A 49,112-nucleotide genomic window follows, 5' to 3' on the forward strand; every position below is an offset into this window, starting at 1 on the left:
GAAGAAACAAAAAACGAAGTGATGAAAGAGCAAAAGCATGAAGCAAAACCGAATCCAGCAAATAAATTGATGATGGCAGTTACTTCTATATCTGTGATTGCTTTAATTGTAGTAGTAGTATTAACGCAAAGTGACTCCACTAACGCAATTGATGGAGCATCAGAAGTTGTTGCGTCAGGAGACGGCATTGAAATTACAAATCAAGAAATGTACGATTACTTCATATCTTTCCCCGGACAAGCAGAACAGCTTCTTGAAACGATGATTAGTGAGAGATTAGTTGAAATGAAAGCGGAAGAAATGAACTTAACTGTGACGGATGAAGATATTGATGCTGAAGTGCAAACGTTAATTGATGGTCAGTTTGGCGGAGAAAAAAGTAGCTATGAAGAGGCATTAGCAAATAATGGACTTACTGAGGAAAGTCATAAAAAGTCTTTAAAATATGGCATGTTGAATGAGAAGATTATAGAACAGTTAAAATCAGAAGTTAGCGACGATACATTAAAAACGACATTCAAGGAACAAATTAGAGCATCTCATATTTTAGTTGAAGATGAAGCAACGGCAAATGAAGTGTTAGAAAAAGCAAAAGCTGGATCTGACTTTGCTGAGTTAGCCGTAGAATACTCTACAGGCCCAACGGGTCCAAATGGTGGAGACCTAGGTTATTTTGATGATAGTCAGATGGTTCCAGCATTCTCTGAAGCTGCATTTGCGATGGAAGCTGGTGAAATATCTGAGGTTGTACAGACAGAATTTGGGTACCATATCATTAAAGTAACAGAAGTTGTTGCATCATTAACTGAAGATGAATTTGAAGCAAAGTTCGCTGAGAAGAAGGATGAGTTAGTTGAGAGAGCAACAGCTAATCTTCCATATACGTGGATAGAGGAATACAGAGAAACATTATCTATAGAAATTAATCTAAAATAGGTTGCACATAAGTTACTTTCCTTAAGATAGGATGATACACATGGAAATTAAACTTAACATTGCCATTGGTGATGAACCAGCAAAAGATCACTTTATTACCATTGCCGACGAGAAGCTGATCGATTTAACGGAAGATGAGCTTCATCAAGCCATTGAAATCGTGATTCGAGATTGGATGGATAAGCATATGCAAGTAATGTGGGAAGTGACCAAAGATATAGATAAAGACGAATATATAGATGAATAAAGACAATAAAGAAGCAGACAACGCTCTGCTTCTTTATTGTATAAATTGAAAGTGTAAAGGGGCTATCGTGATGTACTACATCAATGACAAAGAAATAGAAAAACGATTGCAATTTATACCTACGTTAATTACTGCGATGGAAGAACTTCAATCCGAACCTGAAGCAGGGCTTGTTCATTATTTTGCACAAGACAGAACATTACATCTTGCGATTGAAGTCATTACGGATGTTGGAAGTTACATTATAGATGGTTACTTGATGAGAGAGGCAAGTAGTTACGAAGATATTATTACAGTGATAGCAGGAGAAAATGTATTATCACAACAAATCGTAGATCCCATTATCAAGTTGGTGCAAGAACGAAGAAACTTGGTGCAAGATTATTATGAGCTTCCTCAACATACTCTCTCAATCGATAACGATCAGCTAAAAGCCTTATGTTTAATTTTACAAACATTCAAACAAGATGTTGAATTGTATTTGGAGCAAAATACTTAAACTTAATAAACATAATTGTTTACTAATTTACTTATCTTATTATTTACGCTAAAATAATAAGATAAGGTGGTGATCTATGGTGAAGAAAATGCAAGATGCATCAACTCGCAATATCATTTTGGAATTATTGAAAACCAATAGTTCATTAACAGTTGGAGAATTATCGCAAAAACTAGATATTACAGAGATGGCTGTTCGCAGGCATTTGAATAATATGGAACGTGACGGGTTAATTGAGGCTAAACTCATAAGGAAAGCAATGGGAAGACCCAGTCAAACCTATTATTTGACTCCGCAAGCAGATGAAATGTTCCCTAGAAATTATGAAAAATTTGCACTTGAAATGCTAGATCAACTGAATGAAACAGACCCAACAAAGGTCGATCAAATATTTAGCAATCGTAAAAATAAACTCATTGAACAATATGCAGGTGAAATGGATGGAGAAACATTACAAGGCAAAATAGATAAATTAGTTTCTCTCCAGAACGACAATGGCTATATGGTAAATTACGAAAAAGATGATGACGGTAATTATGTCATACAAGAATCCAATTGTCCTATCTCCCAGATTGCCTCTCGCTATAACCAAGCTTGTCAGTGTGAATTAGAACTATTTCAATCTGTATTGAATACAGATGTAGAACAAAAAGAGTGTCAAGCAAAAGGTGGAAACAAATGCACCTATTGGATTAAATCTTCTTCATGATAATATTAATGAAGAAGTTTTTTTTGTATATCAATATATGATAAACTAAATGACGTAGTCCCAAGCATCATTTTGATTACATCCCTATTTATAGACACCAGCATGTTTTTGGTACATATATGATATGAGTTACATATGCTGTTCATGATAAATACTATACAAAGAAGGAAGCGGTTTATGTGCACCAACCTATTGCGGTAATGGATTCAGGAGTTGGGGGTTTAACAGTTGTTAAAGAAATAATGAGACAATTGCCATTAGAAAATATTATTTACTTTGGCGACTCTGAGCGTTCTCCTTATGGTTCCAAATCATTAGATATAGTAAAGAAGTATGTGTTTCAGATTGTTGACTTTTTATTACAATATAACCCTAAAATGATTGTAATTGCATGCAACACTGCTACCGCGGCTGCACTAAATGAGATTAGTTCCTACGTTGATGTTCCAGTTATAGGAGTCATTGAACCTGGTGCGAGAGCAGCGATTAAAGCAACTCGAAATCATAAAATTGGTATTATAGGAACAGAAGGTACCATTCAAAGTGGAGCATACGAATCAGCATTGCGACAAATATCTCCGCAAGTAGAAGCGATAGCTCAAGCATGCCCAAGGTTTGCCCCACTTGTGGAAAGTGGATTATTTGAACAACAAACGACATATGACGTCGTTAGCGATTCATTGTATTGTCTGAAAGAAGACAAAATTGATAGTTTAATTTTAGGTTGCACACACTATCCTTATTTACAAGATACAATTCAAAAAGTCATGGGACATTCCGTGGAATTAATTAATTCCGCAGAAGAGACTGCAAGGGAAATCAGTACCATTTTAAGTCATCGTGGTCAGTTAAACCAAATTAAGTTTCAACAGAAACATGTTTTTTTATGTAGTGGTGATGCAGCGATATTCAGCAATATAGCTAGTCGATGGTTGTGTGAACAAATAAAAGTTCATGCTGTAAGTTGGAGAGGAATTGAAACGGTGATGAATCAGTAAATTCATCTCCATCACATAAATTTGTTTTATATCAATAAGTATTCCCTAGTACATTTCAGCATAAATATATACAACAATAAGCTGAAAGGGGACTTATTTTGACTTCTACCTATATCGTCCAAAGAGGGGATACGTTATACCGTATTGCTAAGCGATATGGCATTCATTTGCAAGCGTTAATTGCTGCAAATCCACAATTGACCAATACTCAGTATGTTGTTCCAGGACAAATAATATATATTCCTATTCCTAATTATCCTTTATATGTTATTCAATCAGGCGATACATTATACACCATTGCTAAACAATTTAACGTATCGCTTCCTGCTTTAGTTGCTGCAAATATGTTACCTAATCCAAATAACTTACAAGTCGGTCAAACCATTATCATTCCAACACAAAATCCGTCTTCTATTGTGGATACAAGTGCAGATTACGGTTATGTTGAAATGATGAATGATCTGCAGCAACTAAAAAGCAAATATCCATTCATTGATATGACCACCATTGGGAAAAGTGTCATGCAAAAAGACATTCCTATGGTTCAAATTGGGAACGGAACACGGAATATTCATTTTAACGGATCATTTCATGCAAATGAATGGATTACCACCTTATTGCTCATGAAATTTATCGAGGATTATGCACAAGCTTATCAAAGTAAAAGCAAGTTGTACGGTTACGATGTGGAAAAGCTATTTGAAGATACGATGCTATTCATCGTACCTATGGTCAACCCTGACGGAGTTGAATTAGTACAAGAAGGCGTTACGCCCCAGCATCCATACTATGATCAATTGTTGGAATGGAACGATGGTAGCTTAGATTTTAGTCAATGGAAAGCTAATATTAGAGGCGTTGATCTCAACGATCAATATCCTGCAAACTGGGAAGAAGAAAAAGAAAGAAGAGGGACTCTAGGTCCTGGTCCAAGAGATTATCCAGGTACAGCTCCTTTAACAGAACCAGAGGCTATTATCATTGCTAGATTAACTGAAAATAGCAACTTTCAACTCATTGTTGCGTTGCACACGCAAGGAGAAGAAATATATTGGAATTATCGTGATTTAGAACCTCCAATTTCAGAAGAGATTGCGCAAAAACTAAGTGATGTCAGTGGATATAAAGCAGTAAAACTCACAGGAAGTGATGCAGGTTATAAAGATTGGTTTATCCAACAATACAGAAGACCAGGGTTCACTGTGGAAGCGGGCTTAGGCAGAAATCCACTTCCTATTGAGGATTTTTCCTTGATTTACAAAGATGTCGCACCACTCATGTTGGAAGCATTGAAGGTGGTTTCATATTGATTTTGTCACCTACTTCATCTACAATATAGTATGGTCATGTGTTCAACTGTTATCGCGAAATTTCATCCTATATCGTAGTAAATAAAGAGGAGAAGAACCATGGAAAATGACATTAGAATATGTGATAAATGTAAGCATATGTCGATGAAGACGACAATACCTAAGGTGGAAAAAGCGATTCCAAATGCTAACATCAAGATTGGATGCAAATCTTATTGTGGTCCTTGCACACGCTCAGCATTTATATATATTAATGGTAGATATGTAACAGCACCAACCGAAGATGAGGTAGTGAAGAAAGTGATGAAGTACGTAAAAAAGAAATAATATTTACGTATGTGCAAATGTACAGGTAACATCGTATATTGTGTGTACTACGTTTATGATGAAACTCGGTTTAACCGAGTTTTCTTTATGATATTTAGGAAAAATTTTCTATTTATATAAGTTGATTTAACTTGTTAAACCAACTTATTACCACGATGCATAGGATGGAGAAATCTCTATACCACAACCTTTGCGCCTGGCTACTGAGGCGCAAACTTGGTTTTTATTATTTCTTCATCTTATATATATTGACAATGTAATCATTAACAAACAAAAATGACGTAAGGGTGGAGATCATGGTGAAAATACTTGCACATCGCGGTGCAACTACATATTGTCCAGAAAATACAATGAGTGCGTTTGAAAAAGCGGTTGAACTTGGAGCGGATGGTTTGGAAATTGATGTGCAAATGACATCAGATGGTAAGCTTGTTGTCATTCATGATGAGACGTTAGAAAGAACGACAAACGGAAGTGGGATGGTTATGGAACACTCGTTGTCGAAATTAAGAACTTTAGATGCTGGAAATTGGTTTCATCATAAATTTAATGGAGAAAAAATACCTACTTTTGAAGAAGTACTACAATTTTCTATAAAAAATCAGTTATACTTAAATATAGAGTTGAAAAATAGTATTGTTCATTATAAAGATATCGAGCAAGAAGTGATAAAGTTAGTTCAACAATATCATTATGAGTCTCAAGTTATTTTGTCTAGCTTTAATCATTTGTCACTTAAATTATGCAAACAAGTAGACAGCAACATTGCGATAGGAGTTTTATATAGTAAACCTATGATGGAACCTTGGCAATATGCAGCGAACTTACAGGCGACGGCGGTACATCCCTACAAGAAGTTTGTTTCAGAGAAGTTAATAAAGGAATGTAAGCGTTTAAATATTGATGTGCATCCATGGACGATTAGTACGAAAGAAGAGTTAGATCAACATAAAGTGATGAATGTTACAAAAGTTATTTCAGATTATTTGGGATAAAATATGAGCTATTTTTTTAACAAAAGAAGGACATATACGGACATGTCCAAGAAAGCACTACAAAATTTGTAAAAAAATATTGTCAAAACTTAAAAATTATCTGTAAAATGTTGAATTTGTTCTGTAAAATGAAAGTAGACAAGCTACATCTTTTAATGTTGTTAATGTTACAAGGGGTAAAATGATTATGTATATAATGAATCTCGTGTCAACGGGCATTAAAGATCTTCTTTTGCAAATGCTCCTCGTTATTTTTCCTGTATTTGTTCTACAGATTACATGGAGAAACTATATATCGAATAGTGAAAAAAATATCCGACACAAAACCATTGGTCTTTTTACTGTTTGTGGGGTCATTTTATGTTTGCTTTTTCCTGTCTTCATCCCCACGCAGTATATTCTTGACTTAAGTTTTATTATTTTGATTATTGCTGTGGTATATAGCGGATATGTGACGGGATTATTCGCTTTTGCTACTATTCTATTAATGAAAATATTTGTACTGCAAGTTTTTACTCTTTTCGATTTTTTCAACCTTGCGTTTGTCATTGTTTTTTGTATTTTATTTGTGAGGAACTATGAAAATTCTAATAGAGTTTTAAAAGTATCTTTTTTTACGACACTAGCATGCTTAGCAGCAGTATTTCAAGTATTGGCCATCATATTTTTGATGACCAAAGATAGTAATGCTGTGATCACTGGTGAGATTACACTCATCTTTTTCATGTATCCTGTGGTTAGTATGACATCCATTTGGATGGTTGTACATCTGAATGAAAATATTAGAGAAAAGCAGAAAATGGAGATGGAAATTCAGCGCACAGAGAGAATGAACATTATCGGTCATTTGGCTGCATCTGTTGCACATGAAATACGAAATCCCATGACGGTCGTGCGTGGATTTATGCAAATTTTTAATAAAGAAACTTTTATACCGGATAATAAAAAAATATACTTGCAGTTGATGATCGAGGAATTAGATAGAGCAGAAGGTATTATTAATGATTATTTATCATTAGCAAGACCTAAAATAGAAAAGCAAGATCGTATTAATGTAAAGCAACAAATTCAATCCGTTTATGAAATTATTTTATCGTATGCGGTCCTCAATAATGTTTCGTTGACATTAAATGTAGAGGATGATTTGCATGTGATGGGAATACCGGAAAAAGTGAATCAAGTGCTCATTAATTTGATTAAAAACAGTGTTGAAGCTAGTCCCGATGGAGAATTGATTGAAATAGCAGCATACCAAGAAGAAGATAAAGTTATTATATCGGTAAAGGATCAAGGAGTTGGACTCACACAAGAAGAAATTAAGCTACTAGGTACTCCTTTTTACACGACAAAGGAGAACGGAACTGGGCTTGGGTTAATGGTATGTTATCAGATTATCAAAGCGATGAATGGTAAATTCGACGTGGTTAGTGAGAAAAATAAAGGAACAGAATTTATTATTAAACTTCCAGCAGTTTAGTCTTTTCATAACATCCATGCACAAGTATAATGAGTACAAACAAATACATAAGAGGTGTTATTTTTCATTGCAAAAGATAATGAAATTTTTTCGTATTACAAATAAAACATTAAAATTTACGTATGCTTTGTTACAGACCCTTCCACCGCTAGTAAAAGCAAAAAGACTGGATAAACAAGGAAAAGTGACGGAACGAGATGAATTAATGTATGCTGTTGCAAAGCGCTGGTCTACTTCGCTCGTTAAGTTGCTAGACAGTGATTTGCATATTACAGGGCATGATCACATACCTCAAGATAGACCGGTTGTGTTTATTTCCAATCACCAAAGCAACTACGATATTCCTATCGTTATGTATAGTATTAATCGATTATTTGGATTTATATCAAAAAAAGAAATCGAAAAGTGGCCAATTATCGGAACTTGGATGGAGTATTTGCATTGCATTTTTATGGACAGATCCGATGTTAGACAGTCTTTAAAAGCAATAAATGAAGGTGCGAAAAACATCGATAAAGGCTACTCGATGCTTATATTTCCAGAAGGCACTCGTAGTAACAGTCGCAAGATGAATGAATTTAAAGCAGGCAGTTTCAAATTAGCATTGAAGTCGGGTGCACCAATCGTTCCGATCGCGATAGATGGTTCTTATCTCATTACCGGAAACGCATCAAAAGGAATGAAGAGTAAGGTCAAAGTATCTATTTTGGAACCTGTTTATCTTGAAAATTTAAGTAAAGAAGAGTTGAAAGAAGTACATGAGCAAGTTTACCAAGCCATACAGGAAAAGTTGAGCTAATCAGCCTGGCTCATAGATTAAGTTAATATAACTCACTAAACGAATATAGCTTTATAACACACAGTCATATACCATACATTCTATGCTCTGCACTCCTGCATACGTGGTATATGACATTTTTTTATACCTGTTTTCATTTTATAGACAAGTTCAACCAACTTATTACCTCTAATCATAAGATGGAGAAATCACCAAATCTAACCTTTACGCCTGGCAACCGAGGCGTAAACTTGAATTCATTCATTTCTTTATCTTATATACATTAAAATGACCAACAGTACAAACAGAATTAGAATAATACTAGGTGTTATCCATTGAATAAAAGGTGGATAATGCGATGTTTCTTGTTGCAGTGGGAAAACATATGAAGTCATAACAGGAAATACAGGACTTTGAATTGGTTCAATGTAAGTCATGGTTTTCTCCCTCGCTATCCGTTTTACTTTCTTATCTATGTATATGCCACACTGCTTTATAAGGATTGGGTTGAGTGTACCCCTTCGTATTTATTTTTAAATCTTTTATTTTGATATCTTGTTGTTTTTTACATTTGTAGTGTTTATTTGTCTATGGTTATTTTTTGTTTACCCGTACTTATGAGTGCGACTTTACTGTTTTGGAATGAAGGAAATTTCTATATAAGAAAATACAATTGAAACTTAAAATTATAGCGGACATTAAAAATACGCCTCGAATACCAATAAATATAGATAAAGTTCCACCTGCAATAGGTCCAATCACATTGCCTAATGACATGAAACTGGCATTTAAGCTAAATGCTCGACTTTCCATCCCGTTAGGTGTATGTTGTCTAATCAAAGCGTTTACGGATGGCATCAACCCACCGAGAAAGATTCCAAAAATAAACCTGATGATGAGTAGTTGCTGTATGTTGTTGACAAAGGCATGGGGTATCATCAGCAATGCTGCTCCGATCATACTAACAAATAAAATACGTCTTTTTCCTACCTTGTCTCCCAGTCTACCGAGAATAGGTGAGAATATCATATTTGAAAATCCAGTCACAGATCCTACGAGACCTGCCAGTAAAACTAGTCGCTCTATGTTGCCATGCATTTCTTGTACAAATAAAGGCATGAGCAATACCGTACTAATCATGGAAAGCTGAATGAAAAAAGTAAGAGCATATAATGATCTTAATTGAGGAATTTTTATTAGTTTCTTCAACCCTTTTACTAAAGAAATGTCGGACATTTTTTTAGCTTCTTTAGGATTGAAATTATCTCGAACAAAAATAACACTGAAAAAGGAAACGAATAAAAGTAGGGATCCCGTAATATAAAATACATTTTTAAAACCGATCCATTCTTGCAATACTCCCCCAATAAGTGGGCCAAGAATTGTACCTGCAACAGCTCCTGACTGCAATATTCCCATAGCAAAACCAATTCGTTCTTTTGGCGTAGTTGCAGATACAATAGAAGTGGATGCTGGCATATATCCTGAAATCATACCGTTTAACAATCTCAAAAATAATAAATGCCAAGCAGAAGTTGCAAATCCCATCAAGGTAATGACAATAGCCATGCCAAAGCTGGAACGCCATATCATTAATTTTCGACCGTATTTATCTGCAATTTTCCCCCATAAAGGTTGGAATAGAAATGCAGTGACAAAATTAGAAGCAAAGATGACTCCTTGCCATACCGCAACGGTATCTTTATCTGTAATGCCTAGCTCCTGCAAATAATACGGGATAAAAGGTAGAATCATGGTCATGCCAGCAAGGACTACAAATTGACCAAAGGTTAATACAATCAAATTTATTTTCCAATTCAATATTACTCTCCTTCTTTCTCTGATAGGAAGAAGCAACCGAATTCGGTTGCTTCCTTCAATGAAGTATTCTTATTTCATATGTATTGAGGTGATACTGGAACTCACATTATTTAAGAAGATTGTGGAATTCACATGATATTAAAGAGGTTAAATCCATCGTTGGATAGTTGATAAAATGAATCATTATAATCTATTATACCATAAACGACCTAGGTGTTATGTTTTGTCGATTTCTGTATTGAAATCTTGTATTGAAATCTTTTGTTGTGTTGTGCATGTTCCGTTGTTCATTGTGTAAAGGGTTGAATGAAATTCTTTTTTTCCACCTATATTGATGTTATGCTGTAGATAGAGTGTTTGTATCATAACACATTTCGTTACCTCCATACATTTTTTAAAAAATAATTCATTAAGGTTGATACTATGCTTTTAAAATTTATAATTGGTGCTTCATGTAGTATGGTTGTTTCCCTACTAGCTATCCAATTATCTATGCTCTCAATGAGTGGAGCATGGGCTGCTGTTATCGTAGGCACAGGAATGTTCACATTCGGAAATTTGCCCTGGTATGGAACATTACTTTCCTTTTTTATTTCTTCTAGCCTACTTTCAAAATGGAGGAAGAAACAGAAACGCAAAGCAGAGCGTATGTATGAAAAAACAGGAAAGAGAGATGCACTTCAAGTTTTAGCGAATGGTGGATTAGGACTTGTTTTTTGTGTACTTTATTATTTCTTTTCTTATGAATGGTTAATAGCAGCTTTTCTAGGAACGATGGCTACGGTCAATGCAGATACTTGGGCTACTGAAATTGGCGGCATAAGTAAAAATCCAAGGAGTGTTAAAACGTGGAAACACGTTCCTGCTGGCACTTCTGGAGCAGTCAGTACACTAGGTTTATTTGCATCAGTGCTGGGAAGTTTATGGATTGCTATGACATATTTTCTTCTCTCTGTTGTGATTAACATAGAGGATTCTTTATCGCTTTTTGTAATAACAATGTGCAGTATGGGTGGTTTTGTTGGTGCATTAAGTGATTCCATAATCGGAAGTCGCTGGCAAGCACAATACAGGTGTACCGTTTGTTTAGAAAAGATGGAAAAGAAAAGTCATTGTGGACAACCTAATGATTGTATTAGCGGTATGAAATGGCTAAACAATGACATGGTAAACGTCATTAGCTCTCTCATTGGAGCTTTTGTCTCTGTTACCGTTTACATGTTATTATCAATGTAAAGAAAATATTTGAAGCTATATTTTAATGATAAAAGGTTAGAAAGGAACATAAATATGGATAAGCAACTATTTAAAACGTTAACAGAATTACCAGCGGTTTCTGGATTTGAAAGAGGTTTACGTCGGTTTGTAAAACAACAAATGACTCCTTATGCGGATGAAATCATTCAGGATGCTTTAGGTGGTATTTTCGCCGTAAAAAAAGGTGCAGGTCCAAAAATTATGGTAGCAGGTCACTTAGATGAAGTAGGATTTATGGTAAGCATGATTACTTCCAATGGCATGTTGAAATTTAAACCTATTGGTGGTCTATGGAATCAGACTTTGCTTGCACAAAGAGTTAGAATTGTAACAGATGAGGGACAAATACCTGGTGTTATTGCGTCCGTTCCACCACATCTTTTAAGTGAAGCTCAGCGTAAAGCTCCACTGGACATAGACAATATGTTAATAGATATTGGAGCAGATAATAAAGAGCATGTAGAACAAATGGGCGTTAGGCCTGGACAACAAATTTGTTTTGAATGTCCATTTACACCTCTAGCAGATCCTAAAAAAATATTAGCAAAAGCTTGGGACAATCGTTACGGTGTTGGATTGGCACTTGAATTATTAAAAGAAGTGCACCGAGAGCCACTGCCTAACTCATTGTACATAGGAGCTACAGTACAGGAAGAAGTAGGGTTAAGAGGCGCAGAAGTTGCAGCTAACATGATTAATCCTGATCTATTTTTTGCATTAGATTGCAGTCCTGCAAACGATACATCGAGCAAGGGTGATGTTTTTGGGAAACTAGGTGAAGGTACGCTCTTGCGCATATTAGATAGAACGATGATTACACATCGCGGGCTTGTAGAGTATATTTTAGATACAGCAGAGACTCATCGTGTACCATATCAGTACTATATTTCTGCTGGTGGCACAGATGCAGGTAAAGTGCATCTTCATGGCAATGGAGTACCTTCTGCAGTTATTGGCGTATGTGCAAGATACATTCATACGTCCAGCGCTATACTGCATACAGACGATTACGATGCAGCCAAGGAATTATTACACCATCTTGTTCGTTCATTAGATCAAACGACATTCGAAACTATTGTGGAGAATGCTTAACCGTGTTAAGTCGGTTAAACCCTGTGTGGCTTTGCTATACAAAGCCTTTGGAGCCCGGATCCAGCTAAGCAAGCTTAGCTTTTTATCCTCATGCTTTCGAAGTGGCTTTGTTACACAAAGCCTTTGGAGCCCGGATCCAGCTAAGCAAGCTTAGCTTTTTATCCTCATGCTTTCGAAGTGGCTTTGACACAAAGCCTTTAAAAAATTACTAAGGCGTGCTAGCGCCATCAATGAAAGGAAGGTGAAAGCCGTTTCGCGAGCATAGCTGCTTGCTGAAAAATAGAAGAACATCGTTCGTATTAGCATCCACTTTTTTGGTAAGTGTCAAGGAGCGGCTGGTGATGTATCAATTAAAAGAGAAGGAAATGATCTTTGTATTTACAGGTCCAGATGGTTCAGGTAGAAAAACTGTTGCTGACATGATAGGTTCTACGTTAGGATTACCTAAAGTTTTATCTTATACGACACGTAAACCAAGGCCTGCTGAGGAAGATGGTCAGGACTACCACTTTATATCTGCTGAAACTTTTGCTGTAGGTGAGAGCAATAATGAATTTATTGAAGTGGTTGAAATTGAAGGTGTAAAATACGGTATAAAAAATGAAGATATCGAGCAAATGTTTAAAGAAAATGATTTTATTTATTGTATTTTAAATGCGGAAGGTGCTCGTATATTAAAACATATTTACGGTGAAAAAGTATCTCGTGTGTTCATATATGTGGATATCGATGTCATCGTAGAACGACAAAAAGAGCTCAATGTAAGTCAAGAAATTATTGATAATCATTTCAATCATTACGAGGAAGATATGGCTTACAAAGATGAGTGTAAACATGCAGTAGAAAACACAGATCTTGCACATACGGTTTTTGCTGTTACGAACATATTGGAGCAGTATATGAATAGAGATCTAGTGGAAAAAGATTAATAAATAAGTTGGTTGAACTTGTTCAACCAACTTATTACCGCTAAACATAAGATGGAGAAATCTCAACATGACAACCTTTACGCCTGGCAACTGAGGCGTAAACTTGTTTTTCATCATTTCTCCATCTTGCATATAAGTTGGATGAACTTGTTCAACCAACTTATTACCGCTAAACATAAGATGGAAAAGTATAAAATAGTACCTTATTTGAGAGACGCTACAATGTAGTGCTCTCTTTTTTGTAATAAAATATGATATAATATGGAAATGTTTATTGAACTGTCGAAATGAAATAGGAGGAATTGTTTTGTTGAGAAGGGTAACATGGGATAAAGTTTTATTTTCCATTTTTGTTATGTTATTAATAATGACATCCATCTATGCTGCTAACCATATCAGGGTATCCCCAGAAGAAGCATTAAAAAATAAAATGAAGATACTAGCATCCGGTGATAAAAGTACAGTATTGGCAATCGAAAATGATTTTTATCAGCCTATTGGAATGTCACAAAGTAAAGAGGGCATAACGATCACGTTAGATGGCATGGTAGTAGATAAGGTTTCTGTTCAAGTTTTTTATACCATTACAGCAGATGAAAACGTACTACCCGAAGGTGATGATATGCATGTATATCGTATAAATCCAATGTTACATATGATTGTAGATGGACAAAAACATGAGCCTCCGGGATTTATGGGCAGTTGGAGCAGACCAGATAATCAACACGGTAACGTCTATGAAGATGTGCTGGAATATACATTTTTGAATGAGATCATGATGGATGGAATACAAGTGGACTTACAGCCACAAATTGAACTTGAAACAGCACAATCCGAAGGAGAGCCATTTTTTCAAGAACAGTTTTTATTCGATATTCCCATAGATCCTTCTACCTATGATTATGAAATTTTAACATATGAAATCAATGAAGAATTAACGATTGAGCAACAAAAAATAGTATTCCATGACATGATTGTACATCCAACTAGATCTACGCTTTATATTGCTGTAGATGAAGATAACAGCAAGGAAATATTTGATATGGGAGATATGGAGTTAGTGGTGAGCGATGACAATAAAGGTATTACTTCACAACAAAAGTCTGTTCAGTTTGGAAGAGATCAGATCACTTTTGAAAGTATGTATTTTATGGATGTAGAGCATGTAGCTATAGAAGGATCGTGGTTTGGGGCACTGGATAAAGATAAACGAGAGTTAGTCATCAATATGGAACAAGGGAAAATAGTGAAGAAACCTGACGATCGACTGACATTAGGAAGTATAGAACAACAAAAAGATGGAGAATTAGAAATTCAATTTATTATGGATGGCGGTGAAGGAGACCGGTTTTTCTTTCACCTTGATACAGCATTTACAGATGCTGATGGGGATGAGTATGAGAATTTTGTGAAATATCATCGTTCAACTTCGAATAAGGATGGTGGAATTTTAAATGTAATGCACACTACAATACCAGATGAAGATTACGTTTCTCCTTTAACCTTCAATATTTCGCATTATCCTACACATATAGAAGAGCCGTACAGCATCGATGTGAAGTGATTTGTAAGTTGGTAAAGCCGAAGAGTGATGTGTAAGTAAAATAGCGATGAAACCACAATACTAAAATAAAAAAATCGGTTACGAAGATCATTAAATCTGTAACCGATTTTTTGTGTACTGTATCCTTTACCTTGTACCCTTTGTTTTTTTAGTATATTAGTTTTACATGCAAAGGGTATGGATGATTGACCTGGGTCAAATGCAACAAAGCATTACTTAAAACTATTTTTGGAAGGTATTCGTCTAATACATAAAGGATGTAAGATAAGAAGGAGTGAGCAAACTGAACATGGCAGGAAAGAAGGTGGGAAAATGGAAAATTACACACTGCTAAAACACGCACAAGATGGCGATAGTGAATCTTTCTATATTCTAATGGATCAACATAAAATTCAGCTGTATAAAATAGCCTACTTTTATCTTAAAAATGAGCAAGATGCGCTAGAAGCGATACAAGAAATAACATATCGGTGCTTCATAAAAATTAAAAAAGTAAAAGAACCGAAATATTTCAGTACTTGGTTAATACGCATGATGATAAATTACTGCAAAGACCAACTTCGTAAGCAAAGGCGAATGAACAATAAAAATATAGAACAAAACAGTGTAGTGGCAGAGGACAATCAATTACAAATAACAGATAGGATGGTGCTTGAAGCAGCGTTGATGGAATTAGATGATAAATATGAAAAAGTAATTCGAATGAAGTATATCGGTGACATGACCATCCCACAAATTGCTTATGCCATAGGAAAGCCGGAAGGAACCATAAAAACATGGATATATAAAGGGTTATCCAAACTTCGTTCTCAATTAGAAAAGGGGAGGGGATGAGATGATTGAAGAAGATCAAAAGTTAACACAATTGAAAGAACATTTTGCTCAGCTACCAGTGCCTAATGATATTGACCGCTTCATTCATAAAGGAATACATAGAGCCGTACAGAAGAAAAAGAAAATATCCATGTTGAAATGGGTGAATAGCGCTGTTGTTATGTTGTTGGTTATCGTTGTTTCGTTTAACGTCGTCCCATTCATTTCTAACTTCAATTCTGCCGAGAAAAGCCAGCAAACGACGATCGAGCTAACTGGAGTAAATCCTTATATGCAAGAGGATTTGCAACTATCACAGTCACAATTCAACGTCACCATTACGATGGATAAGATACGGCTGGACTATGCTACCGCAGATATCTTCTTTACCGTTGAGCAGGAAAAAGATGTTGACTATGATGTTAGTAGCTCATTCATAAAAAATGAACAAGGGGAAATTATTGCATACGGCATAGAGGATTACAGTAGACAAGTAAAAATGAACATGGTAGAAAACGCTGTAATATCGGATAAGCTAGCAATAGAATTGACAATAACGCTGAGGGATAAGAACAACTTGCAATTGCAGTATGCATTCCCTATAGAGATCAATACAGAGCAAGTGCCGAAACCAGCTATATATCCGCTTGAAAAAGAGATGGAGATCATAGATCAAATCATGTATGCTCACTCCATCACGGTACATCCGACGGAAATTCATCTTCAGCTGTCGTTTGATGAAAATAATAGTAAACACATATTTGGGTTTGAAGATTATAGATTGGAAACAGCAGATGGACATCGTTTTTATCAGGTTGAATCGGATCATCATGCACCTATAGTGGATAACGATAGTATGTTGACCGTTCGTTTTGCTGCAAATGGATTGCATGATCTAGATCCAATAAACAGTGAGGTATCGGATCTCTTTTTTACAGGAAGCAAGCTAAGAGCCATGGACAAAACAAAAATGAACATACAAATAGATGTGGACAATGAACAATGGTTAAATAGCTATGACTTTGAGCAAAGATTTTCTTTCATAGGGATAAAACAAGCAGATGAAAATAAAAGCTTAACATTTATGTTGAAGAAAAGTGAATATGATTCTCAAACTTACTATTCCATTTTCAGTCCGCATTTTACAGATAGCAAAGGAACATCATACAAAGCTGTTGCGTCCAAAATGAGTAGTTGGGAAAAAGTAAATGATAGTTATGTTGCGAGGTATCAATTTACTATTCCTGATGCATCATACAGCAGTCCCATTTCGTTAGACATTGTTTCTTATCCTTTTACTATCAACAAGTATATCAACATTAACCTATTAAAATGAGGGATAATGAAATACATTTTCTTCTAAACAAAAATAAGAGGTCCTATGGATGAGGGAACCTCTTATTTTTTTATTGTTGTAAAATGGTTGTGAAAAATGGTATACGTCTTAACTAGATTTCGCTCTGTAAAAGTTGAGATCTTAATATAAAATCAATCTAACACATATGCAGCTAATAAAGCTGCGGTATGCACTATAGCTTGTTTATGCGTACGTTCCATACTATGAGATGCATGTACACCTGGCCCGATTAAAGCAGCCTTAATGTTGTGTCCTCCTGCTAATGCTGCAGATGCATCAGAACCGTAAAAAGGATATATGTCCACAACATAACTCAATTGATCCCGCTTAGCTAATTCTACTAAGCGTGTGGTCATATTATAATCGTATGGACCTGTAGAGTCTTTAGCGCAGATGGAAACATCATGCTCACTGCAAGATAGATCGTCTCCGATCGCTCCCATATCGACTGCAATCATTTCATCTATATCTGTTGGTATGTAGGATGATCCGTGACCGACTTCCTCATAATTAGAAATGAAAATTTTCACTTGTTTCGTTAACGTGATGTTTTCCCGTTTTATCCATTCTATTAAGGCAAGTAGTGCAGCTACACTAGCTTTGTCATCCAAATGTCTAGACTTAATATAGCCACTGTCTAACACTTGCGTACGTGCGTCAAAAGAAATATAGTCTCCAACTGTTATACCTAATTTTTCTACATCCTCTGCATTTTTAACGACTTCATCAATACGTACTTCCATATTGCTCTCTACACGCTTTTGATCTCTTGCCTCTCTATAGACGTGAACAGAAGGTTCTGTAGACAGAATAGTACCGGTGTAGGCTTTCCCATCTCTTGTATGCACTTTGCAGTATTCTCCTTCAATGGAATGCATCATAAACCCGCCGATGGAAGTTAATTTCAGCGTCCCATTAGACGTAATGGAACGCACCATCGCACCTAATGTATCCACATGTGCGGTTAAACATAACGTGTAATCTAATGTAGAGTTGGACGGTAATGTAATGATTGCTCCACCTTTACGAGTGAAGGTAATAGGAAACCCGAGTGCACGGACTTCTTTTTCTAGCCAACTCATCACGTCGTGACAGTAACCACTTGGACTAGGGATATCAAGTAAAGCTTGTAGTTTCTCTAGTAAATAATGTTCGTCTATGTTATGCATGATCTGTTTTCCTCTTTTCCACATTGATTTCTAGATCTTTCACGTTTTCCCCACGTTCAATTCGTCTCGGGTAGGAAATATCTACTTGATGTGCCTTTAATTTCTCCATTAATTGCTTACGTATTTCTTTTCCAGCTGTCCAATAATGAATGTCATTGACGAGTGCAATGACAGTATACTTTGCACCTAGTGCGTTATTTTCCAAATCTGTTATCCCGTATAGTTGCGGTGGCTCTACGACCCTTCCTTGGTTATCGGTAATAAATAAGTGAGGTTGTGTCTCCACCATATGAGCAGCCATTTCATTAACGGACTGTTCTATTGCTGCAGGATCAGTTTCGTAAGGGACAGAAACATTTATAATCGTTCTCATTTGCTCCCGATTAAAATTCTGACTTACCGTAATCTCGGAGTTTTGAATAACGACGACATGCTGTGCCCATGTTCTAATTTTGGTTGCTCTCAGACCAACTTCAACGACTGTACCATTAATTTGTCCGTTATTGATGGAAACATAATCACCAATGGAAAATTGATCCTCAAAAATGATAAAAAATCCAGAAATAAAGTCTTTCACCATCGTTTGTGCACCGAAACCGATAGCCAACCCGAGTACACCGGCCCCAGCGATAATTGGAGCAATATCTACTCCTACATTATCTAAAATCATAAGGATAGAGAAAATAAAAATCATATATTTCGTTAAGGACATAAGTAAAGACTGCAGTGTTGTTTCTTGTTTTTCTCCAAGTCGAGTAATTTTAAATACTCTAGAAATGATGGCGCTTCTGACTCTTAGCGCAAGCCATGTAAATAATAAAATAAGTAAGATTGTGACACTGTTTTCTACAATAATGTCCACACGGTCTTTCCAAAAATTCCAAGTAAACCAGTCAATCCAATCCGTACTGTCTGTCACAGATGTGAGTAAAAATTGAGGTATAATCATAAAAGAGTAAATCAGCTCCTTATTGTTTTTCCTTCATTTGTTGTCGTAAATATACGAATAAAGTATTAAGGATGTTAGATGCTTTTACAATACTTTCACAGTAAAAAGCTAACGTATCAACACGTAATACATTTAATATCATATCATAATCAACAAAAAAAAGAAGGTTCTTCACTGTTGACAGGACGAAAAAAAAGATGATTATAATAAAATTAAATTAGGTTTAAGGGTGATTGTCATGACAAAAGGCATAGTTTTAGTTGCTGATGAAGATGAGAAGAAAGGACAGCTATTAGGACTATTGCTAACTCGCAAAGGCTATGATGTACTGTATACAAACGATGGAAGAGAAGTAATGCAAATCGTCAAATCAGTAGATATTTCCATCATTCTGTTAGAAGTAAAGCTTTGTGGGATAAATGGTTTTGAAGTATGTAAACGGTTGCGCTTATTTACTTCTGTGCCGATTATTTTTCTTACATATAACATAAACGAAGAAGACAAAGTAAGAGGGTTAGATTTAGGAGCTGATGATTATGTAACCAAACCTTTTGGAATCAATGAATTGGCTGCTAGAATAAGAGCAAATACGAGAAAAAGAAATGTTTCATTGGTACAACAAGAAATTATGGAGTACGGGGATCTATATATTAACTTTCAAGATCACGTTGTGAGAAAAAGGGGAATAGATATTGTATTAACTGCGATAGAATTTAGAATACTTTCTATGTTAGCTCATTCTCCGAACCGAATATTTCATCCCGACTTATTATATCAACTGATTTGGGATAAACATAATCAAAAAGGAAGTCATATTGTTAAAGTCCATATCAGAAGCATTCGAAAAAAAATTGAAACAGATGCGACAATTCCACAATATATAAAAACGGTGAGAGGTGTGGGATATAAATTTCATCAAGTATAAATCTTTTTTATGAATGGTTTATCATTCATGTTTATTTACTATAATCAAAAATAAACAAAGCTCTTACATTTTTTAAACATGTAAGAGCTTGTTGAATGTTCTGTTCCTATATTGTTAATCTACGGTAAAGAAGCAAGGTTGCATGTTTGATTAATTTTCTAGCAACTTTTCCATTTGATTAATAATGTCCTCAAATACGCTCATGGCTTCAGAAATAGGCTTTGGTGTCGTCATATCTACTCCTGCTTTTTGTAAAATGTTGATGGAGTAATCACTTCCACCACTTTTCAAAAATTGCAAGTAGCGCTCCACGGCAGGTTTTCCTTCATCTTTGATTTGTTTAGCAAAACTATTCGCAGCAGAAAAACCAGTCGCGTATTGATAAACATAAAAGCTATTGTAGAAATGAGGAACGCGAGCCCATTCCATCTCTATTTTTTGATCCACCACTATATCTTCACCGAAGTAAACTTTATTCAAGTCATAATAAATTTTACTAATCGATTCTGACGTTAAAGCTTCACCTTGCTCTACTTTTTCATGTATGATTTTCTCGAATTCTGCAAACATCGTTTGGCGGAATACTGTTGTTCTAAACTGATCAGCAAAGTAAGCAAGAAGAATAAGCTTTTTATTTTTATCTGTCGTATTGTCGAGTAAATGCTGCATGAGTAATGCTTCATTTAATGTGGAAGCGACTTCTGCATTAAATATCGTATACTGTGCTTCACGATAAGGTAGGTTGCTGTCTGACAAATAAGAATGCATCGCATGACCCATTTCATGTGTAAGGGTAAACATGCTGTTTAAATTATCCTTATGGTTAAGGAGAATGTAAGGATGGGTTCCGTATGGCCCCCAACTGTATGCACCACTTCGTTTTCCTTCAGACTCATACACATCAATCCAACCGCTGTTGTAGCTATCTTTGACTACTTCCACATAACGCTCTCCGAGTGGTTCTAAACTTTCCAATACGATGTCTTTCGCTTGCTCATATGTAATGACTTCATTAGATTCATCCACAATGGGTGCAAATAAATCATACATATGCAACTCGTCGACATTCAACATCTTTCTTCTTAGCTCTAAGTAACGATACATGAGAGGAAGATGTTCATGAATCGTATCAATTAGATTGGTATACACTTCTTTCGAAATGTTATCTCCGAATAAAGACATCTCCAGTGTAGATGGATAATTTCTCGTTTTACTATAAAAAATATTTTTCGTTACGGTAGAACTTAGTGTAGAAGCAAATGTATTTTTGTATTTTGCATACGTGTCGTACATAGCATCAAATGCATTTTTTCTTACTTCACGATCTTTACTTTCTAAAAATTCAATGTATCTACCGTGAGTAAGCTCGATTTCTTCCCCTTTTTCATTTTCCACAACAGGGAATTTCAGATCCGCGTTATTCAACATGCGATATGTATTACCAGATGCTCCAGCTATGTTGCCTACCTTTGCAAGTAAAGCTTCTTCTTTTTCAGAAAGCACATGATCTTTTTGACGTAGCATTTCTTCTAACGTTTTTTTGTAGCTTTTGTCCAAACTAGGATCGTCAATAAAAGATTTTAACGTTTCTGTAGGTAAGCTTAAAATTTCTGGTGTAATAAATGAAGTTTTCTCACTCACTTGGACAGCTAATTTTTCTGCTTTGTCCGTCAATGCTTGAAACTCTGTGTTCTTCATATCTTCATCTAATTTCATTTTCGCATAAACGTATAGTCTTTCAATCAATTGTGATGTTTCATCTTCTAATGTAAAGCAATCTGAAATTTGCTTTGCACTGTTTAGTGTCCCAGCCATCTTGCTCATTTTATCTGCTAATGCATTGATTTGTTTATATTCATCTTCCCATTGTTGTTGTGTTTGATAAATATCTTCAATTTTCCATTGATGTTCCTTAGCAATTTCACTGCGTTTTGGAAGCTGACTCATATTATTCATCCCCTTATCATTTGCTGCAATTTGTTTCGTTTGTATCGTAGCTGTAAAGACGATACAAATGAGTATGCCAAATATCCATGTTTTTTTTACCATTCAAAGAAACCCCTCTGATCACAATCTTATGCATATTATGACCGAGACATCCCATTAATATGTCTATATTATCTTGTTTACCAACATATAAGCTTCATTATAAAGGCTATATACTATATTTACAATTTATTGCGTGATCTATGAAGCCGTAAAAAAGCTAGCCAGAAGGAACACAAAACCAGATACCACGAAAAATAATGCTAAGATAGCAATAGGTCTTTTATATTTTTCAGGCAGCTCTTCTCTTCGATAAATGACAAGTGCTCCCAAAACGAAAGAAATGAGCACATAAATCAATACTCCATTATTCATACTATCCCCCCCTTCCTCTAGATCGGTATATGTATCTATGCCACGAATAGTAACTCAAGCTTCTTCAATGAGATGAGTAATGAAGAAACCAGCAGCAGCAACAACACCTAATACACCAGCGGCTATATATAACGTAGTAGAACCATAAGTATCATATATAAAACCACCCATAATGCCACCTAAAATGCCAGCTAAACCGCTCCATACGATGGCATGAAGGGCTTGTCCAGATGATCGATAGGCATCTGGGATAATCGTCGTCAAATACTGAATAGAAGTAATAAAAAATATACCGAAGGTAATGCTGTGTAGTAATTGAACAACAATAACGATATAAGGATCTTGGAACAATACCATTAACACATATTTAATGAAGTATGCAATCCCAGCAAAGGCAAGTAGAGGTAACTCTTTTACCTTATTACTGTATTTACTTAACAGCATAAAAATAGGGATTTCACTTAATGCTGCAAACAAAAAAGCGACGCTAATCATAATTTTGTTTGCACCTAATTCAGATAAGTACAGTGATAAAAAATTGTCATTTACTTTATGCGAAGCAGCTAGTATAAATACAAGCACCATAAAAAATATTAGCTTTTTGGAGCGAACGACGTTCACTAAACCAGAGAAATTCATTTTTGACTGTGACCCTTGCTGATCTTTCACAAAAAAAACAAAGAAAAAACTAACAATCAATGTAAGGAGCAGCAAAGAGATGGTGTTTTTTATCTGTATAATGGAAAAGTATTCAAGTATCCCGAATGCTAGGGCAGCAAGAGCAAAACCAGTAGAGCCCCACAAACGAAATGAAGTGTAGCTTTTGTTCGTATTTCGTATGGTGAGTAAAGTTAAGCTATCTGAAAGTGGAATCATCGGTTGTTGAAAAAAATAAAATAAAAACATAACGATAACCAAGGAAGAGAAAGATTCTAACTTTAAAATAAAAAAGGCAGTTATCATTTGTCCAATGAGTAAAAAAATCAATATTTTTTTTATCGTACGAAAACGGTCACTAACAATACCCCATATCATGTTAGAGAAAATACCTGATACAGGACCCAGTGCTAGTATCGTACCAATTTGTGTTTTAGTGAACCCTTTACTTTCTAAGTATAAACTGAAAAATGCAAGGAGGATGCTGATGGTAGTGAAAAATGAGAATATAAAAATACGCAGCGCAAAGTGAGATCTGTTCAAGAGGTGTCACCTTCTACCTTCCAGTTAAAGTGAGGACATTATAGCATGCTTTACATAGCGTGTAAATGAATGCAGCTTTGTCATACTATTTTAATGAAGTTTACAATTTTATGACGATTTGTAGCAAGAATGCAGTACATATAAAAATATTTACTTGTTTCTTCTTTTTACTATTGATTATGTTTAAGGTTTTCATGTATAAATTATTGTATAATAAATACGGTAAACCAAATCTTAATCCAAAATAGTGATAAATAGATGCATGAATGATTGAGTTGTGGAGGGATAATAAAACAATGAAAGAAGAGCGTTTTCGTTACAATGATCGTCTTGGTATTCCCATTCCTTCATTGAAATTAATGTGGGAAGAATACAAATCTGAAGAACAAGAAGAAATTTTATCACAATGGGAAATGATAAGAGGCGGTATACCTGATCGTATTAAAGAATTAGAGGCAGTAATTAATCGCAAACAAGCCCTTTTACAAGATGAACATGATTTTCAAATCAGTTGCTTATTAAATCAAGATATTGCGGACGTAGCCAGCATTATTAATGATCTCCATCTGTGGTATAGAACACATCAAAGTATCGAGGTTACTAAAGCTCATGCGTAACTTTCAATACCCTAAGGGGCCACTTATATTAGTATATCGAGTATATCGCTATATCCTTCCAGAGGTCAGAAATGAACTTGGGAATTGGACAACGAAAGCAAAACAAATACCGGATCAAGAACTGCGGACTCAGGCTCTTGCAAGCATAAAAGACAAGCAGTTTCATTGTGAAGGGGGAGCAGTGTATGCTGCTGCAAATTTATCTTATCGCCATATTCTTATACCTCTAATCGTAGCTTTTCAATCCATAAGTGATTATTTGGATAATCTGTGTGATCGTAGTACATCATTAGATGAAGCAGACTTTCGCTTGCTCCATCAGGCGATGTTAGATGCAATTGATCCAAGAGCTACGTTGAAAAATTATTATTTACATAGAGAGGAATTTGAGGATGGGGGCTATTTGCATCAGCTCGTTACCACATGTCAAGATCAATTGCGACAGCTTCCATCTTATCCTATTGTCAAACCTTTTGTAGAGCAGCTCGTTCAGCATTACTGTGATTTACAAGTGCACAAACATGTTCATCCAGATATAAGAGAAGATCAACTGATGCAATGGAGTAAGCAGCATGTAAAAAAATTCGATGATATATATTGGAATGAATTTGCAGCCGCTACAGGGTCTACATTAGGGATGTTTATGTTGTTTTTAGCTGCAACAGAAGATAACCTAAAAATGGAGGATGCCATACAAATTAGAAATGGGTATTTTCCTTATATATGTGGCGTTCATATTATACTTGACTATTTAATTGATCAGGAAGAAGATCGTATTGGAGGAGATCTTAACTTTTGCTCCTATTACAAAGATCAAGATGAATTAATATCAAGACTGGATTATATGATTGAAAAAGCACTACTTGCTGCGAAGCAAATGAAGCACCGTCATTTTCACAAAATGATTGTAGAAGGATTGCTGGCTGTTTATTTATCCGATCCAAAAGTAAACAAGCAAGCAGCTGTGAAGCACATTAAGGAAAAAGTGATGAAAAGCAGCCCATTAATGCGTTTATTTTTCAAATTTAATACGATTTGGATTAGGAGACATACAGAAAAATAAAATAGAAACAACGGAGGGACCATCATGTCAATTAAATCAATTGCAGTATTAACAAGCGGTGGAGATTCACAAGGAATGAATGCGGCTGTTCGAGCAGTCGTACGCAGTGCACTGTACAGAGGATTGGAAGTATATGCTGTGCAGAGAGGATATTATGGACTGATACATGATGACATTCGTAAAATGGATTTACGCAGTGTTGGTGATATCATTCAACGAGGCGGAACGATTCTACAAACTGCTAGATGCGAAGAATTTAGAACATTAGAAGGACAACAAAAAGCAGCAGAAAACTTGCGAAAAAGAGGTATTGAAGGTGTCGTCGTCATTGGTGGAGACGGTTCTTATCAAGGTGCTTACAAATTGAGTCTTCAAGGTATTAAAACAATGGGACTACCTGGAACGATCGATAACGATATTCCATTTACCGATTACACTATCGGATTTGATACGGCTGTAAGCATTGTGGTGGATGCAATTAACAAATTAAGAGATACGATGACATCACATGAACGCTCCTCTGTAGTGGAAGTCATGGGAAGACATTGTGGAGATATAGCGCTGTATGCAGGACTTGCTAGCGGGGCGGAAGCGATTCTTGTGCCAGAAGTGGACTTTGACTTGAACAAAATTGCAACACGTATGAAAGATCATTTCAATGCTGGAAAAAAACATGGCATTATCGTTGTAGCAGAGGGAGTAGGGACTGGAGAAGATATCTCCAAAAAGTTGAATGAACAAAGTGGGTTAGACTCAAGAGTGACTGTTCTAGGCCATATTCAACGAGGTGGCACGCCTACACATAACGATAGAATATTAGCTAGTCGTCTTGGTGATTTTGCTGTATCCCAGTTGTTAGAAGGTAAATCTGGTAAAGCTTGTGGTATCATCGAAGGAAAATTAGTTGCTACAGATATTGAAAAAGTAGTGAATACAAAGAAAGCGATGAGAATGGATTTATTCGAGCTAGCCATGAGATTATCTCAATAAAAACTTCAACGACGACATCACCATTTGGCTGTACAATGATGATCTAAGCATGGACTATGTCTTATATTGTTGTGCAGCCTATTATGTTTGGAATATGAGAACCAAGTTTACGCCTCAGTAGCCAGGCGTGGGGAGAGGAATATACATGTTTTTATATAAATTTGAATTAGTAAAAAATGATGAGAATGTAGCACATCTTATTGTTGCAGCAAACGATGATCAAAAAGCTTTTGAATATGCAGAAAGTGAATTAGACAAGCAATTTATGGCGGGAGATGTAAAAGAGATCGTATTATTGCAAAAGAAAAGATGTAATAATGGAACTGCTTATATCATATCAGCATGATGATATGATATAAGCTTCATCGTAATAAAACTTCTACATTACATGCATTACTTGTGTTGCATGAACATCATTTATTCTTTCGCATCCTCTTGTTCTTCTAGATTGGATGGGGTGTAATCTACATCTGGTGTATATCGATTACTCGCATTCCAAAGTAAAAATTCATGGATATTATTATCTTCTAATGCTTTAATTTGTGCTTCTACTTCTTTTTTTCCATAGGATATATTTCCGGGTACCCAACTTGCAGTAAAGTCTTGGATCCACGGGCGAATAATAGGTTTTAATTGTTCAATTTCAGCTAGTTTCTCATGTGTGTCTATCATCGCACCATTAATGGTTACATATGGTGCCGCATCGGGGACGTTTGCTCCGAACCAGCCCGTACTATAATGACTAGGATAAACCATAGGACTAATCACATCTACGAATTGAGAGATTTTATTAAAGTCTTGACCGATGCCTTCTGCAGCAGGTACAGAAGCTGCATACCCAAAAATATCTACAGAAACTCGGACATCTAGGGGACTTAATGCTTCTCTCGCGTATCGTACAAAATCGCTTACAACATCAATACGAGCTCGCTCATCTTTTGTGTATGTTAAAGTGTCTGCCCGATTTTCGAACCCTTCAGGAAACCGAACGTAATCAAATTGAATCTCTTTAAAACCAAGTGCTGCTGCTTCTTTTGCAATAGCAACGTTATAATCCCACACTTCTTTTACGTACGGATTCACGAAACTTTCATCTCTACCGTTTTTCCATATGGTACCATCAGATTGGACGAATGACCATTCCGGTTTAATAGTAGCAAGTTTAGAGTCCTTGAATACTACAATTCTAGCAATCGGATATATATCATGTTCATCTAATGTTTGCATCAGTGCAGGAACATCTTTCATAATAGGATAAACGGTATCGTACTGCTTTAAATTTTCATCTTCTGTAGGATATGTAATATAACCGAAGTCTTCTTTTACATCGATAACAAAAGCATTCAGTTCCGTTGTATCTGCAAGTTCTAATAATTGCGAAAATCTTTGTCCTGCAACACTGTGTGCACTAGCATATAAGCCTTTTACAACAGGAGCTTCGTTAAGCTGAGGATCTAATTTAACATATAAATCGCCGTAATCTTGTTGATCACTAGCAAGTTCAGGCGCTAAATCTACTATTTGTGCATGCTTTGCATCGAGAGATGCTTGTAATAGTGTTTCCAAACTATACTTGGTTTGAGCTTGTTGACTTTCTTCATAGAGCATAAGCATAGCTGACATGAGTAAACTCATTGAACCTCTCCTCTAAATGTACATAGTTTTTATTACATTATATGATAGGTGAGGAAATAATTCAGTAAAATTTTTTGTGACATATATGGTGTATTTATTTCATTAAGAAAAAAGCTTAATGTGGGTCAAGATGTTGAAATTGTCCCATAATGCCAACGGTCTCGACGATATTAACAAATGCATCAGGATCGGCATCTTTGATCATTTTTTTAAGCTCTGCTAACTCGTATCTTGTTGTCACCGTCATCAGCATTTCACGTTCTTCATTTGTGTAAGCTCCGCGAGTGTTAATAACGGTAATACCTCTTGGTCTTTTTAGCAATTTCTTTTTTATCTCTTTAGTTTTACATGTCACAATGAAGACGGTCACTTTGATATGACGAATATGAATCATATCTACAATTTTGCCTGTAACAAAAATAGAAAGCATGGAATACAGCGCTGCATCTGATCCTTCTTCTTTTAACATAAAAGCTAATGCGACAACGACAATAGCGTTAAGTGCAAATAAGATGGTACCTAGAGGAAGATCCTTTTTTTTAGAAAGAATAAATCCGATAATATCGAAACCTGCAGTCGAACCACCAGCACGCAAACTTATCCCTGTTCCAATGCCTACCATCACACCACCGAAGATTGCTGCAAGAATAGGGTCTGTAACAAATAAAGAGTCTTTAGCTAACCAAGGATTTTCCGGTACCCATTGCATAAATAAAGTGGTGAATATAACGGAAACAATACTATATGTAACAAATCTTTTTCCGATGGAAATCCATCCCCAGATTAAAATAGGAACATTCAGCAGAAAATAAAGAAGGCTAATATTCATACCAGTTCCATAACCAATTAGCATGGAAACGCCAGAAACGCCAGCGCTTAGCAATTGATGGGGGATGAGGAAGATATTAAATGCAGCGGCAATCAAAAAAGCACCAACAACAATGGCTAGCTGCCTAAGTGCTGTCTTTATCAAATGTGTTCACCTCATTGTAAAATTTTCAATATGTCTTATGTACGATGCAACAATAAGTATAGTACATTGTTTAATTTACTGGAAGCACTATGTTGAATATGTTATGATGTTAAAAGTATTTGTGAAGAAGATCGTTTTTTTGATCATACTGTCAAATGGAGCAAGTGTAAATAGAAAAGGAGTTTGAAAAATTTTGAAAACGTTTTTTGATTTTAATCTGGAAGACAAAATATTACGTGCAATTACAGAAATGGGATTTGAAGAAGCTACTCCCATCCAAGCTAAAGCAATTCCAGTTGCAATAGAAGGAAAAGACTTAATCGGTCAGGCACAAACAGGTACGGGTAAAACAGCTGCATTTGGTGTTCCCCTTATCCAAAAAATTGATACGACAGAAGAGAATGTAGCGTCTTTAATATTAGCACCAACGCGTGAGTTGGCTATTCAAGTAGCCGAAGAAATTAGTAAATTAGCTCGCTTCAAAAGACTTCGTTCTTTACCTATATATGGTGGACAAGATATTAATAAGCAAATTAGAGGTCTTAAAAAGAAGCCACAAATTATTATTGGTACACCAGGTCGTATATTAGACCATATCAAACGTAAAACGTTACGTTTGGACAATGTAAATACGGTAGTGCTTGATGAAGCAGATGAAATGTTGGATATGGGATTCATGGAAGATATACAGTCCATCTTGAGTAAAGTTCCTGAACAAAGGCAAACGATGCTTTTCTCTGCAACGATGCCACCTAACATTCAGCGTTTAGCAAAACAATTTTTGAAAGACCCTACACATGTATCTGTGATTCCGAAGAAAGTAAGCGCACCGCTTATTGATCAATCTTACATCGAGCTACATGAGAGACAGAAATTTGATGTGCTCTGTAGATTGTTGGATATGGAAGCACCTGATTTAGCTATCGTCTTCGGTAGAACGAAGAGAAGAGTAGATGAACTTGCAGAAGCATTGCAAAAAAGAGGATATTCATCTGCTGGATTACATGGTGATTTGTCACAGTATCAGAGAGACCAAGTCATGCGCAAATTCAGAGATGGCAGCATCGATGTTTTAGTAGCTACAGATGTGGCTGCACGTGGTCTGGATATTACTGGTGTGACGCATGTCTTCAATTTTGACTTGCCTCAAGACCCTGAAAGTTATGTACACCGTATTGGTCGTACAGGTAGAGCTGGTAAAGAAGGAGAAGCATGGACGTTTGTTACACATCGTGAAATCGACCATTTGCATCTTATTGAGAAAATTACGAGACATAAAATTTCTAAGAAACAAATTCCAAGTTTAGCTGAAGCGTTAGAAGGTAAACAGCGTATTACTTCGGAACGTATTTTGGAAGAAATTCAAAATGGAGAGTTTAATGAATACAAGGGAGCAGCGATGCAGTTGCTTGAGAATTACGATTCTGTTCATTTATTAGCTGTTGCGCTTAAATTAATGACAGATGATAAGAACGATGTCAAAGTATTCTTGACTCCAGAAGAACCGTTGCAAAAGAAACGTAAAAAAGACTTTGGTAATAGACGAGGATCACAGAATGGTTACAGGGGCTCCAACTCATCAAGAGGAAATTACCGTCCTAAGCGGTCACAACATCGACGTGATGGAGATAAGAGAAGAAAATACAACAACGGTTAAGTAACCTTTCACTAAAACACCCTGGAATCGTTCTCGGGTGTTTTTGCCTTATGAATTTGAGGATTTTTTGAATTTGTCACATTTTTGTATGCTTTTTGAGAGGATGATTCAGGTTGGAATATCCAGGCTTACTTGGTGCAGTATTTAAATTCGCTCAATGGTTAGTGAAGATGATTTTTGCAAATTTATTGTGGTTTTTCACTTCACTTCCGCTTACATTTTTTTCTTTATATTTACTAGACGTGGCCCTAACCGAGGATGGTGTAGCGGGACTAAGAGAAATATTGACTAACTTTCCACAACACATTATACCGACATCTTTGATCATTTTTATAGGTGCTATTTTATCTACTGTTTTCCTTTTCCCTGCTACTAGTGCCTTATTTTCTGTTGTTCGCCAGTGGCATATCAATGAGGATGAAACGACGGTGAAAAATTTCTTTGTTTATTATAAGGCAAATTATAAACAAAGTATTTTAGGTGGTCTATTTTTTAATACTTTATTGTCATTTATGTTTATCAATGTTTGGTTTTATCTCATTTATAATGGAAGCACCACGATTTTGGGTATTATCTTTTTGATTATTTATGTCATAAGTTGCATTGCGTGTGTATATTTCTTTTGCCTTGTGTCCCATGTCAAAATGAATGTCAAACAAATACTCAAAAATAGCTTTGTTTTGACGATAGGAAAGCCAATCACGACATTATTTATATGCCTGAATACATCACTTATATTGTTTGTTTTAGTATTTGTATTTCCTTATTTAATGGTGTTTTTTGCTGTTAGTTTGATTGCCTACTTTTCGTTTATTTTATTTGAAAAAATGTTCTCAACACTGGTTGATACTAAGCCTTCATCATAATGTCATAATTTTTCATTGAATTTCACAACAATGAAGGTTTACTTTCTCATAAAACCTTTTTATAATAAGATATAAGTTATTTAAAAGTATAGTTGCTTTTTAATCGCAGTTATCTTTAGAGTTGGTATGATTTACTTCATTTAAAAGTTTTTTATATTCATTTCCTGCCGTGTTCGTTGCGGTTCATCATGTTTGAACCAATGTTTGTCTTTTGGGATTCTTACATTGTTTAGCAGCTAGTATGCCCTTTCATTTGCAAAGGGGAACTAAAAACTAAATTGCGGAAACCCACCTTCTATGGAGAAGGTTCAAGGACATACTGGATCGGACGGCATAGCGGGTTATGAATCATATAACATATGCATAGTTAAACGGAGAAACTCTCATAATATGTATTAAATCAATACATATGGATGGGGGTATTTTTGTGTTGTTTAAGCTATTCCATTTTAAACATAATAGTAAAAGAAATCGTTGTAAAAAAGTGTTTCTTTGTTTGCTCGCATTGGTCGTATTTCTTCCTTTTCAACCGATAGAAAGTGAAGCATTTAGCGATCTAACTTTACGTCAAGGCTCCACAGGAGGAGACGTGTATGAGTTGCAGGGAAGATTAAAATACTTAGGTTATTATAATGGGAATATAGATGGGATTTTCGGATCACAGACATTGGCTTCCGTAAGAAATTTCCAATATCGTTTTGGCATGACAGTGGATGGTGTAGTTGGTGAAAAAACGAAAAATATGTTGTGGAAAGCAACGCAGAATTGGACTCCTTCTCTTAGCTACAGTCCCTCTGAAATTTCATTCAATGATCTTCAAATCTTAGCACGAGCAATTTATGGAGAAGCAAGAGGAGAGCCATATGAAGGGCAAGTTGCTGTTGCAGCGGTAGTATTAAACCGGATTAAAAGCCAATTGTTTCCCAATACCATTTCTAGTGTTATTTTTCAACCCGGAGCTTTCACGGCGGTGACGGACGGACAAATATGGTTGGAGCCTAATAGCTTATCCTATCAAGCGGCTAGAGACGCGATAAATGGTTGGGACCCTTCACTAGGTGCATTGTATTATTTTAATCCTGATACAGCTACTTCTAGTTGGATTTGGACTCGTCCACAAATAAAAAAGATTGGAAAACATATTTTTTGCAAGTAATCAGTATTTCTCAGGTAAAAGTTTACACTCTTTTGTGATGTGGAGACTCCTCCATCTTATGCATAATGGTAATGAGTTGGTTGAAAAAATTCATTCAACTTATATAAAATATACTTTTCTGCATACGTTTTCTGCATCATATATATATGAAAAAAGATGAACATGGTATAATTTTATCAGATACGTGATCATATATGATATTTATAATCCGTCATGTTCAAGTCAGGATAGGGAGGAGTTGAAACCGTTGTCAGCGTTACCATTTGACGCTGAGGGACTTTTGAGTTTCGATAACGGGGATAACATTGATAAGAAGAGTATTGTCTGGATTAATACGAAGTGTAGAGAAAACAGGGGAAGATGCTAAAGATCCTGTGTTAAAGACAAGATATTATTCTGTATTTGGGGAAAAAGCTTGGAATGAAACACTTGCAGCTGTCAAACAGATGAAAGACATTAAAGTGACATATGAAGTAAAAAATAGTGGCGAAATTATATGCGAGAAAAAAAGCGCAACAGGAAGAGTACAAGATATAACCATTACGTTATTCAATGTAAAAGCGAGTAAAACCGCCATAGATATACACTCCGCTTCACGTGGAAGTTTAGGTGATCTAGGTGCCAACTACAGAACCATTGTTGCAATTTATAAAGTGTTAGATAAAACATTTCGCTGAGAAAGAAGAAGTGAACATATATAAAAACACAAACAAGGAGTTGTTCTACTCTCTGTTTGTGTTTTTTGTTTCATTAATGAATGCTTTTAATCAAGCTTGATGATGCTAAAAAGAAATGTACAAAATTTAAGCTAATTTTTTCACGGCTTCCATTGCTGCTTCATAATTAGGGTGATTTGTCATTTCTGATAAGTATTCTGCATAAGCGATTTTATCATGTTGATCTACAACAAAAATGGATCGCATATCAAGTGCCAGTTCTTTAATAAGAACGCCGTATGACTTTCCAAAGTCGTTTGTTTTATAATCTGAAAGTGTAATGACATTTTCGATACCTGCTGCTCCACACCAACGTGCTTGCGCAAATGGAAGATCCACACTTACAGTAATGACAACGACATTTTCACCTAACTGTGCTGCTTCTTCATTAAAACGTCTTGTTTGTTGGTCACAAACACCAGTGTCTAACGATGGTACAACACTGATTAATTTAATTTTCCCTGCATAGTCTGCGAGACTAACGGTGTTTAGTAAATCTTTATGTAATTGGAAGTCTGGTGCCTGATCACCTGCTGATAATTGTGAACCGACTAACGTAATGGGATTGCCTTTTAATGTTGCTACTCCTGAGCGTTCTTCCATTGTAATTCCTCCTCATAATAAGTGATCTTGTATATCTCCATAACCATTATATAAGTTATGATGAAATGATGTCTACATTGTAGTTGAGATTGTTTGAAAGATGATGCGTTATCTTCAATTGGGATATTGTAATGTGGTAAAATGTAAGGAGAGAATAAAGTAAAAGAGGGGTACATATGATTTTCATAAGAAATGAAAGCTTTCGTGAATATATGAAGTATTATCCAATTGCATTTTATCTTTTAGCAATCAATCTCATGGTGCATCTTCTTAATTTATTGCTTGGTGATAAGTTATTAGTGTTAGGGCGGCTTTATTTTAACATTAGCTACTTAGGAGAGGCAGAACTTTGGAGATATGTCACTTCCATTTTTTTGCATGCAGATATGCAACATCTGCTTTTTAACTGTTTTTCACTTTTTTTATTTGCACCTTCTTTAGAAAGATTACTCGGTCATGTCAAATTTCTGACTTTGTATGTATTAGCTGGAATTATGGGTAACATCGCAAGCAAAATATGGTATGATAATATTTTGAATGAAGCGGTTGTTACGGTGGGTGCTTCAGGAGCTATATATGGGGTATTAGGAGCATATATATATATATTTGTTTATCATCGTGCAACATTAGATTTGCTTTCTAGGAGAACGCTGCAAATCTTTTTAATTATTGGTATTGCTTCTCCGCTTATTCCTCTTGTGTTTGGCGGAGGAAGAGTGAATCTTGCCGCCCATTTGGGAGGGTTTATTACTGGATTTTTATTATTTATGCTTTATAAAAAAATGAAACTGCGTTCTAAATCGAAATAGATGGATCAGCTGGATAAAATGTTGAGTACAATGTATTCTCATTATGTTTATTTTTATCACGCTATGCACGATATATATATTGAGGCAAAACGATAAATGACAAACGGTTAAAGACCTATTAGAAAGTTGGAAAAACAGTGGAATTAAGACAACTTCAATATTTTGCAAAAGTAGCGAGAAAACAACATGTGACGAAAGCAGCGGAAGAACTTCATGTGGCGCAATCTGCGGTTAGCCGACAAATACATCAGTTAGAAGAACAGTTGGGCGTTAATTTGTTTTTACAACAAGGAAGAAACTTGCAATTAACTCCAGTCGGCAGTTTATTTTTACGAAGAGTGGAAACTATTCTTGCAAGCTTAGATCGAGCAGTAGATGAAATTAGAGAATTTATTGATCCTGAGCTAGGAGAAATTCGTCTTGGTTTTCCTCATAGTATGGGTGTCCATTTGGTACCGTTTATTGTATCTCTTTTTCGTCAAAAACATCCGAATGTAAAGTTTAAATTCAAACAGGGTAAATATCAAAGTCTCATTCAATCATTGTTAAATGCAGAAATTGATCTCGCATTTATTTCGCCATTTCCTAGTGAAGTTAATTGTGTAAAGGGAGATGTTTTGTATACGGAGGAACTATTAGCTATACTACCATCTAATCATGAACTTGCAGGGGAATCTTCCATTAAACTAAACCAACTAAAAGAAGATTCGTTCGTTATGTTTGGTGAAGGGTTTTCTCTTCGGGAAATTGTGATGAATGCATGTAAAGAAGCTGGCTTCACTCCATCGATAAGTTTCGAGGGAGAAGAGACTGATACAATTCGTGGTTTGGTAGCTGCAGGGATGGGCGTAAGTTTATTACCAGAGATGGCTTTGCAGTATGCTTCTAGCCCTTTAAAACCTGTTCATTTGTCTATATCTGACCAAAATGTAACGAGAACGATAGGTTTAATTCATCGTGAGAAAGAAGCACTTCCAATCGTTGCAGAGCAGTTTAAGCAATTTATTGTTAAGCACTTTGAGTAACAATGATAGGGTGCGTAGAATTTTACAAAATGAATGCATAGTCGTATTATATATCCTCATCATCTAGGTGAGGATTTTTATATTGAAGACACTCTTTACCTGATTCTTTATGTAGCATTGGTAAAGATTTTTACTATGAAACCTATAAACTTTAGCTTATGATAGATAGCGACAGGAATAAAACAAAAATAAAGTCGAAAAATATACAAAAAAACACAAAAATGATTTGTATTATCGACATTTTACCACATTTTTCACAAAACACTTTAATCTTTTTATATGTGAAAAGTTTGCATTATAAAGTAATTAATTTTAATTTTAATCTTGCAAAATAGTGTGTTGTGTAATAGAATTTAGAAAATATTAGACTTAGATTTAACGTTGGTATAGTGCACTAATTATATTAAATGATGAACGTATAAGAAGTATATTTATTATGTTGAACTCAAATTATTTTGTCGAGGTGTGTAGATGAAAACCCAAGATGTGACAGAAAAGCCAATACTCGAAGTTAATAATCTCGAAACGGGTTTTACAATAGATAATAAATTTTACAATGCAGTGGATAAAGTGTCTTTTTCTGTTAAGCCCAATAAAATTGTTGGTATCGTTGGTGAATCAGGTTGCGGAAAAAGTGTGATGTCATTATCCATCATGAATCTCCTTCCAAAGGGGATAGGAGAAATTGCAAATGGTACTATCTTATTTGATGGTAATGAAATTAACAAATTAAACAATAACGAGATGAATAAAATTCGCGGTAAAGACATGTCTATGATTTTTCAGGAGCCTATGACTGCCCTCAACCCTGTTTTTACAGTGGGATATCAAATCATGGAGACATTGATCAATCACAGCGACATTTCTAAAAAAGATGCCAAATTAAAAAGTATAGATCTATTAAAAAGTGTTGGGATTCCACGTCCGGAAAAGATAGTCGATGAGTATCCTCATCAATTATCAGGTGGAATGAGACAAAGAGTAATGATCGCTATCGCGATTGCATGTAAACCTAAGCTACTCATTGCTGATGAACCAACAACTGCATTAGATGTGACGGTTCAAGCTCAAATCCTAGAGTTAATGAAAACTATTCAACAAGAAAATAACATGTCAATCATACTAATCACCCATGACTTAGGCGTAGTTGCTGAAATGTGTGATGAAGTTATCGTTATGTATGCAGGCAAAATTGTTGAAAAAACAGATGTGGATACGTTGTTTCACAATCCAAAACATCCCTACACGAAAGCATTGATCCAATCCGTACCTAAATTGGACGTTATACAAGAGACATTAGGAACCATTAGTGGGATAGTTCCATCTCTTAAAAACATGCCTGAACAAGGATGTAGATTTGTTGATAGGTGCAGTATGGCTAAGTCAGAATGTCGTACTAAAACTCCGACATTAAAACCAACTGTAGATCTTGGTCAAGCGGACGATTCAAAAGAGCATTTGGTGTCGTGTCTCTTATACGATGAAGCATAAAGCTAATGCTGAAAGGTGAGGAAAATGGTGATGAACACAACGCAACAAGAAAACTTACTTGAAGTAAACAATCTCAAAACATATTATCCTATCAAGGGCGGAATATTACAAAGAACCGTTGGACATGTCAAAGCGGTGGATGATGTTTCTTTTGAAATAAAAAAAGGTGAAACGCTTGGTTTAGTTGGTGAGTCCGGGTGTGGTAAATCTACAACTGGAAGAACGATATTACAACTCCAAAACGCAACAGAAGGCGAAATTATTTTTAACGGAGAAGATATTTCTCAGCTTCGAGGCGGAAAACTGAGAAAAATAAGAAGAGATTTTCAAATGATATTTCAAGACCCTTATTCTTCTTTAAACCCAAAGCAAATGGTTGGAGATATCATATCGGAGCCCGTTTTAAACTACGAGAGAGTAAACAAGAAAAAACTAAAAGAAGAAATGATGGATTTACTTATAAAAGTTGGTTTACCACACGATGCTTACTATAAGTATCCTCATGAATTTTCGGGTGGTCAGCGACAACGTATAGGAATAGCAAGAGCTTTGGCATTACGACCGAAACTCATTATTGCGGACGAACCTGTATCTGCGCTAGATGTCTCGGTTCAATCACAAGTATTGAATTTATTAAAAGAGTTACAAGAACAATTTGATCTTACGTATTTATTTATAGCTCATGACTTAAGTGTAGTGAAACATATGAGTGATCGCATTGGTGTCATGTATCTAGGCGGGCTAGTAGAGATTGCGGATAAAGAAAGTATGTATGAAGAACCATTGCATCCTTATACGCAGGCACTCATTTCTGCAATTCCAGAACCAGACCCAAGAAAGAAAACCGAAAGAATTATTTTGCAGGGCGATGTTCCAAGTCCAGCAAACCCTCCTACGGGATGCCCGTTTCATCCGCGTTGTGCTCATGCAAAGCCAGAGTGCAAGCAGAAGAAACCAATTTTGAAGGAGGTGAAATCAGGTCATCAGGTTGCGTGTCATCTATATTGATCATACGGAACTGTATCGGTAAAATTTCACCTAATTCCAAAAAGATTCAATTTGGAATCCTAATTCCAAAAAGGTTCAATTTGGAATCCTAATTCCAAAAAGGTTCAATTTGGAATCCTAATTCCAAAAAGGTTCAATTTGGAATCCTAATTCCAAAAAGGTTCAATTTGGAATCCTAATTCCAAAAAGATACACTTTGGAATTATGCGAAAAAGATTCAATTTCGCATTTAGTGAAAATCTTAATTATCTTGATGAATAACTTACATGGGGGTCACAAAACAAATGAAAAAGTCAATGTTAATGTTGTTATCTTTACTACTAGTATTTTCTCTATTTTTAGCTGCATGTGGTAGTGAAAATGACAACGAAAGTGGAAATGACAGTAATGAAACAGAAGAACCAGCAACAGACGAGAATAATGGTGAAGATGCTGCAGAAGGAGAAATTCCAGAACCACAAGAAGGTGGCACAATAACAGTTGGTGCAGGAGCAGAATTCAATGGTATCTTAGATATAAACTTTTACTCTAATGCATCTGATGCTGAAATATTAAACTTTACTACGGACAACTTAATTTCGTTTAATGAGCAAATGCAACCGCAACCTAACATTGCGACTTGGGAAGAAAAAGACGATACTACACTTGCATTTACTTTCAAAGAAGGTGTGAAGTGGCATAATGGTGATGAGTTAACGGTTAATGATTGGGTTTTTGCACTTGAAACGTTAGCAAACAAAGAATACCCTGGTGATCGTTGGGTAAATGTTGCAAACATCAAAGGTGCTGAGGCTTTTCGTGAAGGAAATGCAGATTCCATCGAAGGTATAAATGTGATTGATGATTATAACATTGAAATTACATTTGAAAAACCAGAAGTAAACAATTTAATTAACTTATGGACATATCCATTGCATAAAGCAAGTTTTGAAAACATTCCTGTTGCTGATATGTTGGATTCTGAATTGGTAAGAACAGCACCAATTAGTACTGGTCCATTTAAAGTGAAAAATGTTGTTCAAGGTGAGTTTGTAGAATTAGAGCGTTTCGATGACTATTGGCAAGGTAAGCCGTATTTAGATGGCGTCAACATTAAAGTCTTTGATGATTCTCTTGTAACAGGTGCATTAGAATCAGGTGAAATTGATTTTGTAAATGCTCATCCTTCCAAAATGGAAGAAATTAAAGGTATGAACAGCGTTAAGCTAGAAATTTTACCTGGATTATCTTACTCTTACATTGGATTTAAATTGGGTAAATGGGATGCAGAAAATACTTTGAATGTTACAGACGAAACAAATAAATATGGTGATGTTCGTTTACGTCAAGCAATGAGTTACGCAATTAATAGACAATTAATTATAGACGAATTTTTTAGTGGATTAGGACTTCCGATTTATACACCATCATCTTCTTCTCACTGGATTACAGCAGATAATGCTGACTTGATTGAATATGATTATAATCCTGAAAAGGCGATGGAATTATTAGATGAAGCTGGTTTCATCGATGTTGATGGAGATGGCTTTAGAGAAGATCCAGAAGGAAACGTATTTACGATTAAATTCGGACATTATAGTGGAAGAGAACAGTTTGAATTAAGATCACAACTTATGATGCAATATTGGCAAGAAGTTGGATTGAACGCTGAGTATGCAACAGGACAATTAGTTGACGCTAACTTATATTATGATATGTTAGAAAATGACGATCCTGAAATTGAAGTGTACTTTGGTGGTTGGGTAACTGGTGTAGATCCTGATCCATATCCAACATGGGGTTCTGGTGCACTTTGGAATATGACACGTTGGGTAGACGATAAGCATGAGCAACTTTTACTTGACGCAAAAGATTTTAATGTCGTTGGTTCAGATCAAGATGCACGTAAGGAATTATACGTGGAATGGCAACAATTGTTTAACGAACAGCTACCAGCAATACCACTATTCGAATACCAAGAGTTATTTGCGATCAATCAAAATTTATTCGGAGTTTACTTGGATGTAGTTGGTCCTGATAAAGAGCATGAATGGTATATTGCTCAATAACTAGTTGAGATTTCGAAAGATAAGGAGATATCTTAATGTTAAAATACATTATTCGAAGACTGCTCATTATGATACCAATGTTGCTCCTTGTCTCCATCGTTGTTTTTACCCTGGCACAGCTTATGCCAGGGGACCCTTTCGGGGGAGAAATTGATCCGACAAAATTAAAACCGGAACAAATTGAGGAGAAGCGAGAGCAGTTAGGTTACAACGATCCCATATTAGTACAATACGGGAGATGGTTGTCTAATTTCGTTCAAGGAGACTTTGGAAAGTCTATTAGTTATAAAACGGATGTTTCTGTTTTGATTAAACAACGACTTGACAACACGATATTTTTAACAATTCTTGCACTAATTATAACGTACGCTATTTCTTTTATTATGGGGCTATACTCAGGTAAAAAGCCTTATACAATTGGTGATTATGCTATCAATGGTTTTAACTATCTTGCCCTTGCTATTCCAAGTTATGTACTAGCTATTGCCTTCATTTATATATTTGCATTTAATTTACAATGGTTTCCTTCTAGTGGATCTGTAGGAATGGGCGTAGAAGAAGGTACGTGGGAATACTGGATGAGTAGATTAAATCACACATTATTGCCTGCCATTGTGTTAGGAGCATTCAGTGCCGCTTCTTACACACAATTTTTAAGAAATGATATTATTGATAACAGTCGTAAAGATTATGTAAGAACAGCAAGAGCCAAAGGGACTTCAGAATCCAATATATATAATAAGCATATTCTAAGGAATTCTTTAATTCCTATCGTAACATTGTTTGGATTTGATTTAGCTTTTATGATAAATGGAGCAGTTATCACAGAAACCATTTTCACATATCCGGGTATTGGGAAATTGTTTTTAGATTCTGTAGGCAAACAAGACTACCCATTAATTATGACATTAACGATGATGTTTGCAGTAATTGTAATCATTGGAAATATGCTAGCAGATATTTTATACTCTCTTGTTGATCCGAGAGTTAAGGTGGAGTAAGGAGGATTGTCATTGAAAACAGAAACTAGTTCTCAAATAGATATTAACATGAAAAATAAAACTTCTCATTCCCCTTGGGCTATAGCTCGTCGCAAATTTATGAAAAATAAAGTAGCGATGATAAGTTTTGTTATTCTAATGATTATAATTACTTTGGCTTTATTAGCACCTATTATTGCAACGAGCGATATTACGAAAATAAATGTATTAGAAGCAAGTCAGCCTCCTTCAGCTGATCATTGGTTAGGTACGGATAAAGGCGGAAGAGATGTATTTACGCTCGTTCTACACGGTGGCCGTACTTCATTAATGGTAGGATTTATGTGTACTGTTTTCATTATGTTAATAGGTACAACATTAGGTCTCTTAGCAGGTTTTTATGGGGGATGGTTGGATACCTTTATTATGAGAATTGTGGATTTTGTTCTCATCTTACCATTCTACGTTTTTGTTATCGCATTAAATGGTATTTTAGTTAAAAATAGTGTCGTTGGTGGCGTTTGGTTATTAATCATTGTTATTAGTGCCCTTAGTTGGGGCGGTGCTACACGTATGGTGAGAAGTAAAGTGTTAGCAGAGAAAGAAAATGAATATATTATGGCAGCAAAATCAATTGGAAATAGTTCTTTTAAAATCATGTTTAAGCATTTGTTGCCGAATGTTATTTCCATCGTCATTGTTCAAGCAACGTTATTGTTTGCTGGTATGATTGTAGCTGAAGCAGGTCTTACATTCTTAGGATTTGGTGTTCCTCAATCAGAGCCAAGTTGGGGAAATATGCTTTCTTCAGCAAGGCAATCTGACATATTACAAAATAAAGTATGGATGTGGATACCTCCTGCTGTATTGATCAGTGTAACGATACTTTGCATTAACTTTATCGGTGAAGGGTTAAAGGATGCATTCAATCCTAAATCCAGTAAATAAGAAAAAAACTATCACAGCTATAATGTGATAGTTTTTTTGTGTATAAATGACTACAATACTATACAGTATTGTTGTAAAATAAGTTTAATTACATCTCATGTCTGGTACTGCATTGATAATTGTCTAAGTTAGAAAGAAAGGTGGAAAAGTGATTGTGGAGATAAATCCTTATAATATGAATTTCACCTTTGATGAACAGTTAAGAGAATTACCTGAAAATGAAGAAGAGATGCACAAAGGGGTACAATTTCTAAAGCAACAACTACAGAATACAAACATAACAATAAAGCAAAAAGCGAAATACATGGGCAATATCGGAGCTTACCTCAGAGTGTTGAGAAAGTACGAGGAAGGCAAGCAATATTTAACTGAAGCGATTCGTATTTTGAGGGAGTTAAACGATGATGTGTCCATTTTTGTTAACAAACTTCGTTTAGCTCACATATATCAATGGGAACATGAATTTGATATAGCAAATAAGATGTTTGAGCAGTGTGTAAAATTAGCGCAGTCTGAACAGATATATGAGGCATACAAAGATTTTACATACCAGCATTATGGAAAATGCCTTTATGATCAATGTCGGTTTACAGTAGCATTAGTATACTTTGAGAAAGCCTTGTCCATTAGAGAGGATAAAGCAAATGAAAGTTTGCTTGCTTCTTCACAGAAGGCAGTGGATGTATGCAAAGAAAAAATCATAACAAGTAGGTCTTTGAATTGACATTGCTACGTGAAATTAACATTACTACATCATTGCTATAAGAATTACTACATAAACCACTACACAAAAAAGCATCTTCTATATTAGAAGATGCTTTTGCTTTAATACTTGTGTATCACTATTACTCATTATTGTTTAAAAACATAAATACGAATTGCAACAATTGAACGACTGCAAACGCTGCTGCTGCAACGTAAGTTAAAGCTGCTGCATTCAATACTTTTGCTACGCCGCGTTCTTCATTATTTCCTATGAATCCTAATGAAACCATCTGCTCTCTAGCTCTATTGCTCGCATTAAACTCAACTGGTAACGTAACGAGTTGGAATAATACAGTCACTGCGAAAAATATAACACCGACAAGGACTAAGTTTAACGCATTCATGAATATACCTGCAAGTAAAAGAAATGGAGCAATACCAGATGTAAAGTTTACTGCTGGGAACATACGATGACGAAGCACGAGCATTGGGTAGCTTACACTATCTTGAATAGCATGGCCAATTTCGTGGCATGCCACCGAGATGGCTGAAATAGATCTACCATTATATACAGGTTCTGATAAGCGAACGACTTTTTTGATAGGATCGTAATGATCAGTTAATGTTCCTCTTACTGGCTCAATTTGAACATCATATAGTCCATTTGTATCTAGCATTTTACGGGCAGCTTCGTAACCAGTCATACCAGAAGACGCCGCCACTTTTGTGAATTTATTAAAAGTTCCTTTTACTCTAAATTGAGCCCAAATGGTGACACCAAAAATGATAAAGCCTAACAAATATAAAAAACCAAGCATGTTGTCTTCCCTCCATCAAATAATTTAGATCTTTACTGCTATTTTACCACATTTGTTGCCTACACGCTAAGTGAAAACTTTGCTTTTTAGCTGTATCAGAGCCCTTTCACAAAAGAAAGCAATGTCATGTACCTTTTTACATCATTGGCCCTCTTTCCAGCAAAAGCATAATGGCTTCAATGCATGCAGCACTCCTAGAAGTTAATACCTTATATACGTTCTTCGCTTGTGAAGGTTTCAAGTTTTCTACGAAAGGTTTTATTTCTTTTAATTCTTTTTCGAGTTGTCGCATGTGTTGCTCCAGCTTAACGATTTTGTCACCAATTTCGCTATTACACTGAATATTATCCCATTGGTCTAAGAATGTTTTAATATCTTCAAGACTATATTTCTCTTTTTTTAACCATTCAATACGTTGAAATCGTGGGATGGAATCGCGATGATATAAGCGATAGTTAGACTCTGATCTTTTAATGGGATGCAGCAATCCTTGTGAGGTGTAATAATCTATGGTGCGTGTTGTGCTATTCACTTCTTTAGCTAATTGTCCAATTCTTAGTAAGTCTTTGCTCATGTATATTCACCCCATGTCTTACTTATTACTTACTCATGTCCTACATCCATTCATCATATGTTGAATGTAAGAATTTAACTATTTTAATGGCCGCATTGCAAAAAAGTGCATAGACCAACTACAAAAACAGTAACGTAATACATTATATATTACTGAATGAGATGAATGCAGTAAAGGGTGGTAAGAGAAAAATTTGTGAATCTAGTAAAAAGGAAAATAAAGTAAATGAAATGTTGTGTTATTTAATATTACACAAGTAAATAAAACATAACTATAAGAAACAAAATTGAAAATCGATAATATTGAAGATAAAAAACGAAAATTTACAATTTAATACTTGAAAACATACGGGTATCCACCTATAATGACAATAACAATATCACGTTATGTAACTAAAGTTAACATATTGGGGGAGATCTTAAATGGAAATGCAATTAAATGCAATTTGGATGACGTTGGCAGCTATTTTAGTTATTTTTATGCAAGGTGGATTTATATTATTGGAATCAGGTTCAACTAGAATGAAAAATGCAGGGCATGTTGCAGGAAAGACTATTTTTACTTTTGGCATCTGTACTTTAGTATTTTGGGCCGTCGGTTGGGGGTTAATATATGGTGGTAGTGGAAATGCGTTTATAGGTTGGGGAGACTTTTTTATTGATCCATATGGTCAATTTGATGGTGCAACGCCACTAGGAACATCCTTTTTATTTCAGCTCGCATTTGCCGGGATCTCACTGACGATCGCATGGGGCGGATTCGCAGAACGTGGTAAGCTTGCGGCTTATCTTATCTTTTCTGTCTTGTTCACAGCGCTTGTATATCCAATTATCGCGCATTGGATTTGGGGTGGCGGATGGTTATCTGAACATGGGAAGCAAGATTTTGCAGGTTCAACCGTCGTTCATTTAACTGGAGCAATGGCAGCACTAGCAGCGACGATTTTATTAAAACCTCGTATTGGTAAATTTAATAAAGATGGTTCAGCTAATGAAATACATGGTCACAATCAGGTGTTTACGGCATTAGGTGTGCTTATTCTTTGGGTAGGTTGGTTTGGTTTCAACGCAGGGAGTACATTAGAAGTAGGAGATGGCTTTTTCGGATATGTTGCTTTCAATACGCAACTAGCAGCAGGAGCTGGTGCGATAGCCGCGTTACTGATTGCGTGGGCTGTTTCTGGTAAAGCGGATGTACCAACGATGTTAAATGGTGCGCTTGCAGGCTTAGTAGCCATTACTGCTTCATGTGCTTTCGTTACACCTTGGGCATCGGTTGTTATCGGTATAATAGCAGGAATTATTGTTGTCTATAGTATGAAGATGTTTGAAAAACTAAAAATAGATGATCCAATCTACGCGTTATCTGTACACGGTGTAGCTGGAGTTTGGGGAACGATATCTACTGGTTTCTTTGCTACAGATACGTTAGCTAGTGTAGGAAAAAAAGGATTGTTTTATGGCGGTGGCTTTGAACAGTTAGGTGTACAGATAATGGGTGTCGTAACAAGTGGACTATTTGCGTTCGTTGTTTCTTTTGCTATCTTATATGTGATGAAGAAGACGATAGGTTTAAGAGTAACAGAAGAACAAGAAATTATAGGATTAGATTTAAGTGAACATGGATCTTATGGTTATCCAGAACAAATGAAAAATAGCGGTGGTTCTCAATCTGTTTAATGGTTTAAACTTTATCTTGTAAACAGAAATTATAGATGGGTTGATCTTATTGACAAACATCATTGGGTTCAATACCCAATGATGTTTTGTGCATCGTAATGTACAGGTAAATAACTTCACCATCAAATGCGTTGAACAGAAAAATATGAATATAAAATAATGAGCGATATTCAATATTTTTTAAATGACAAGTTATATAAGATAAAGAAATAATGAAAACGAAGTTTACGCCTCAGTAGCCAGCTGTAAAGATTGATGTAGAGATTTCTTCATCTTATGCATAGCGGTAATAAGTTGGTTGAACTTGTTTCTTCAACTTAAATAAAAAAAATTATATCAAAATGAATATCATGGTACGGAAAAGCAAGGAGTTTAATACAATAAAATAATGAAGTTTTGGAGAGGGGGAAGTAATGTTTTGGGGTTGTTGTCAATTCGATTATTCGGACAAAAAATAAACCAGGCGAACACAGTAGAAGAGCTAAAACTAATTCGAAAACAATTTCATGATGGCGTGGTTGATTTTTCTCAGTGTAATATACGAGAGTACGTCGGTTTCATTAATCAGATTCATGATGGAATCATATGCAAATCGATAGAGTTGACCATGGAAAAATTGGAATGTAACGGGATGGGGAAGCCGCCTTTGTCTTTTCAGTTTGTTTTATTTGGGAGTGGCGGCAGACAAGAGCAGACATTGTGGAGTGATCAAGATAACGGACTGATTTATCATAGCAACAATGATAAAGAAGAAGAGTTACATCGAGATTATTTTGTACAATTGGGAAAAATGATAGAGCAAACATTAGAGTCCATCGGTTACCCTCCATGCGATGGAAAGGTTACATGCAGTAATGAAGCATGGTGTTTAAATGTACAGCAATGGGATCAGCAATTAAAGCACTGGATCGATAATCCTGACTGGGAGAATATACGTTATTTACTTATTTGTGCTGATGTTAGAGTGATTTATCAACATGGGTCTATGCCAGAAGATATACATCAACCGTTTTGTTTCCGTTCGTATTTCGATTACGCTGTTTTAAAACATATGTTGAGAAATACGTTGAGACATAAAGTGATGGTCAATATTTTTGGTAGATTAATAACAGAACAATATGGAGTAGCGGCGGGAAGTATCGATATAAAATATGGTATGTATATACCGATCGTAAATGGAATTCGATTATTAGCAATAAAGCACGGCATAGATGCTTGTTCCACATTAGAAAGAATAGAGCAATTGCAGCAAAACAACTGGATAACAGAAGAAGTAGCTACAAAGTGGAGTATTGCTTTTTGTGATGCTATGAAGTACAGAATGATGGCACATTATGAACACAAACAAGGTTGTTTTACATCTAATGGGATGTTAAAAGCAGATCGTTTAACAAAAAAGCAAGTAGAAGAGTTAAAACAAAGTATAAAGACTGGAACCCAACTACAAAAGTATGTAAAAAAGGTAATCAGCTCTATGCCAGAGGGAGAGAGATGATGTGAAAGAAAACAGAAGTGCGGCAGGTAGAATGTGGAATTTATATCGTCAAGGTGGCTTAACTTCTGCTTGGGCTGCTGCAACAGGAGATCAGAACGCACATCATATGGCGCTCATACGTGCACTGATGAAAAAGCAAAGGCATGAGGCCCAGTTGTCCACTTCACTTAAAGATTTGGAGTTGGTTATTTTTGATCTGGAGACGACAGGATTCTCTCCAAAACAAGGCGATGAGATCCTATCCATAGGTGCAGTGAAAGTGACAGGCTTACACATAGAAGAAGCTGAAAATTTTTATACGTTAATTAATCCTAACAGAGATATCCCAACATCGATACAACAATTAACGGGTATAACGGAAGAAATGGTTCAATCTTCCCCCTTTATTATTGAAGGGTTACGAAATTTTCTCGATTTTGTTGGTAAGAGAGTGTTGGTTGCTCACGGATCTGGACATGATAAACAATTTTTAAATGAGGCGTTATGGAAAACATCTCGAACGAGATTGACTCATCGTGTGATGGATACCATGATGGTTGCGAAATGGCTTCATCCTAATGAAGATCATTATGGATTGGATGAGCTCATTCAATTATATGATATTGCGGATATAGGGAGGCACCATGCACTGCATGATGCCCAAATGACTGCACAACTATGGATAAAATTTGTACAGCAAATGCTGAATAGAAAAGTACATACATTAGGTGAATTGTACGCTCATTTGAGTCGATAACATAACCTAGTTCATACTTCAAGAATCATGGGGGTGAAGGGTGAATAGCACTAAATAAACTTATAAGACACGGGATGAAACCACTGGTCCTCTGTAATATGAAATCCCTCTAATATAGGCTTATCTCGATAAGAAGCAATCCAGTATGTTGGAATGCTTCTCCACATTAATTTTTTGTCCTCGCTAGAAGGAAAAGGTTCTTCATCAGGGTGGGAATGAAAAATACCTACAATGTTGTGTTGTTCATGGTGTTCGTATTGTAAGAGAATCGTAGTCCATTGCTTTGGACAAAACATAAATTGTTTCCTTTTGTTTTTAGCTACATTGGTAATTGGAATAAACTGTTCTATAAATATATCCTCTTGTTGATTTTGACCGATGAGGACACCACAGCATTCGTAAGGTAAATGCTGTTTTCCATATGCAATCAGTTCTTCATAAATAGTATTTCGAAAGTAAATCATAATAATATGTCTTCCTTTTATATCACCATTTTTTTATCCTCTATTTCATCTATAGCACGTTCTACTTTATCCGTAATAGATTGTAAACAGGACGCCTCAAATGGAGATTGTATATTGGAATGTTGGATCACTTCTAAAAATGGTCTGCTGCCACCTGCTAAACACAAGGATAAGTAGTCTTTCCAAGCATCGTACCAGTTATGCTGCATCTTGTCCCAAAATTGCAATGCACAGATTTGTGCTAGTGCATAGTCTAATAATAGAAAGGGTGGGTGAACTACACGCCACTTAACACCCTTACGGGTCGTTTGAAGTGGATGCTTCTTGGGAAGTAGATACTTTT

Annotated in this window: 48 protein-coding genes, 1 other RNA gene and 1 pseudogene (1 of these 50 cut by a window edge); 37 read left to right on the forward strand and 13 right to left on the reverse strand. The window is 35.7% G+C overall.

Annotation, left to right across the window (positions count from 1 at the left end; translation table 11 throughout):
* The 10 genes from D1Z92_RS05890 to D1Z92_RS05935 form a co-directional block, all read left to right on the forward strand.
* Positions 1-936, forward strand: the 3' portion of a protein-coding gene (locus tag D1Z92_RS05890) for a peptidylprolyl isomerase (protein ID WP_128894731.1). The gene continues 39 nt to the left of window position 1, outside the view; only the last 936 of its 975 coding nucleotides appear in the window; its start codon lies beyond the left edge, outside the window; its stop codon occupies positions 934-936.
* 40 nt (positions 937-976) lie between these two features.
* Positions 977-1,183, forward strand: coding sequence for a hypothetical protein (locus D1Z92_RS05895; protein ID WP_128894732.1), 207 nt, complete (start codon positions 977-979; stop codon positions 1,181-1,183).
* 70 nt (positions 1,184-1,253) lie between these two features.
* Positions 1,254-1,682 (forward strand): DUF86 domain-containing protein, encoded by a 429-nt coding sequence (locus D1Z92_RS05900; protein WP_128894733.1) that lies wholly within the window; start codon positions 1,254-1,256, stop codon positions 1,680-1,682.
* Positions 1,683-1,758: 76 nt separating this feature from the next.
* Positions 1,759-2,391 carry a helix-turn-helix transcriptional regulator gene (locus D1Z92_RS05905; RefSeq protein ID WP_128894734.1) on the forward strand — a complete coding sequence of 211 codons (633 nt, stop codon included), beginning with the start codon at positions 1,759-1,761 and terminating at the stop codon, positions 2,389-2,391.
* A 179-nt stretch (positions 2,392-2,570) separates the two neighbouring features.
* On the forward strand, positions 2,571-3,389 hold the full coding sequence (gene racE / locus D1Z92_RS05910; RefSeq protein ID WP_128894735.1) for a glutamate racemase: 819 nt from the start codon (positions 2,571-2,573) through the stop codon (positions 3,387-3,389).
* Positions 3,390-3,487: 98 nt separating this feature from the next.
* The gene (locus tag D1Z92_RS05915) at positions 3,488-4,699 is read left to right on the forward strand and encodes a M14 family metallopeptidase (protein WP_128894736.1); all 1,212 of its coding nucleotides are present in this window, start codon (positions 3,488-3,490) and stop codon (positions 4,697-4,699) included.
* Positions 4,700-4,798: 99 nt separating this feature from the next.
* Positions 4,799-5,026 (forward strand): DUF1450 domain-containing protein, encoded by a 228-nt coding sequence (locus tag D1Z92_RS05920; RefSeq protein ID WP_128894737.1) that lies wholly within the window; start codon positions 4,799-4,801, stop codon positions 5,024-5,026.
* 296 nt (positions 5,027-5,322) lie between these two features.
* Positions 5,323-6,021 (forward strand): glycerophosphodiester phosphodiesterase, encoded by a 699-nt coding sequence (locus D1Z92_RS05925; RefSeq protein WP_128894738.1) that lies wholly within the window; start codon positions 5,323-5,325, stop codon positions 6,019-6,021.
* 187 nt (positions 6,022-6,208) lie between these two features.
* Positions 6,209-7,498 carry an ATP-binding protein gene (locus tag D1Z92_RS05930; RefSeq protein ID WP_164931473.1) on the forward strand — a complete coding sequence of 430 codons (1,290 nt, stop codon included), beginning with the start codon at positions 6,209-6,211 and terminating at the stop codon, positions 7,496-7,498.
* A 67-nt stretch (positions 7,499-7,565) separates the two neighbouring features.
* The gene (locus D1Z92_RS05935) at positions 7,566-8,297 is read left to right on the forward strand and encodes a lysophospholipid acyltransferase family protein (RefSeq protein WP_206099713.1); all 732 of its coding nucleotides are present in this window, start codon (positions 7,566-7,568) and stop codon (positions 8,295-8,297) included.
* A 594-nt stretch (positions 8,298-8,891) separates the two neighbouring features.
* On the opposite strand, the gene D1Z92_RS05940 is transcribed toward D1Z92_RS05935, so the two are convergent.
* On the reverse strand, positions 8,892-10,100 hold the full coding sequence (locus D1Z92_RS05940) for an MFS transporter (RefSeq protein ID WP_128894784.1): 1,209 nt from the start codon (positions 10,098-10,100) through the stop codon (positions 8,892-8,894).
* Between the two features lie 420 nt (positions 10,101-10,520).
* On the opposite strand from D1Z92_RS05940, the gene D1Z92_RS05945 reads away from it, so the two are divergent.
* From D1Z92_RS05945 to D1Z92_RS05970, 6 genes are all read left to right on the forward strand, one after another.
* Positions 10,521-11,333, forward strand: a complete 813-nt coding sequence (locus tag D1Z92_RS05945; protein ID WP_128894740.1) for a DUF92 domain-containing protein — start codon at positions 10,521-10,523, stop codon at positions 11,331-11,333.
* A 54-nt stretch (positions 11,334-11,387) separates the two neighbouring features.
* Positions 11,388-12,446 (forward strand): M42 family metallopeptidase, encoded by a 1,059-nt coding sequence (locus D1Z92_RS05950; RefSeq protein WP_206099714.1) that lies wholly within the window; start codon positions 11,388-11,390, stop codon positions 12,444-12,446.
* Between the two features lie 341 nt (positions 12,447-12,787).
* Entirely contained in the window at positions 12,788-13,375 is a 588-nt protein-coding gene (locus D1Z92_RS05955; RefSeq protein WP_128894741.1) for a guanylate kinase, read from the forward strand.
* 307 nt (positions 13,376-13,682) lie between these two features.
* Entirely contained in the window at positions 13,683-14,939 is a 1,257-nt protein-coding gene (locus tag D1Z92_RS05960; RefSeq protein WP_164931474.1) for a DUF4179 domain-containing protein, read from the forward strand.
* Positions 14,940-15,251: 312 nt separating this feature from the next.
* Positions 15,252-15,773, forward strand: a complete 522-nt coding sequence (locus D1Z92_RS05965; protein ID WP_128894743.1) for a sigma-70 family RNA polymerase sigma factor — start codon at positions 15,252-15,254, stop codon at positions 15,771-15,773.
* Position 15,774: 1 nt separating this feature from the next.
* A complete protein-coding gene (locus D1Z92_RS05970; protein ID WP_128894744.1) occupies positions 15,775-17,088 on the forward strand; it encodes a DUF4179 domain-containing protein in 1,314 nt (437 codons plus the stop codon).
* A 152-nt stretch (positions 17,089-17,240) separates the two neighbouring features.
* On the opposite strand, the gene D1Z92_RS05975 is transcribed toward D1Z92_RS05970, so the two are convergent.
* Positions 17,241-18,278, reverse strand: coding sequence for a M42 family metallopeptidase (locus D1Z92_RS05975; RefSeq protein ID WP_128894745.1), 1,038 nt, complete (start codon positions 18,276-18,278; stop codon positions 17,241-17,243).
* Entirely contained in the window at positions 18,271-19,227 is a 957-nt protein-coding gene (locus D1Z92_RS05980) for a mechanosensitive ion channel family protein (protein ID WP_128894746.1), read from the reverse strand. Before D1Z92_RS05980 ends, D1Z92_RS05975 begins: the two co-directional genes overlap by 8 nt.
* 238 nt (positions 19,228-19,465) lie before the next feature.
* On the opposite strand from D1Z92_RS05980, the gene D1Z92_RS05985 reads away from it, so the two are divergent.
* Complete coding sequence (locus tag D1Z92_RS05985) at positions 19,466-20,152, forward strand: response regulator (RefSeq protein ID WP_128894747.1); 687 nt, start codon at positions 19,466-19,468, stop codon at positions 20,150-20,152.
* Between the two features lie 150 nt (positions 20,153-20,302).
* Here the strand turns inward: D1Z92_RS05985 and pepF are convergent, their stop codons facing one another.
* From pepF to D1Z92_RS05995, 3 genes are all read right to left on the reverse strand, one after another.
* The gene (pepF, locus tag D1Z92_RS05990) at positions 20,303-22,099 is read right to left on the reverse strand and encodes an oligoendopeptidase F (RefSeq protein WP_128894786.1); all 1,797 of its coding nucleotides are present in this window, start codon (positions 22,097-22,099) and stop codon (positions 20,303-20,305) included.
* A gap of 240 nt (positions 22,100-22,339) precedes the next feature.
* On the reverse strand, positions 22,340-22,513 hold the full coding sequence (locus D1Z92_RS17245; protein WP_164931475.1) for a hypothetical protein: 174 nt from the start codon (positions 22,511-22,513) through the stop codon (positions 22,340-22,342).
* A 54-nt stretch (positions 22,514-22,567) separates the two neighbouring features.
* Positions 22,568-23,713, reverse strand: coding sequence for an MFS transporter (locus D1Z92_RS05995; RefSeq protein WP_128894748.1), 1,146 nt, complete (start codon positions 23,711-23,713; stop codon positions 22,568-22,570).
* A 296-nt stretch (positions 23,714-24,009) separates the two neighbouring features.
* Here D1Z92_RS05995 and D1Z92_RS06000 point away from each other — a divergent pair, with 296 nt between their 5' ends.
* The 4 genes from D1Z92_RS06000 (at position 24,010) to D1Z92_RS06015 (ending at position 26,729) form a co-directional block, all read left to right on the forward strand.
* Complete coding sequence (locus tag D1Z92_RS06000) at positions 24,010-24,330, forward strand: hypothetical protein (RefSeq protein ID WP_128894749.1); 321 nt, start codon at positions 24,010-24,012, stop codon at positions 24,328-24,330.
* On the forward strand, positions 24,323-25,393 hold the full coding sequence (locus D1Z92_RS06005; protein WP_128894750.1) for a tetraprenyl-beta-curcumene synthase family protein: 1,071 nt from the start codon (positions 24,323-24,325) through the stop codon (positions 25,391-25,393). Before D1Z92_RS06000 ends, D1Z92_RS06005 begins: the two co-directional genes overlap by 8 nt.
* A gap of 24 nt (positions 25,394-25,417) precedes the next feature.
* The gene (pfkA, locus tag D1Z92_RS06010) at positions 25,418-26,383 is read left to right on the forward strand and encodes a 6-phosphofructokinase (RefSeq protein WP_128894751.1); all 966 of its coding nucleotides are present in this window, start codon (positions 25,418-25,420) and stop codon (positions 26,381-26,383) included.
* Between the two features lie 145 nt (positions 26,384-26,528).
* Positions 26,529-26,729, forward strand: coding sequence for a DUF3906 family protein (locus D1Z92_RS06015; protein WP_128894752.1), 201 nt, complete (start codon positions 26,529-26,531; stop codon positions 26,727-26,729).
* A 71-nt stretch (positions 26,730-26,800) separates the two neighbouring features.
* On the opposite strand, the gene D1Z92_RS06020 is transcribed toward D1Z92_RS06015, so the two are convergent.
* Entirely contained in the window at positions 26,801-27,997 is a 1,197-nt protein-coding gene (locus tag D1Z92_RS06020; RefSeq protein ID WP_370741236.1) for a putative glycoside hydrolase, read from the reverse strand.
* Between the two features lie 136 nt (positions 27,998-28,133).
* Complete coding sequence (locus tag D1Z92_RS06025; RefSeq protein WP_128894754.1) at positions 28,134-28,991, reverse strand: YitT family protein; 858 nt, start codon at positions 28,989-28,991, stop codon at positions 28,134-28,136.
* A gap of 193 nt (positions 28,992-29,184) precedes the next feature.
* Here D1Z92_RS06025 and cshA point away from each other — a divergent pair, with 193 nt between their 5' ends.
* The 5 genes from cshA to D1Z92_RS06050 all read left to right on the forward strand — a co-directional run bounded on the left by cshA (position 29,185) and on the right by D1Z92_RS06050 (position 33,347).
* Positions 29,185-30,648, forward strand: coding sequence for a degradosome RNA helicase CshA (gene cshA, locus D1Z92_RS06030; RefSeq protein ID WP_128894755.1), 1,464 nt, complete (start codon positions 29,185-29,187; stop codon positions 30,646-30,648).
* A gap of 113 nt (positions 30,649-30,761) precedes the next feature.
* The gene (locus D1Z92_RS06035) at positions 30,762-31,514 is read left to right on the forward strand and encodes a YesL family protein (RefSeq protein ID WP_128894756.1); all 753 of its coding nucleotides are present in this window, start codon (positions 30,762-30,764) and stop codon (positions 31,512-31,514) included.
* Positions 31,515-31,672: 158 nt separating this feature from the next.
* A non-coding RNA gene (gene ssrS, locus D1Z92_RS06040) (6S RNA) lies at positions 31,673-31,861 on the forward strand.
* 80 nt (positions 31,862-31,941) lie between these two features.
* Positions 31,942-32,670, forward strand: a complete 729-nt coding sequence (gene sleB, locus D1Z92_RS06045; RefSeq protein WP_370741232.1) for a spore cortex-lytic enzyme — start codon at positions 31,942-31,944, stop codon at positions 32,668-32,670.
* Between the two features lie 305 nt (positions 32,671-32,975).
* The gene (locus D1Z92_RS06050) at positions 32,976-33,347 is read left to right on the forward strand and encodes a DUF1499 domain-containing protein (protein ID WP_128894758.1); all 372 of its coding nucleotides are present in this window, start codon (positions 32,976-32,978) and stop codon (positions 33,345-33,347) included.
* A 126-nt stretch (positions 33,348-33,473) separates the two neighbouring features.
* Here D1Z92_RS06050 and tpx read toward each other — a convergent pair whose 3' ends face one another.
* Entirely contained in the window at positions 33,474-33,989 is a 516-nt protein-coding gene (gene tpx, locus D1Z92_RS06055; protein WP_128894759.1) for a thiol peroxidase, read from the reverse strand.
* A 176-nt stretch (positions 33,990-34,165) separates the two neighbouring features.
* Between tpx and D1Z92_RS06060 the strand changes: the two genes are divergently transcribed.
* The 8 genes from D1Z92_RS06060 to D1Z92_RS06095 all read left to right on the forward strand — a co-directional run bounded on the left by D1Z92_RS06060 (position 34,166) and on the right by D1Z92_RS06095 (position 43,022).
* Entirely contained in the window at positions 34,166-34,798 is a 633-nt protein-coding gene (locus D1Z92_RS06060) for a rhomboid family intramembrane serine protease (protein ID WP_128894760.1), read from the forward strand.
* Positions 34,799-34,935: 137 nt separating this feature from the next.
* On the forward strand, positions 34,936-35,823 hold the full coding sequence (gltC, locus tag D1Z92_RS06065; RefSeq protein ID WP_128894761.1) for a glutamate biosynthesis transcriptional regulator GltC: 888 nt from the start codon (positions 34,936-34,938) through the stop codon (positions 35,821-35,823).
* A gap of 471 nt (positions 35,824-36,294) precedes the next feature.
* Complete coding sequence (locus tag D1Z92_RS06070; RefSeq protein ID WP_128894762.1) at positions 36,295-37,314, forward strand: ABC transporter ATP-binding protein; 1,020 nt, start codon at positions 36,295-36,297, stop codon at positions 37,312-37,314.
* Positions 37,315-37,344: 30 nt separating this feature from the next.
* The gene (locus D1Z92_RS06075; RefSeq protein WP_128894763.1) at positions 37,345-38,322 is read left to right on the forward strand and encodes an ABC transporter ATP-binding protein; all 978 of its coding nucleotides are present in this window, start codon (positions 37,345-37,347) and stop codon (positions 38,320-38,322) included.
* A gap of 284 nt (positions 38,323-38,606) precedes the next feature.
* Positions 38,607-40,370 carry an oligopeptide ABC transporter substrate-binding protein gene (gene opp4A / locus D1Z92_RS06080; protein ID WP_128894764.1) on the forward strand — a complete coding sequence of 588 codons (1,764 nt, stop codon included), beginning with the start codon at positions 38,607-38,609 and terminating at the stop codon, positions 40,368-40,370.
* 35 nt (positions 40,371-40,405) lie between these two features.
* On the forward strand, positions 40,406-41,371 hold the full coding sequence (gene opp4B, locus D1Z92_RS06085) for an oligopeptide ABC transporter permease (RefSeq protein WP_128894765.1): 966 nt from the start codon (positions 40,406-40,408) through the stop codon (positions 41,369-41,371).
* Positions 41,372-41,377: 6 nt separating this feature from the next.
* A complete protein-coding gene (gene opp4C, locus D1Z92_RS06090; protein WP_370741233.1) occupies positions 41,378-42,298 on the forward strand; it encodes an oligopeptide ABC transporter permease in 921 nt (306 codons plus the stop codon).
* Between the two features lie 154 nt (positions 42,299-42,452).
* Entirely contained in the window at positions 42,453-43,022 is a 570-nt protein-coding gene (locus tag D1Z92_RS06095) for a tetratricopeptide repeat protein (protein ID WP_128894766.1), read from the forward strand.
* A 121-nt stretch (positions 43,023-43,143) separates the two neighbouring features.
* On the opposite strand, the gene D1Z92_RS06100 is transcribed toward D1Z92_RS06095, so the two are convergent.
* Both D1Z92_RS06100 and D1Z92_RS06105 read right to left on the reverse strand, forming a co-directional pair.
* The gene (locus tag D1Z92_RS06100) at positions 43,144-43,821 is read right to left on the reverse strand and encodes a zinc metallopeptidase (RefSeq protein WP_128894767.1); all 678 of its coding nucleotides are present in this window, start codon (positions 43,819-43,821) and stop codon (positions 43,144-43,146) included.
* Between the two features lie 136 nt (positions 43,822-43,957).
* Positions 43,958-44,395: a MerR family transcriptional regulator gene (locus D1Z92_RS06105; protein ID WP_128894768.1), complete on the reverse strand. Its 438-nt coding sequence runs from the start codon at positions 44,393-44,395 to the stop codon at positions 43,958-43,960.
* Positions 44,396-44,817: 422 nt separating this feature from the next.
* Here D1Z92_RS06105 and D1Z92_RS06110 point away from each other — a divergent pair, with 422 nt between their 5' ends.
* The 3 genes from D1Z92_RS06110 (at position 44,818) to D1Z92_RS06120 (ending at position 48,305) form a co-directional block, all read left to right on the forward strand.
* The gene (locus D1Z92_RS06110) at positions 44,818-46,074 is read left to right on the forward strand and encodes an ammonium transporter (RefSeq protein ID WP_128894769.1); all 1,257 of its coding nucleotides are present in this window, start codon (positions 44,818-44,820) and stop codon (positions 46,072-46,074) included.
* Positions 46,075-46,492: 418 nt separating this feature from the next.
* Positions 46,493-47,569 (forward strand): DUF294 nucleotidyltransferase-like domain-containing protein, encoded by a 1,077-nt coding sequence (locus D1Z92_RS06115; protein WP_164931476.1) that lies wholly within the window; start codon positions 46,493-46,495, stop codon positions 47,567-47,569.
* Position 47,570: 1 nt separating this feature from the next.
* Positions 47,571-48,305, forward strand: coding sequence for an exonuclease domain-containing protein (locus D1Z92_RS06120; protein WP_128894771.1), 735 nt, complete (start codon positions 47,571-47,573; stop codon positions 48,303-48,305).
* A gap of 50 nt (positions 48,306-48,355) precedes the next feature.
* Here the strand turns inward: D1Z92_RS06120 and D1Z92_RS06125 are convergent, their stop codons facing one another.
* Positions 48,356-48,769 carry a M67 family metallopeptidase gene (locus D1Z92_RS06125; protein ID WP_128894772.1) on the reverse strand — a complete coding sequence of 138 codons (414 nt, stop codon included), beginning with the start codon at positions 48,767-48,769 and terminating at the stop codon, positions 48,356-48,358.
* 17 nt (positions 48,770-48,786) lie between these two features.
* Positions 48,787-49,112, reverse strand: a pseudogene (locus D1Z92_RS17250) (hypothetical protein); the annotation flags it as partial.

Origin of the sequence: Longirhabdus pacifica (assembly GCF_004115085.1) — a bacterium.
GTDB lineage: Bacteria > Bacillota > Bacilli > Paenibacillales > DSM-105158 > Longirhabdus > Longirhabdus pacifica.

What these genes read in the sequence shown, in the direction of transcription:
- D1Z92_RS06100 (WP_128894767.1), bottom strand. Translation starts at nt 43,821, where the DNA reads ATGCTTGGTTTTTTATATTTGTTAGGCTTTATCATTTTTGGTGTCACC.
- D1Z92_RS06110 (WP_128894769.1), top strand. Translation starts at nt 44,818, where the DNA reads ATGGAAATGCAATTAAATGCAATTTGGATGACGTTGGCAGCTATTTTA.
- D1Z92_RS05950 (WP_206099714.1), top strand. Translation starts at nt 11,388, where the DNA reads ATGGATAAGCAACTATTTAAAACGTTAACAGAATTACCAGCGGTTTCT.
- D1Z92_RS06005 (WP_128894750.1), top strand. Translation starts at nt 24,323, where the DNA reads ATGCGTAACTTTCAATACCCTAAGGGGCCACTTATATTAGTATATCGA.
- D1Z92_RS05965 (WP_128894743.1), top strand. Translation starts at nt 15,252, where the DNA reads ATGGAAAATTACACACTGCTAAAACACGCACAAGATGGCGATAGTGAA.
- D1Z92_RS06075 (WP_128894763.1), top strand. Translation starts at nt 37,345, where the DNA reads ATGAACACAACGCAACAAGAAAACTTACTTGAAGTAAACAATCTCAAA.
- D1Z92_RS05920 (WP_128894737.1), top strand. Translation starts at nt 4,799, where the DNA reads ATGGAAAATGACATTAGAATATGTGATAAATGTAAGCATATGTCGATG.
- D1Z92_RS05895 (WP_128894732.1), top strand. Translation starts at nt 977, where the DNA reads ATGGAAATTAAACTTAACATTGCCATTGGTGATGAACCAGCAAAAGAT.
- D1Z92_RS05985 (WP_128894747.1), top strand. Translation starts at nt 19,466, where the DNA reads ATGACAAAAGGCATAGTTTTAGTTGCTGATGAAGATGAGAAGAAAGGA.
- D1Z92_RS06000 (WP_128894749.1), top strand. Translation starts at nt 24,010, where the DNA reads ATGAAAGAAGAGCGTTTTCGTTACAATGATCGTCTTGGTATTCCCATT.
- D1Z92_RS05980 (WP_128894746.1), bottom strand. Translation starts at nt 19,227, where the DNA reads ATGATTATACCTCAATTTTTACTCACATCTGTGACAGACAGTACGGAT.
- opp4B (WP_128894765.1), top strand. Translation starts at nt 40,406, where the DNA reads ATGTTAAAATACATTATTCGAAGACTGCTCATTATGATACCAATGTTG.
- D1Z92_RS05925 (WP_128894738.1), top strand. Translation starts at nt 5,323, where the DNA reads ATGGTGAAAATACTTGCACATCGCGGTGCAACTACATATTGTCCAGAA.
- D1Z92_RS05945 (WP_128894740.1), top strand. Translation starts at nt 10,521, where the DNA reads ATGCTTTTAAAATTTATAATTGGTGCTTCATGTAGTATGGTTGTTTCC.
- pepF (WP_128894786.1), bottom strand. Translation starts at nt 22,099, where the DNA reads ATGAGTCAGCTTCCAAAACGCAGTGAAATTGCTAAGGAACATCAATGG.
- D1Z92_RS05970 (WP_128894744.1), top strand. Translation starts at nt 15,775, where the DNA reads ATGATTGAAGAAGATCAAAAGTTAACACAATTGAAAGAACATTTTGCT.
- D1Z92_RS06015 (WP_128894752.1), top strand. Translation starts at nt 26,529, where the DNA reads ATGTTTTTATATAAATTTGAATTAGTAAAAAATGATGAGAATGTAGCA.
- D1Z92_RS05955 (WP_128894741.1), top strand. Translation starts at nt 12,788, where the DNA reads ATGTATCAATTAAAAGAGAAGGAAATGATCTTTGTATTTACAGGTCCA.
- D1Z92_RS05900 (WP_128894733.1), top strand. Translation starts at nt 1,254, where the DNA reads ATGTACTACATCAATGACAAAGAAATAGAAAAACGATTGCAATTTATA.
- D1Z92_RS06070 (WP_128894762.1), top strand. Translation starts at nt 36,295, where the DNA reads ATGAAAACCCAAGATGTGACAGAAAAGCCAATACTCGAAGTTAATAAT.
- D1Z92_RS05905 (WP_128894734.1), top strand. Translation starts at nt 1,759, where the DNA reads ATGGTGAAGAAAATGCAAGATGCATCAACTCGCAATATCATTTTGGAA.
- D1Z92_RS06125 (WP_128894772.1), bottom strand. Translation starts at nt 48,769, where the DNA reads ATGATTTACTTTCGAAATACTATTTATGAAGAACTGATTGCATATGGA.
- D1Z92_RS06105 (WP_128894768.1), bottom strand. Translation starts at nt 44,395, where the DNA reads ATGAGCAAAGACTTACTAAGAATTGGACAATTAGCTAAAGAAGTGAAT.
- D1Z92_RS06020 (WP_370741236.1), bottom strand. Translation starts at nt 27,997, where the DNA reads ATGCTTATGCTCTATGAAGAAAGTCAACAAGCTCAAACCAAGTATAGT.
- tpx (WP_128894759.1), bottom strand. Translation starts at nt 33,989, where the DNA reads ATGGAAGAACGCTCAGGAGTAGCAACATTAAAAGGCAATCCCATTACG.
- D1Z92_RS17245 (WP_164931475.1), bottom strand. Translation starts at nt 22,513, where the DNA reads ATGAATAATGGAGTATTGATTTATGTGCTCATTTCTTTCGTTTTGGGA.
- opp4A (WP_128894764.1), top strand. Translation starts at nt 38,607, where the DNA reads ATGAAAAAGTCAATGTTAATGTTGTTATCTTTACTACTAGTATTTTCT.
- D1Z92_RS05975 (WP_128894745.1), bottom strand. Translation starts at nt 18,278, where the DNA reads ATGCATAACATAGACGAACATTATTTACTAGAGAAACTACAAGCTTTA.
- pfkA (WP_128894751.1), top strand. Translation starts at nt 25,418, where the DNA reads ATGTCAATTAAATCAATTGCAGTATTAACAAGCGGTGGAGATTCACAA.
- D1Z92_RS05930 (WP_164931473.1), top strand. Translation starts at nt 6,209, where the DNA reads ATGTATATAATGAATCTCGTGTCAACGGGCATTAAAGATCTTCTTTTG.
- D1Z92_RS06060 (WP_128894760.1), top strand. Translation starts at nt 34,166, where the DNA reads ATGATTTTCATAAGAAATGAAAGCTTTCGTGAATATATGAAGTATTAT.